The sequence below is a fragment of the Pectobacterium sp. IFB5596 genome, assembly GCF_021432585.1.
Taxonomy (GTDB): Bacteria; Pseudomonadota; Gammaproteobacteria; order Enterobacterales; family Enterobacteriaceae; genus Pectobacterium; species Pectobacterium punjabense.
In genome coordinates this window covers 57,672-115,342 of the sequence record NZ_LXFY01000006.1, presented here as the reverse complement: position 1 = coordinate 115,342, position 57,671 = coordinate 57,672, and the positions used below count along the sequence as shown (strand labels likewise).

General features: G+C 51.2%; 41 protein-coding genes and 1 tRNA gene (1 of these 42 only partly in view). 18 read left to right on the top strand and 24 right to left on the bottom strand.

The genetic code is table 11. From position 1 onward, the window contains the following. Positions 1-216 precede the first annotated feature (216 nt). The 3 genes from A6301_RS07545 (at position 217) to tyrS (ending at position 3,491) form a co-directional block, all read left to right on the top strand. Positions 217-807, top strand: coding sequence for a flavin reductase family protein (locus A6301_RS07545; protein ID WP_234257472.1), 591 nt, complete (start codon positions 217-219; stop codon positions 805-807). Between the two features lie 605 nt (positions 808-1,412). Next, positions 1,413-1,985 carry an AAA family ATPase gene (locus tag A6301_RS07540; RefSeq protein ID WP_215482799.1) on the top strand — a complete coding sequence of 191 codons (573 nt, stop codon included), beginning with the start codon at positions 1,413-1,415 and terminating at the stop codon, positions 1,983-1,985. A 303-nt stretch (positions 1,986-2,288) separates the two neighbouring features. After that, positions 2,289-3,491 (top strand): tyrosine--tRNA ligase, encoded by a 1,203-nt coding sequence (tyrS, locus tag A6301_RS07535; RefSeq protein ID WP_215482800.1) that lies wholly within the window; start codon positions 2,289-2,291, stop codon positions 3,489-3,491. A gap of 89 nt (positions 3,492-3,580) precedes the next feature. Here tyrS and A6301_RS07530 read toward each other — a convergent pair. The 10 genes from A6301_RS07530 to A6301_RS07485 form a co-directional block, all read right to left on the bottom strand. Beyond that, a tRNA-Asn gene (locus tag A6301_RS07530) sits at positions 3,581-3,656 on the bottom strand. A gap of 142 nt (positions 3,657-3,798) precedes the next feature. Further along, a complete protein-coding gene (locus A6301_RS07525; RefSeq protein WP_107169921.1) occupies positions 3,799-5,061 on the bottom strand; it encodes an MFS transporter in 1,263 nt (420 codons plus the stop codon). 348 nt (positions 5,062-5,409) lie between these two features. Further along, complete coding sequence (locus A6301_RS07520; protein ID WP_234257471.1) at positions 5,410-8,532, bottom strand: beta-galactosidase; 3,123 nt, start codon at positions 8,530-8,532, stop codon at positions 5,410-5,412. A 295-nt stretch (positions 8,533-8,827) separates the two neighbouring features. After that, the gene (locus A6301_RS07515; RefSeq protein WP_234257470.1) at positions 8,828-9,904 is read right to left on the bottom strand and encodes a LacI family DNA-binding transcriptional regulator; all 1,077 of its coding nucleotides are present in this window, start codon (positions 9,902-9,904) and stop codon (positions 8,828-8,830) included. A gap of 171 nt (positions 9,905-10,075) precedes the next feature. Continuing rightward, entirely contained in the window at positions 10,076-11,134 is a 1,059-nt protein-coding gene (gene fbpC / locus A6301_RS07510) for a ferric ABC transporter ATP-binding protein (protein WP_205942486.1), read from the bottom strand. A 5-nt stretch (positions 11,135-11,139) separates the two neighbouring features. After that, on the bottom strand, positions 11,140-13,218 hold the full coding sequence (locus tag A6301_RS07505) for an iron ABC transporter permease (RefSeq protein ID WP_234257469.1): 2,079 nt from the start codon (positions 13,216-13,218) through the stop codon (positions 11,140-11,142). A gap of 175 nt (positions 13,219-13,393) precedes the next feature. After that, entirely contained in the window at positions 13,394-14,428 is a 1,035-nt protein-coding gene (locus A6301_RS07500; protein WP_107169927.1) for an ABC transporter substrate-binding protein, read from the bottom strand. A gap of 225 nt (positions 14,429-14,653) precedes the next feature. Further along, positions 14,654-15,985 (bottom strand): MFS transporter family glucose-6-phosphate receptor UhpC, encoded by a 1,332-nt coding sequence (gene uhpC, locus A6301_RS07495; protein ID WP_107169928.1) that lies wholly within the window; start codon positions 15,983-15,985, stop codon positions 14,654-14,656. An 89-nt stretch (positions 15,986-16,074) separates the two neighbouring features. Beyond that, positions 16,075-17,652 (bottom strand): MASE1 domain-containing protein, encoded by a 1,578-nt coding sequence (locus A6301_RS07490; protein WP_234257468.1) that lies wholly within the window; start codon positions 17,650-17,652, stop codon positions 16,075-16,077. A gap of 3 nt (positions 17,653-17,655) precedes the next feature. Then, positions 17,656-18,285, bottom strand: coding sequence for a response regulator transcription factor (locus A6301_RS07485; protein ID WP_010285873.1), 630 nt, complete (start codon positions 18,283-18,285; stop codon positions 17,656-17,658). Positions 18,286-18,512: 227 nt separating this feature from the next. On the opposite strand from A6301_RS07485, the gene A6301_RS07480 reads away from it, so the two are divergent. Together A6301_RS07480 and A6301_RS07475 are read left to right on the top strand one after the other, a co-directional pair. Continuing rightward, on the top strand, positions 18,513-19,328 hold the full coding sequence (locus tag A6301_RS07480) for a MetQ/NlpA family lipoprotein (protein WP_255764402.1): 816 nt from the start codon (positions 18,513-18,515) through the stop codon (positions 19,326-19,328). A 218-nt stretch (positions 19,329-19,546) separates the two neighbouring features. After that, the gene (locus tag A6301_RS07475) at positions 19,547-20,491 is read left to right on the top strand and encodes a polysaccharide lyase (RefSeq protein ID WP_215482807.1); all 945 of its coding nucleotides are present in this window, start codon (positions 19,547-19,549) and stop codon (positions 20,489-20,491) included. Between the two features lie 143 nt (positions 20,492-20,634). Here A6301_RS07475 and A6301_RS07470 read toward each other — a convergent pair whose 3' ends face one another. Further along, the gene (locus A6301_RS07470; protein ID WP_234257467.1) at positions 20,635-21,351 is read right to left on the bottom strand and encodes an aspartate/glutamate racemase family protein; all 717 of its coding nucleotides are present in this window, start codon (positions 21,349-21,351) and stop codon (positions 20,635-20,637) included. 222 nt (positions 21,352-21,573) lie between these two features. Between A6301_RS07470 and hypT the strand changes: the two genes are divergently transcribed. After that, positions 21,574-22,473 (top strand): hypochlorite stress DNA-binding transcriptional regulator HypT, encoded by a 900-nt coding sequence (gene hypT / locus A6301_RS07465; RefSeq protein WP_234257466.1) that lies wholly within the window; start codon positions 21,574-21,576, stop codon positions 22,471-22,473. Between the two features lie 72 nt (positions 22,474-22,545). Here hypT and A6301_RS07460 read toward each other — a convergent pair whose 3' ends face one another. Beyond that, positions 22,546-23,853 (bottom strand): dicarboxylate/amino acid:cation symporter, encoded by a 1,308-nt coding sequence (locus A6301_RS07460; RefSeq protein WP_107169934.1) that lies wholly within the window; start codon positions 23,851-23,853, stop codon positions 22,546-22,548. A gap of 793 nt (positions 23,854-24,646) precedes the next feature. After that, positions 24,647-26,797, bottom strand: a complete 2,151-nt coding sequence (gene fdhF / locus A6301_RS07455) for a formate dehydrogenase subunit alpha (protein ID WP_234257465.1) — start codon at positions 26,795-26,797, stop codon at positions 24,647-24,649. A 537-nt stretch (positions 26,798-27,334) separates the two neighbouring features. Between fdhF and A6301_RS07450 the strand changes: the two genes are divergently transcribed. From A6301_RS07450 to A6301_RS07415, 8 genes are all read left to right on the top strand, one after another. Beyond that, positions 27,335-29,014: a methyl-accepting chemotaxis protein gene (locus tag A6301_RS07450; RefSeq protein ID WP_107169936.1), complete on the top strand. Its 1,680-nt coding sequence runs from the start codon at positions 27,335-27,337 to the stop codon at positions 29,012-29,014. A 548-nt stretch (positions 29,015-29,562) separates the two neighbouring features. Beyond that, positions 29,563-31,473, top strand: coding sequence for an FTR1 family protein (locus tag A6301_RS07445; protein WP_234257464.1), 1,911 nt, complete (start codon positions 29,563-29,565; stop codon positions 31,471-31,473). Between the two features lie 124 nt (positions 31,474-31,597). Continuing rightward, complete coding sequence (locus A6301_RS07440) at positions 31,598-32,125, top strand: iron transporter (RefSeq protein WP_107169938.1); 528 nt, start codon at positions 31,598-31,600, stop codon at positions 32,123-32,125. 177 nt (positions 32,126-32,302) lie between these two features. Continuing rightward, a complete protein-coding gene (locus tag A6301_RS07435) occupies positions 32,303-33,700 on the top strand; it encodes a Fe-S-containing protein (protein ID WP_234257463.1) in 1,398 nt (465 codons plus the stop codon). 2 nt (positions 33,701-33,702) lie between these two features. Next, positions 33,703-34,992: an ABC transporter permease gene (locus tag A6301_RS07430; protein ID WP_234257462.1), complete on the top strand. Its 1,290-nt coding sequence runs from the start codon at positions 33,703-33,705 to the stop codon at positions 34,990-34,992. Beyond that, positions 34,982-36,121 (top strand): ABC transporter permease, encoded by a 1,140-nt coding sequence (locus A6301_RS07425; protein WP_338130363.1) that lies wholly within the window; start codon positions 34,982-34,984, stop codon positions 36,119-36,121. The genes A6301_RS07430 and A6301_RS07425 overlap by 11 nt, the downstream gene beginning before the upstream one ends. Positions 36,122-36,125: 4 nt before the next feature. Next, on the top strand, positions 36,126-36,842 hold the full coding sequence (locus A6301_RS07420; protein ID WP_234257461.1) for an ABC transporter ATP-binding protein: 717 nt from the start codon (positions 36,126-36,128) through the stop codon (positions 36,840-36,842). Next, positions 36,829-37,326 (top strand): TlpA disulfide reductase family protein, encoded by a 498-nt coding sequence (locus tag A6301_RS07415; RefSeq protein WP_234257460.1) that lies wholly within the window; start codon positions 36,829-36,831, stop codon positions 37,324-37,326. Before A6301_RS07420 ends, A6301_RS07415 begins: the two co-directional genes overlap by 14 nt. Before the next feature lie 32 nt (positions 37,327-37,358). Here A6301_RS07415 and A6301_RS07410 read toward each other — a convergent pair whose 3' ends face one another. Both A6301_RS07410 and A6301_RS07405 read right to left on the bottom strand, forming a co-directional pair. Further along, the gene (locus tag A6301_RS07410) at positions 37,359-38,336 is read right to left on the bottom strand and encodes a DMT family transporter (protein WP_205541839.1); all 978 of its coding nucleotides are present in this window, start codon (positions 38,334-38,336) and stop codon (positions 37,359-37,361) included. Between the two features lie 96 nt (positions 38,337-38,432). Next, positions 38,433-39,266 (bottom strand): AraC family transcriptional regulator, encoded by an 834-nt coding sequence (locus A6301_RS07405; protein ID WP_234257459.1) that lies wholly within the window; start codon positions 39,264-39,266, stop codon positions 38,433-38,435. Between the two features lie 361 nt (positions 39,267-39,627). On the opposite strand from A6301_RS07405, the gene cbl reads away from it, so the two are divergent. Beyond that, entirely contained in the window at positions 39,628-40,581 is a 954-nt protein-coding gene (gene cbl, locus A6301_RS07400; RefSeq protein WP_107170306.1) for an HTH-type transcriptional regulator Cbl, read from the top strand. Between the two features lie 423 nt (positions 40,582-41,004). Beyond that, positions 41,005-42,321: a glutamate/aspartate:proton symporter GltP gene (gene gltP / locus A6301_RS07395; RefSeq protein WP_107170305.1), complete on the top strand. Its 1,317-nt coding sequence runs from the start codon at positions 41,005-41,007 to the stop codon at positions 42,319-42,321. A 78-nt stretch (positions 42,322-42,399) separates the two neighbouring features. On the opposite strand, the gene A6301_RS07390 is transcribed toward gltP, so the two are convergent. The 9 genes from A6301_RS07390 to A6301_RS07350 all read right to left on the bottom strand — a co-directional run bounded on the left by A6301_RS07390 (position 42,400) and on the right by A6301_RS07350 (position 55,947). Next, complete coding sequence (locus tag A6301_RS07390; protein ID WP_234257458.1) at positions 42,400-43,503, bottom strand: iron-containing alcohol dehydrogenase family protein; 1,104 nt, start codon at positions 43,501-43,503, stop codon at positions 42,400-42,402. Positions 43,504-43,733: 230 nt separating this feature from the next. Then, positions 43,734-45,074 carry an anaerobic C4-dicarboxylate transporter gene (locus A6301_RS07385; protein ID WP_107170303.1) on the bottom strand — a complete coding sequence of 447 codons (1,341 nt, stop codon included), beginning with the start codon at positions 45,072-45,074 and terminating at the stop codon, positions 43,734-43,736. A gap of 744 nt (positions 45,075-45,818) precedes the next feature. Beyond that, on the bottom strand, positions 45,819-47,174 hold the full coding sequence (locus tag A6301_RS07380) for a TolC family outer membrane protein (RefSeq protein ID WP_107170302.1): 1,356 nt from the start codon (positions 47,172-47,174) through the stop codon (positions 45,819-45,821). Positions 47,175-47,176: 2 nt separating this feature from the next. After that, positions 47,177-48,535: an HlyD family type I secretion periplasmic adaptor subunit gene (locus tag A6301_RS07375; protein WP_234257457.1), complete on the bottom strand. Its 1,359-nt coding sequence runs from the start codon at positions 48,533-48,535 to the stop codon at positions 47,177-47,179. 64 nt (positions 48,536-48,599) lie between these two features. Beyond that, positions 48,600-50,447: a type I secretion system permease/ATPase gene (locus A6301_RS07370; RefSeq protein ID WP_234257456.1), complete on the bottom strand. Its 1,848-nt coding sequence runs from the start codon at positions 50,445-50,447 to the stop codon at positions 48,600-48,602. A gap of 258 nt (positions 50,448-50,705) precedes the next feature. Next, positions 50,706-51,323: a heme acquisition protein HasA gene (locus tag A6301_RS07365; RefSeq protein ID WP_107170299.1), complete on the bottom strand. Its 618-nt coding sequence runs from the start codon at positions 51,321-51,323 to the stop codon at positions 50,706-50,708. 117 nt (positions 51,324-51,440) lie between these two features. Further along, entirely contained in the window at positions 51,441-54,119 is a 2,679-nt protein-coding gene (locus A6301_RS07360) for a TonB-dependent receptor (protein ID WP_234257455.1), read from the bottom strand. Positions 54,120-54,383: 264 nt separating this feature from the next. Then, a complete protein-coding gene (locus tag A6301_RS07355) occupies positions 54,384-55,337 on the bottom strand; it encodes a FecR family protein (protein WP_234257454.1) in 954 nt (317 codons plus the stop codon). Positions 55,338-55,437: 100 nt separating this feature from the next. Then, positions 55,438-55,947 carry an RNA polymerase sigma factor gene (locus tag A6301_RS07350; RefSeq protein ID WP_205541854.1) on the bottom strand — a complete coding sequence of 170 codons (510 nt, stop codon included), beginning with the start codon at positions 55,945-55,947 and terminating at the stop codon, positions 55,438-55,440. A 250-nt stretch (positions 55,948-56,197) separates the two neighbouring features. Here A6301_RS07350 and A6301_RS07345 point away from each other — a divergent pair, with 250 nt between their 5' ends. Both A6301_RS07345 and patD read left to right on the top strand, forming a co-directional pair. After that, positions 56,198-56,359 (top strand): hypothetical protein, encoded by a 162-nt coding sequence (locus tag A6301_RS07345; RefSeq protein WP_205541856.1) that lies wholly within the window; start codon positions 56,198-56,200, stop codon positions 56,357-56,359. Between the two features lie 120 nt (positions 56,360-56,479). Continuing rightward, positions 56,480-57,671, top strand: partial view of an aminobutyraldehyde dehydrogenase gene (gene patD, locus A6301_RS07340; RefSeq protein ID WP_107170295.1) — the 5' portion only. 233 nt of this gene lie beyond the right edge of the window; the window shows 1,192 of its 1,425 coding nt (coding positions 1-1,192); its start codon is at positions 56,480-56,482; its stop codon lies off the right edge, out of view.

Genomic DNA, 57,671 nt, shown 5'->3' with positions numbered 1-57,671 from the left:
GTCACATGTCGGTTATTTTTATCAGCCAGTAAGTTGAAAGGAAGCCTAGCGCTAAGGAATAGTCACATTAAGTTATTTATTAATAAACTACTTATTGGGGATAGAGAGTTTATAAAAATATAACTATCACTACTCAATTATGGTTATTGTTAAGTGGAAGTCAAAAGAGTAAAAATGAGGAATATAACGATAATCTATGATGAGGTTTTAACTCAGATGAAAAAGAATGTAAAACTCAGTTCGTTTTATTATGGATTTCCGGTTTTCCTCGTTACGACGATAGATGATAGCAACGAAAACATTAATATTGCTTCTATCTCATCATCAATATCTCTCGGGGATAAAATCATTATCGGTGTCAGCAAAGGCAGCAAAACCTACGATAATCTATTATCCGGATCGGATGTTGTTATCAATATTCCTGATTACAAACTTTGGGAGAAGGTTGAAGAGCTTGGCAAGTTGACTGGAAACGAGACGCTATCTGAAGGCCAGATAAAATGGGGCGTTCAGATATGTCACGATAAATTTGCCAAAGTGGGTCTTCATACTGAAGCATCTACAGATATTACTCCGCCTCGGGTTATTGAATGTCCCATTCAGGCAGAATGTAAGACCGTCAGCACGACAGACAAGGGGCGTTTTATTCTGGTCGAGTTGGACATCATCAATGTTTGGGTGGATAGCGAATTATTAGGGTCAAATGATGTTATCGACTCGTCGAAATGGAAACCTTTGATATATAACTTCCGCGAGTATGATACTACGGGTGATGCATTAGGGTTTAATTTTAAATACGGCCATTAATATCGTAGCATAAAGGTTGTCGCTGTATTAGCAAGTGGCAACCTATCTCATCCCTTCTTCTCCTGGAGTCCCCAAGCCGTTAACTCTTAAACGATTGACGGGTAGTTGCTGAAAATATGACACAGCGTACTTTACGTACGGTGAATGTGCGTTTTCCTACGCAGATAAGTTGTTGGTATACCCGTCATACTTCAAGTTGCATGTGCGTTGGCTGCATTACTCGGCACACTGGCGTGTACCTCGCCCCGTTGGGGCCGCTGCAAGCAGCGTTCAAACCTGCCTCTAGCAGGTTTGTCAGTCACCCGAATCACTTACCTGAGTAAGCTCATCGGGATGAAATGAGAGACATCCTGTCTCTCACCGGAGGCCAGCCGTTGGCTGGTCAAATTCGTTCTCGACGAATTTGTCCTTCGCTTGCCGCGTTATTCGGCCTTATGGCCTCAGCCCTTCGGGGTCAGCGCAAGCGCTGTTCAAAAACGCCTTGCTGTTTTTGTCCTGAAACTCGAATTATTTAGGGTATATACTGCCAAAGCCTTCCTTCATTTTCTCTTTTTCCCCCTCCTTTTTAATATCTTTTTACTCTGCCTTCTTCAGAGGAGAATTGTATGACTAATATTCAGCAACGTATTGTGCTAACCGGAGGACCCGGGTCAGGAAAAAGTACGCTTATCGACGCCCTTACTCAACGTGGGTACACATGCTCAACAGAGGCGGGTAGAGCCATTATTCAGGATCAGCTTGCTATTGGTGGAAACGCGCTGCCGTGGGGAGATCGTGCGGCATTTGCAGAAATGATGCTGTGCTGGGAAATGCGTTCTTATCACCACCTTGACGACGGTAATACACCGTGTTTTTTCGACCGGGGAATCCCTGATATAGCGGGCTATCTGAGCCTTTGTGAATTACCTATTCCAATGCATCTGGAGGAAGCATTACGGCAATGTCGCTACTTTGAACATGTATTTATTGCTCCGCCATGGCGCGAAATTTATGTGCAAGATACGGAGCGAAAACAATCTTTCGAAGAAGCCGTATTAACCTATCAGGTTATGCTTGATACATATCAAAAATATGGTTACCAGTTGTGGGAACTTCCTCGTGTTCCGGTCGATGAGCGTGTTAATTTTGTCATCTCAAAGATGCAGTATATGGGCTCATATAGCAAAACGGTCGCTTAAAGAAACTTAAGTGGCCGTTTCTAAATTTACCTAACTGCCTTTTTACCAATGTAAATACCTGAGTTACGGGGGTAAGATTGGTAGAAGCAAGATGTTGGTCGGTATAGGTAACCGGGTTGGCCAATAATGGTGCAGGTAAACGCTTTCGAGTTACTAAGGCGACGAATGATAGGTTTGTTGGCATAAACGGCTTTACTCAGTTGCTGAGAACCTACAATTCGATCCGTATTGACGGCCATTCTGCTTTGATAAGAACACATGTAAAGCGTCGCTAAATGTTTCTTAACTTAACTGAGAATGTCAATGAAAACTAATAATAATATTGCCGTGTTGGCTTCAAATATTGCCATCATGGAGCCCGCTAATGGGCTCGAAAAGAAGCTTGAGCTAGCTGAAAAAGAGAATCGTAAGCTTATCATTAAGCTTGGGTTCGACCCTACAGCTCCTGATCTTCATCTCGGACACGCTGTTGTATTACGTAAATTAAAGCAATTTCAGGATGCTGGCCACGATATCGTCATTATTATTGGCGATTTTACGGCCTCTATTGGCGATCCGACAGGTCGCAACAAGCTGCGCCCACCATTAAGCGAAAAACAAATCGCTCTTAATAGTCAGACCTATCTCGATCAGCTCGGCCGAATTATAGATACTTCGCGTATACAGGTACGTCGTAATTCCGACTGGTTTAGAAAAATGCCTTTTTCTGAAATTCTTGGGCTTGTTTCCCGCGTCACGTTAGCACAAATGATGCAGCGTGATGATTTCAAAAATCGGTATGCCGCGTCCTTACCTATTCATCTACATGAGCTTTTGTATCCGATCCTTCAAGGATATGACTCCGTGATGATTAATGCGGACGTTGAGCTTGGTGGTACGGATCAGCTCTTTAATAACATGGTAGGGCGGATGCTACAGGAATCCTTCGGAAGTGAAGGGCAGTCGGTCATCACTATGCCTCTACTGGAGGGGTTAGACGGCAAAGATAAGATGAGTAAATCGAAAGGGAATTATATTGCGCTAACGGACAGCCCTGAAGATATGTATGGAAAAATCATGTCGTTACCTGATCATCTTATTATCAGTTATCTCAGCCTGGCCGCGAATGTTTCAGCAGAATATATCATCGAAGTTAGAGAGCAGATGGAACGGGGGGAAAATCCCATTCTTATTAAAAAGGATCTGGCATACCAAATAGTTGGTATCTACCATGATGTGGAAGCTGCTGACGCTGCTGGCAAACATTTTGAACGGGTATTTCAGCAACACAATCCTACCGAAGAGGATCATCTTCCACTGATCTTTGACGAGCAGATACCGCTGACGCTGATTGATCTTTGTAGTCAGGCTCTTGCCGAGATGAGTCGCTCGGAACTGAGGAGGCTGATTCGCTCAGGAGCAGTAAGGATCGACACTCATAAAGAGACTGATGAACTGGCAATGATTAACCCAGAACCAGGTTTGCTTTTATGGCTGGGTAAACATCACCGTTTCATTGTCAGATAGGCACTGAGATTTTTCGTGTGGATTTATTGGATAACGAGCCAAAAAGCAAAAATCCCGCTTAAGTTTCCTTAAGCGGGATTTTCTATGTATGGCTCCTCTGACTGGACTTGAACCAGTGACATACGGATTAACAGTCCGCCGTTCTACCGACTGAACTACAGAGGAATCGTGTTGACGGGGCGCATAATAACGACGTGTGTTGCACATGTCAAAGGCGTAAACCACAAAATTGCACTGTTCGGTGAGAGAATGCGCAATCTGCCGATATTTTTGGCAAATATCGGCATTGCAGCGTATTTCTCTATCGTTACGGTTGGTTTATTGGTGTTTTTTGTTTATCGGAAAAGGCATATAGCGGCCCTTTTCCTGACAGAGTGAATAGAGATATCGTCGTAAAGGAGAGGGCGATGCCGCCTAAAATCAGGTAAGTGCCATGAAAGCCGATACTGTCATACATATTGCCAGCAAAGATGGACATGAAAATGATTGATATCTGTTTGAAGAAACAGAAGCACACCAGATAAATAGTCGCAGAAAAGCGGACTTCAAAGACAGTGGTAATGTATTTGAAGCAACCGACAATCAGGAAAGGAACTTCAAACATGTGTAGCGTTTTCAGCACAATCACTTCCAGTACAGAATCGGCAAAAGCAGAGCCAATAATTCGCACGGACATAATCGTCCCGGCGATGAGAAGCGCGTTCTTACCGCCGATACGGTTCACAATCAGAGGAGCGAAGAACATGATGGTGGCATTAAGTAATTCACCCAGCGTAGTGACATAACCAAATACTCTTGTACCTTCCTGTCGGGTCTCGAAAAACGAGGTGAAGAAATTGGCAAACTGCTGATCGAACACATCATAAGTACAAGAAACGCCGACGACATAGAGAGTCAGGAACCAGATTTTACGTTCTTTTAGCAGTTCAGCTGCCATTTTCAGGCTGAAGGGTTTCTGGTTGGAGCCTACCTGGTCGGCAACGATAGCGCTGGAGGAGGCCTCTGGTTTTGCTAGCAGCAACAGGATGGCGAGGATGACTGCACAACCTGAGCCAAGCCAGAAAACAAACTGGTTATTGATGGTAAACATGATGCCAACAATGGACGCGCAGAGTGCCCAACCGAGACAGCCGAACAGGCGTGCACGGCCAAATTCAAACTGGCTACGGCGACTGACTTTCTCGATGTAGGCTTCAATGGCTGGTGCACCTCCGTTGTTGATAAACCCCAGATAAATACCACCGACGATAGAACCCAAAACGATATTGTATTTTAACAATGGACCAAAAACATAAATAAAGAACGGCGCAAAAAACACCAGCATTATGGTGATGATCCATAGCAGATGTTTTCTCAGTCCTAATTTATCTGACAGTAAGCCAAATATAGGTTGGAATAGTAAAGCGAAAAAAGAAATACAGGCAAAAATGATTCCTGTGTCACTTTTACTTATTTGATTAATGTCATGGAGCCAAATAGGGAAAAAGGGGAAGTAAGCCCCCATGATGAAGAAATAGAAAAAGAAAAACAGGCCGAATATCCAAAAATTCTTGTTATGTAGGTAATACATGTTGTTTTCTCCGATATGCATTATACCCGTCATACTTCGAGTTGTATGTGCGTTGGCTGCGTTACTCGGCACACTGGCGTGTACCTCGCCCCGTTGGGGCCGCTGCAAGCAGCGTTCAAACCTGCCTCTGGCAGGTTTGTCACTCACCCGAATCACTTACTTGAGTAAGTTCATCGGGATTCCCTCACTTGCCGCCCGCATACAGATCGAATTATTTAGGGTATATATCCGCAACGTTTATGTTTACGGCGGATATATACTTTCTGGATACAACTAGAATGGAAAGAGACGGTATAACCCGTGCTCTTTCGTTATTTTTTTTAATACTCTTTTTTCATATCAATACGGTTAGTGATGTTGAATAGCGACGCGATAGTGATAATGCGTCGCTGTTAGCAAATCATCGCGATGGACGCTGGGACTCCAGGAGTCATCACCACCAATTCCCATGTGGAAACCATCCAGATTGAGCCAAACGCCTTTTTCTTTTTCTAGTAAATGATGGTGGGTGCATGTCATCAGTTGTGTGAGTCCGTAGCGGCTTATCCCGAAATGGAAATTTCCGGTGATAACCCATTTTCCATATGTCAGCATACGTGTGTTGCAGCGTAATCCGTTCTCCGATGGGAAAATGTAGGGCGTGTGAAGGTCATCTAGCGGCAGGCTCCAATGCCCGTGCTGTGCGGCGAGTTGTCGGTCTGGGTAATTCTCATGCGGGCCAAGCCCGACCCAACTAACCTGAGGCGTGACGTCAGCTAATTGGCAGCTCAAGCCCACTCTGGCTAGCGAGGGCAGTACCGTTGCAGCATCAACATCGACATCAACGGTCATCATGCCGTGCGCATCAATCTGCCAGCACTTTTTACTCCGTAGCAGGATCTGCCCGGCATGGCGGAATACGTGCTCGGTGACAACGTGTACGGCATCGGCGAGTTGGTCAGCCTGAATGGCAACGCACTGCGCTTGCAATTGATAAAGCCCGGCCGATTTCCAGCGCTCGGCCCAGGCGCGGGGATCGATGCGATCAACTTCACTGATGCCGATGTCATTATCCAGCGGTGCCCGAACAAATTGATCCTGTAAGGGGGTTAGCAGAGTAGGGATATCTGCCGTCCACCACTGTTCTAGCCAACCGCTTTGGCGGTTAAAACGCCAACGCTGCTCGCCTTGAACGATTTCAACGTACGTATCGGACGCTTGTAGAATAGGGGATTTTTTTTGCCCAGAACAGGGTGCTTCGGGCTGGTGAAGCGGTGTAGGGAGTTGCCACTGATCCCACGCACAGCGATGGTTTGCCTCTGACCAGGCGGTTTTTCTGGGTTGTACGACTTCTACGTTGAGCCAGAGTTCCCCTGTGCGTTCGGCTATGGGAAGTGCCTCTAACAGCGTCAGCGTTTGAGTGGACTGCGGTGCAAGCGTCAACGGTAACGAACCTTGCGCAAGCGTGCCGCCGTTCAGCGTAATGCACCAGTTCAACTGCTCGTTGTCCGTATGGCGAAACAGATATTCGCTGGTGACGCGTAACTCACATGGGAATTCAGCTTGCCAGGTGAATTGAATATGCTGCTGTGCCCGCTGAGCTTCATATAAGCTGGGGTGCGGGGTGCGATCGGGAAAAAGCAGGCCGTCCAGACAGAACTGGCGATCGTTAGGCGTGTCGCCAAAATCTCCACCGTACGCCCAGTAGGCATTGCCCTGTTCATCATGACGAGTCAGCGCTTGATCGACCCAGTCCCAGATGAATCCGCCCTGTAACCGGGGATATTGACGAAATGCTTTCCAATAGCGGGCGAATCCCCCCAAACTGTTGCCCATCGCGTGAGCGTACTCACAAAGGATAAGTGGCCGCTGTTCATCCGGCATACTGACCCATTTTGTGATCGACCACTTAGGCACGCTGGGGAAGGGTTGGTCTTCATCAACGCGGGCGTACATTGGGCACACAATGTCGGTTGCACGACTATTCGCGCCGCCACCTTCGTAATGCACGGGGCGGGTCGGATCGTGGCGTTTGATCCACTGGTAAAGTGCATCATGGTTTGCGCCATAGCCAGATTCATTCCCCAATGACCAAATAATGATGCAAGGATGATTACGGTCGCGTTGCACCATCCTAGATACACGTTCACTGTAGGCTGGCAACCAGGCAGGGTCATCCGAGAGACGGTTCATCGGCTGCATGCCGTGTGTCTCAATGTTTGCCTCATCGACAACATACAAACCGTAGCGATCGCATAGCCGATACCACAAGGGGTGGTTTGGGTAATGCGAACAGCGTACCGCGTTAAAATTATGCTGCTTCATCAGCATAATATCGTGCAGCATCGTGTCTTCGTCCATGACCTGGCCGTGCTGTGGATGGTGCTCGTGGCGGTTAACGCCGCGTATCAGTAACGGCTTGCTATTTAGCAGTAGCAGGCCGCTGCGGATTTCAACTTTTCTGAAACCAACATCATAAGCCTCCGCTTCGATTAGCTCGCCTTCTACGGTTTCCAGTGCAATGACGGCGCGGTACAGGTGTGGCTGCTCGGCACTCCACAGCTCCGGCTGTGGCACATCAATACGGAGAGAAGCTTTGTCGTGGTAGGCCCCGCGTTCATCGACAATATTGCAACCGAACGCCTGGCGTGCATCGCCGATGCGTTTATTACCACGCCAGAGCTGTGCGTGGATGCGATAGTTTTTAACCTCAACTTCGGGGATCGCGGCTTTTACCTGAATATCCAACGTGCCGTGGCAGAAATCGGTACTAAGTGGAGTAGTCAGTTGGATATCGCTGAGGTGAACCGCAGGCTTATGTAGCAGCGTGACGTCGCGGAAAATACCGCTCATACGCCACATGTCCTGATCTTCCAGATAGCTTCCGTCAGACCAGCGTAGCACCATTACCGCCAGTCGATTCTCACCAGCGGCCAGATAAGGACCAATATCAAACTCCGCAGGCAGACGGCTATCCTGTGAATACCCCACCCAGTGGCCGTTACACCAGAGATAAAAAGCGGAGTTGACGCCATCAAAAATAATCCGGGTTTGTCCGCTGCTGAGCCAGTCGCGATTGACTTTAAAAGTGAGCGAGTAACAACCTGTAGGGTTATCCTTTGGTACATAAGGCGGATTGACGGGGATCGGGTATTTTACGTTGGTGTAAATCGGGGTGTCATAGCCCTGTAGTTGCCAATTGGAAGGTACAGGAATAGTCGTGGAGTCAGGTAGATCTTGCTGTAGCCAGCTTTCTGGTACGGCTTCCGGGCGAGTGAAATAATGGAATGACCATTCGCCATTCAAGCGACGTAGCCGCTGAGACGGTTCATCCTGTTGTGCCGCAGCGATGCTACGCCAGCTGTTGAATGGTGGATGAGCAGGGAGCCTTTGATAATTTGTGCACGCTGGATTTTCCCAATCACGCCGGGCAAGGATTGCTTGCAGGGTGGCGTGATGGCGTGTCGGGTTCGGTAAAACGGTGTCGCTCATGATGGCTTTACTCCTGAACGTCTTAGAGTCTGCATTGCGATTGGTTATTTTAAATTGTTATCCGCTCACAATTCCTGTTTTCCATAACATATCGACTCCCCAAGCTGAGTAAAGCGGAATGTAGTAATAAAGTGGAAGCGATCACAAAGATCGTTTGTAAAATGAATGGGAATACAGAGGGTTTGGAAAGCGTTACGCAATAAAACAATGAGGTATAATAAATAACTTATTGTTTATCATCTTATTTTGTTAGGGTTTGTCGTCGGTGGTGGAAAAGGCATTATTGTGTAAAGGATTACAGTCTCTGGAGCTGACGTGTAATATCCAACAGATTCTTTGTTAACTCTTGCAGGGAGGCATGGGTTGATGACTGTACGGCGGTGCTATGGCGCACGATCAGTTCAGTGGGTAATAGCAGCGAGGTAGTGTGGGGAGAGTCGCGCAGTGTAGCGAGCAAACGGGTGACGCCTTCTTTACCTAATAGCCTGAAATCTTGGCGAATTGTCGTCAGTGGCGGGGTGTAATACGCGCTGTCCTGCGTGTCATCAAAGCCGATCACCGACATCTGCTCCGGCACGCGCAGGCCATATTCGTGCAATGCACGCAGGACGCCAAGCGCCATTTGGTCGTTCGCCACAACAATCGCGGAGATGCGCAGGGATTGTCCCAGCAGAGCCAGTGTCTGGTGATAACCGGAAGCGGCGCTCCAGTCACCGTGCAACACTGAGGCGGGGGACAACTGCTGTTTCTCTAACTCGGTTAGCCAACCTTGATAACGTAGGCGGGCGGAAATCGAGGTCATTGGTCCAGTCAACAGAGCGATATGTTGATGCCCTAGTTGTACCAGATGCGCGATAGCCAACCGCGCACCGTGGTCGGGATCGAACATAACATTGAGTATATCAGTACGTGGATCGGCATCCATAAACAGCACGGGCGTGTTGGCACAGGTCTGGCTAATGTGGGCGGCTTCATCCGCTGATAACGGAACATTCACGATAACGCCGCTGACCCGCTGAGAAAGCAGGTCATTAACCGCGTTGTTGCAGCTGTTGACATCCGACCTGCTCAGCATGGACATCACGATGTTGATCCCCAACTGGTTGGCGGTGCTCTTAATGGCGGCGGCAATTTGTGAAGGTGCATGCAGTGAAAGATCGGTGGTTACCAGCCCAAGCGTGGTGATAGTTTTCCCTGCTAACTGCTGTGCGACGCGGTTAGGCGTGTAATTCAGCGCCGCCATTGCCTGTTCCACTTTACTACGAGTACGGGATGAAACATGAGGCGCTTGGTTCAGCACGCGGGAGACGGTTTGATAGGAAACCCCAGCGTACTCGGCGACATCATGTAATGTTATGGGTTTCTGTTTCATAGCGATCATTCCGTGCGTGAAAGGGCATTATCATAGCAAATCGTGCAGGGAATCCGTAACAGGCGTGTGTACTCTGTCGCAGTTGAAGCAGGCCCAAATGGTTGTATACCTGCTGCGACGTGGGGAAAAAGTAAAACCGGGAGCGAATGCTCCCGGTCGTGTGGCCGATGTTTATTGCTCGGACAGGACAAACATGCCGTAAGGATGAATTTGCAGATAGTAGCTGTCGCCTGGATTCGGCTGAAGCTGGGTCGCGTTAACCTGCAACAGCATCGACTGCCCGTGCCAGTCTACCTGCACTTCGTACTGCGGCCCCATATAGGCGACCTGTGTGATCGTGCAGCGCTGGCTTTCTTCGCCCTGATGGCTGAGCGTAATCGCTTCCGGGCGAATACCAACGGTCGATTCGCTTAATCCGGCGGCAAAACCCTGCGGACGCGGAATGAGGTAGCCATAGATGTTCACGTTGTCTGCCGTAAAGGTCGCTGGGAAGATATTGGCATCTCCCATAAAGCTGGCCATGAAGCGGGAAGCCGGCTGGCGATAGAGCTCCTGCGGCGCGCCCAACTGCATGATTTTGCCTTTGTTCATGACTAGAACCATGTCCGACACCGCAAAGGCTTCACTCTGATCGTGCGTCACATACAGCGAGGTGATATTGAATTGCTGCTGAAGTTCGCGGATTTTCTCACGCATACTGCGGCGCAGGTTGGCATCGAGGTTACTCAGTGGCTCATCGAACAGCAGGACTTTAGGCTTGAGGATCAGCGCACGAGCTAAAGCGACACGCTGTTGCTGTCCACCGGAAATCTGGTCGACGTAGCGATCTTCAAACCCCTCCAGGTCGACCAGCGCCAGCGCTTCTTTGACGCGCTGATTGATTTCCGCCTTCGGACGACCGAGCATTTTTAGCCCGTAGCCAATATTTTCGCCCAGCGACATGTGTGGGAAGAGGGCGTAAGACTGGAACACCATGCAGATATCACGCTGTTGAATTGAGCGCTCGGTGACGTCTTCGCCATCGATGAAAATCTGGCCTTCCGTCGGTTTTTCCAGCCCAGCAACGGCACGGAGTACCGTGGTTTTACCGCAGCCTGATGGCCCCAGCAGCGTGACCATTTTTCCCTGTGGGATCGCCAGATTCAAATCATCAATGACGGTGTTGTTGCCGAAACGTTTAGTGACGTGCTTCAGTTCGACAAAGTTTTTTTCAGTATTCAAGGTAATCACTCCGCTTAGTCACTATTCTTGGCTTTTGTGCGGGAAACCCGCGCTTCACCGACCAGATAATCGAACAGGAAAATAATGGCCAGCATGACCACAATCAGGATGGAACCGTAGGCAATCGCCATACCGTATTCACCGTCTTCCACGCGGTTAAGAATGTAAGACGTGGCGACGCGGGTATCTGGCGTAACCAGGAAGATAATGGCGCTGACGGTAGTAATGGCACGCACGAAGCTGTAAATCAGCGCGGACAGAATGGCCGGACGCAGCAGCGGGAGCAGAATATAGAATACTGTGCGCATCGAGCCTGCCCGCAGACTAAGCGATGCTTCATCGAGCGATTTATCTAACTGTCCCAGTCCGGCGATACCCGCACGGATACCGACCGGCACGTTACGCATGACCATCGACATGATGACAATCACCGCCGTTCCCGTTAAATAAACGGGCGCACTGTTAAAAGCCAGGATGTAGGACACACCCGCCACGGTGCCCGGCACGGCAAAGCACAGCATGGTAGTGAACTCGATAGCCTTTTTGCCGTAGAACTGTTGGCGTACCACGATGTAGGCGATAAGCAGCCCGAACAGTGCCGTAATCGGTGCGGCGATACCTGCGAACAGCAGCGTATCCAGCAGGGAAGGCCAGGCGCCGTCGTTAAAGCCTTGTCCGAACAGTTTGCTGAAGTTGTCTAGCGTCAGGGTGTAATCCACGCCCCAGTTAACGGTAAAGCTGCCGTAGAAAATGCTGCCGTACAGCAGAACGTTAAAGGCAATCCAGACATAGAGCAGGATGCTGACGATCCACACCAGCGAAACAGGCAGCGGCTGTACATCACCCCGGTAGGATTTACCGGAAATCGTGACGTAGGAGCGTTTACCGATCCACAGATATTGCACGCAGAACACGGCCAGTGAGAACACCAGTAGGACAACACCGAGCGTACTGGCTGACTGGTAATCCAACTGTGCCCCGGTGATATAGAAGTAAATCTGTGTGGCGAGTACGTCGAAGTTTCCACCCAGCACCAGTGGGTTACTGAAATCGGCCAGCGACTGGACGATTACGATCAGGAACGAGTTGGCGAGTGCTGGTTTCAGCAGAGGTAGGAAAACCCGCTGAAAGGTTTGGTAGCGGTTGGCACGTAGCGTATACGACGCTTCTTCCAGCGACGGATGAATCGTCTTCATCGCGCCTTCGAGAATCATAAACGACATTGGCGTGAAGGCGAGCACCTGTGCCAGCCAAATGCCAGTAAAACCGTACAGCCAGTTAGTGTTCGTCAGCCCGAACCAGGCTACCATCAGCTCGGTGACATAGCCGGATCGGCCCATCATCAGCGTCACGCCTAACCCAACGACAAACGGTGGCGTAACGATAGGCAGAATGGAGAAAATGCGGCCAATAATTGCAGAACGGCGGGCAATGCGTGAAGTGTAGATCGCCAGCACCATTCCGAAGAAAGTACAGCCGATACCGACGGCAACCGACAGCAGGAATGAGTTCCAGATCACCCGTAAAATGTGCGTCTGACCCAAAATCTGCATAAATGCCAGCGGCGCGAGTTCACCGCTGTCGTTGGTGAACATCGGGATGAAGATAGCGATGCTGGGGTAAAGAATAAAGACGCCAATCAGCGCGATGATGCTGATGAGCGAGCCGATGACGAAGCGATCGCCCCCCAGCCAGTCAAGCCGTGAGAGCGCCAGCGTAATAATCGCACTCAGCGCGACAAACAGCACAATGGTGGCATAGCCCATACCGCGGCCTTCAACTGTGGCGCTGATGACCACGAAAAGGGCACAGAACAAGGCATAAGCTGCATCAAAACGGTGGCGGCCACGCTGCTGCCGAGTGGGGGTAAGCAGTGGACGTGCTAGTAATCCTAACGGGAGCAGAAACCAGAGCAGGCTGGTATTCAGGCTCGACCAACTGTAGGCCGCCAGCAGTTCATCGCGTGAGGCATCGAGTAGGCCGTAATCCAGGCTCCACGCTGGCAGCAGCAAAAATGTCGCTGCAATCAGCGCCAGCCATAGGAATATAGGGTCCCGTTTAGGCGTCGGTGAGAGAGTGAGTGTGTGTGACATAAGGTTCCCTGGTGCTTTATAGCGTTGTTTTATAAGAGTGAATCGTCACAGGTATTGGTTGGTGAATAATATTGAGTAATGGTCAATCAGCGATGTTGAGAACGCGGCGTTAAGCGAAACGCGATATCGCCGTGTTCTCGTTTTTTTGCAATCAATAAAGGGCAATCAGTCGAGGTTATTGACCCATTTTGACTTCGTTAACCCACTTGGAAATCAGCTCTTTACGCACGTCTGCCGCGCCGTATTTGTCCATGTCATAGTTGATCAGTTTCAGATCCTGCAATTTCAGCGACAGAGGGGACGCTTCGGCAGTGGTGTTAGTCAGGATCTGGTAGGATTGGCCTTTCTTCCAGGATAGTTCCTGTGCTTCTTTCGACAGCGCCCAGTCAACGAACAGTTTGGCGTTATCCATATTGCGCGCGCCTTTCAGGATGCTGACGCCGCCAATTTCATAGCCAGTCCCTTCACACGGAGAGATCAATGCCAGCGGTGCGCCTTTCTCTTTTTCCAGCGAGTAGTCATGCAGGAAGCCGATGCCGATAGCGGTTTCGCCACGCGCAGCGTTACGTGCCGGGGCAATACCAGACTTGGTGTACTGCGACACGTTGGCATTCAGTTTTTTCAGGTAATCAAAAGCCTGATCCTGACCCCAAAGCTGGGAGAAGGTCGCCAGCGCGGTGTAGGCTGTACCGGAACTCTGTGGATCGGCAATCTGAATCTCGCCTTTGTAGACCGGGTTAGTCAGATCTTTCCAGCATTGCGGCACCGGCAGGTTTTTCTCTTTCAGGCGGTCGGTGTTAACGCCAAAACCGAGGATGCCGACATAAATGGCCGACGAGTAGTTGCCTTTACGTTTGGCAGGATCGCGGAACTGCGGCATGATCTGCTCAAGGTTTTTAGACTGATACGGCTCCAGTAATTCCATTTCACCGGCCTGAGATTGTGGGTCCAGCGTGCCGCCGTACCAGACATCAGCCTGTGGGTTCTTTCTCTCCGCATCGATTTTTGCCAGCGTGCTGCCCGCACTGTTACGGAGGAATGATACTTTGACATTGTATTTTTCGCTGAAAGCTTTAGTTTCTTCCTCGCAAAAGGTGTTGGTAGCACCACAATAAACGACTAAGCGGCCTTCGGCCCGAGCAGTGGTGGTGGTAACAGCAGCAACGGTCAGTCCAGCGGCGATGAGGGTCGTTAAGGTAGTCAGTTTCATGATGTTTTCCTTAGTATATCCCCGTCATACTTCAAGTTGCATGTGCGTTGGCAATACTCGGCTCATCTCTGAGCCTCGCCCTCACGGGCCACCGCAAGCGGCGTTCAAATCGGCTAGCCGATTTGTCCTCGCTCACCCCAGTCACTTACCTGAGTAAGCTCCTGGGGATTCGCTGTGTCGCCGCCTTCCTGAAACTCGAATTATTTAGGGTATAGTTATCGATTGTTATTGCTGTTTTGATGTCATTAAGCGTTCCCGGCGGCTGACGCCAGCCATCAGCAGCGGCATTAGTAACAATCCGATGCAGGCTGAAGCCAGCGCCAGCAGAGTAAAAAATCCCGACCATCCGTAGTGTTGCAGCACCTGTGCCAACGGCCAGCCCGCCAGCGCTGCCCCCAGATAGGCAAACAACGCCAGAAAACCTGTCACCGTGCCTGCGGCATCCTTATGGCTGTATTCCGTCGCAGCCAGACCAATCAACATCTGTGGTCCAAAAACAAAAAAACCGATACTGAAGAAACAGGCCGCGAGCAGTGAATAATGATGAATCGGTGCCAGCCACAGCGCGGTCATGGTTAAAAACAGCCCTAATGCAAACAGCAAAATCATCGGTGCGCGTTGACCACGAAACAGCAGGTCCGAACCCCAACCGGCAAACAGCGCTCCCATCAACCCGCCCAGTTCAAACAGCGACAGCGTGGCGTTCGCGCTGAGCAGGTTGAAACCGTGGCTCTCCGACAGCCAGATGTTCCCCCAGTCATTCAGTGCGATGCGAATCAGGTACACCAGAATGTAGGAAAACCCGAGTAACCAGATGGTACGGTTACGCAAAATCGCATCGCGCAGAATCTGGCGCATTGACATCGGTGGGCTCTGTTGCTCCTGTCGAAGCTCCAGCGCATCGCGCCGCCACTGGCCGACGCTGGGCAACCCCTGCTGTTGCGGCTTATCGCACAGCTGCCAGCACAGCCACAGACCAATCACAATGCCGGTGATGCCCGGCACCAGCAGCGCCGCCTGCCATCCCCATTCGGAGGCCAGATAGCCCGCCAACAGGGGAACCGCCGCACCGCCAATATTGATCGACGTATTCCAGCATCCCCACCAGAGGCCGCGCTCATTGCGCGAATACCAACTGCTCAGCAGTCTGGCGCAAGGCGGCCACCCCCAGCCCTGAAAGAACCCATTCAGCGCCCAAACAATCAGCAAACCCGTGAGCGACTGGCAGTACATGAACAGAATATTCAGCACGCCGGTAATCATCAGCCCGACACCCATAAACCAGCGCACCTGGCTGCGATCGCACACGATGCCGGAGATAAATTTTGACGCGCCATAACAGAGATAAAACAGCGTCCCCAGCAGACCGATATCGCCTTTGCTTAACCCTAATTCCAACTGCATCACCGGCATGACGAAGTTGATGCTCTTACGCGTCAGGTAAAACGTGGCATACCCGATGACCATGGAAATCAGCAATCGCGGTCGCCAGTAGCGATAACGCTGGCTGATTTGTGTGGGTGAAAGCTGTCCCGGTGAAAACATGGGTGCCTGCATGGGGTTCTCCGTCGCGTTGAGAGAAGAGTAGGGGGATGTGAATTAAAAAGGATGAGACAAGGTTTTAGGTGGCTAGGAATAATTCCTAGCTAATCGTCTTTTTGTTTAAATTTTGTGGGCAAGTTAACAATTATGTGCGTACCGCGCGGCGTGGCAGCGTCGCCAATGGTGGCGGCTTTTGCCAGCCAGTTACCGCCCAACGCCTGTACGCGTTCCTCGATGCCCCGGAGGCCAAAGCCACCGCCTGTCGGATGCGACCTGTTTTTTTGTGCGATGCCCACACCGTTATCAATGACGTCGAGTGTAATCAGGTCATCCTGTTGGGAAAGGCGAACCGTAATCTGCGTGGCGCTGGCGTGCTTGTTGATGTTGTTAAGCAGTTCCTGCACCAGCCGATAAAGGGTGAAAACCACCACGTCATCATGAGGGGGGGGGGGAAGCTGATAATCCAACTGAAACTGGATGCCGCGAGCCGCGAAGGCGAACTCATCCGCCAGATGGTGCAGCGCTTTATCCAGCACCATTTCATCCAGCACTGGTGGGCGCAACTGGCGCAGCAGCTGGCGCGTGGTGTGATGGATTCGCCGCGACAGCTCACTGATTTGCCCGGCGGCATGCTGGGCTGCCTCAGCGGGGGCGCTGTGTTTCACCAGCATGGCCTGAATTTGAATCGCAGTGATGTTTTGGCCGATATCATCGTGCAGCTCACGTGCGATCTCTTTGCGCACGGCTTCTTCGGTATGAATAATGCGTTCCATCAGCCGGCGTCGGGTTTTTAGCTCCTTTTCCAACTGCTGGCGGTAGCGCTGAAGACGCTGTGCCAACTGTTGCTGACGGCTTATCGCGATCCCCAATCCAATGCCGAGCAGCGCCTGCGTAGAGAGAAACAGCTCTAGTTCGAGCAGGTCATCAAAGGCTCCGCTCACCTGGCGAGTGACGGCAATCATCAGACTGCCGAGTACGGCGGAGAGCACGCCGCCTTGCCAGCCGAATTTATACGCCATCACCACATTGGGCAGAAAAACGAAGATCAGCAGTAGGCGTTCCATCTCGGGTGTAAATGCTATTTGCAGGCAAACGCCAATGGAAAAAAACAGCGAGCACCAAATCAGCAGCGAGGTACGCAGCGGCGGATCGGGGATCTCCTGCGCCAGTAACGTCTGCAAGTGCTGCTGTTTGATGTATTCGTACAGCAGATAGATGAATGGGATCAGCAGGACGCCGCCGGTAAACGTTGCCAGCAGCGTTTGTGTCAGTTGCGAGTGTAACCAGGGGCCGATAGCGATACCATGCAAAAGGGTGTTGAGCGTCAGCGCCGCCAGCAGCAACAGGAGCCGTTGCCAATAAAGCGTATAGCGATGCCAGATTTTATGCGTGATGATGGCCGGAATCAGGCTGAGGAACGGAGAAAGTAGCAGCAGCGAACGCGTCATGAGCTGCTCGCTAATAAGCCAGCTCTGGATGGCGATTTCCGCAAGCAGTAAGGTCGGCCAGTACTTTCTAGGCAGCAAAATCATCAACGCCAGCCGCAGCCCTTGCGGTAACAGCAGCGCCGCCTGCTGGCCGTTGTTGCTCAAATAGAAACTGATGGTCCACAGCGCTAGCCAAATCAGGCTATAGAAAAAGGCCAGAAACAGCGTCATGCCGATGACGTGCAGGCGGCGCATGATTTATTTTCCAGCCAGCAATTGGTGTTGCAGCGCAAAGTGCACCAGTTCTACTGTGGACTCACACTGTAACTTACTGAGAATATTGGCACGGTGAACGTGAACGGTCTTATGGCTAAGTTCGAGCTGTTCAGCGATGCTTTTTACACTAATTCCATTGATCAGCAGGCTGAATATTTCCCGCTCGCGCGGGGTCAGCGCCAGCAGCTCTTTCGGTGGCTGCTGCTGATGGCGAATGGCGTGCAGTGCATCGGCGCACAGGTAAAGGCCGCCGCTGCTGACCACGCGAACCGCCTGCACTAATTCTTCTGGGCCACAGCGCTTTGTGAGATAGCCCCCTGCACCTGCGTCTAACGCACTTTGTACAAAGGCGGTAGTGTCATAGATGCTCAGAATAATGGCGCGAAAATTAGGGCGCTGTTGACGCAGACGGGTTAATAACGACAGGCCGCTTTCATCCGGCATGGCGATATCAATCACGGCCACATCAATCGGCTGTTTGAGCAAATGCGGCCATGCCTGCGCCGCTGAAGCATATTGGCCAACGACCTGAATATCATTCTCTAATGTCAGAAGTTGTGCAAAGCCAGACCGTACAACGATGTGATCGTCAACCAAAGCCACATTAATCATGGTTCGCCGTGTGAATCCAAAGTCATCAAAACGTCATAATGCGGGGGAATGCAGAGGCGAGCAATAGCAGATAGGTAAAATGGAATCGGCTTAGCAAATATCACCACACTTATTGTTCGAATGATGAAAAGCATATTGATAGAACGCGGAGTTATTTGACTCGGTTAATCGAGAGACATACTGTTTTTCTCTTTAAATCTATATGTTTATGATGTCAGGGAATCAGAATGATGAAGAAATGGCGTATAGCGCTGGTGGCGGGAATGGTCACCGCGTCAATGGCATTGACTGCGTGTGATAATGCAGGCAATTCTGCCAATCATATTAAAGTTGGTGTGATTAATGGCGCGGAACAGGATGTTGCTGACGTCGCGAAGAAAGTCGCAAAAGAAAAATATAATCTGGAGGTTGAACTGGTTGGGTTTAGCGGGTCGCTCTTGCCGAACGAGGCGACGGATAAACGCGATCTGGACGCGAATGTATTTCAACACCGTCCTTTTCTGGAACAGCAAAACCGTGAACACGGCTATAAGCTGGTGGCAGTAGGAAATACCTTTGTTTTCCCAATGGCAGGGTATTCGAAGAAAATTAAGAATATCAATGATCTAAAAAATGGCGATACTATCGCGATTCCTTTCGATCCCACCAATCTGGGGCGAGCCTTGTTATTGTTGGAAAAAACCGGATTAATTACTCTGAAGCCGGATACGGGGTTATTGCCGACAGTGCTGGATATCACGACCAATCCGCATAACCTGCGTATTATGGAAGTCGAAGGAGCACAGTTACCACGTTTGTTAGACGATCCACAAGTGACAATCGCAATTATTAGTACGACCTATATTCAGCAGACGGGCTTAACGCCAACGAAAGACGGTATTTTTATTGAAGGTAAAGAATCTCCGTATGTGAATATCATCGTGACCCGTGAGGATAATAAAGAGGCGGAGAACGTGAATAAATTTATTAAAGCCTATCAGTCTGATGAGTTTGAGCAGGCTGCTGACCGTATTTTTAACGGTGGTGCAGTAAAAGGGTGGTAATACTCATTCTGGCGCTGCCATTCTTTTACTAAAAGGATGGCAGCTTATCAATTGATAATTTAATTATTTGCAAGGTTGTTTTTTTTATTAAACTCGATTAGTAAGCATAATAAAATCCCCTATATACACTCTTTAATTGTCGGCGGTGTGTTATTTGTTATCGATTAAATAACGCATTAAAAGACACTACTATTCACTAATTGTAAAGAGGGATATTTATGGCTTATCCAACAACGAATCTTACTGGGATTATTGGTTTTGCAAAAGCAGCGAATGTTACCGGAGGAACGGGTGGTAAAGTGGTGACGGTAAATTCTCTGGCAGATTTTAAATCAGCCGTGAGCGGTTCCACAAAAACCATCGTAGTGCTGGGCGCATCGTTGAAAGCATCAGCATTAACCAAAGTCGTATTTGGCAGTAATAAAACCATTGTCGGTTCTTTCGGCGGGGCTAATGTACTGACCAATATCCACCTGCGTGCTGATAGCAGCTCGGCTAACGTCATTTTTCAGAATCTGGTTTTTAAACACGATGTCTCCATCAAGGATAATGATGATATTCAACTGTATTTGAACTACGGTAAAGGCTATTGGGTGGATCACTGCTCATGGCCGGGACATACGTGGAGTGATAGTGATGGCAGTCTCGATAAATTGATTTATATCGGTGAAAAAGCGGATTACGTCACGATCAGTAACTGCTTATTCTCAAACCATAAATATGGCTGCATCTTTGGTCATCCGGCAGATGACAATAATAGTGCCTACAATGGCTACCCACGTTTGACCATCTGCCACAACTATTACGAAAATATTCAGGTTCGTGCACCTGGCCTGATGCGTTATGGTTATTTCCATGTCTTCAACAACTACGTCAATAAATTCAATCTGGCTTTTACAGTCGCGCAGAATGCCAATGTACTTTCTGAACGCAACGTATTTGGCACCGGTGCGGAAAAGAAAGGCATGGTTGATGATAAAGGTAATGGTTCAACCTTTACGGATAATGGCAGTTCACCCGCAGCGGTAGCGAGCAAATCACCTGCGGCTAAATGGACGGCATCATCTAACTATTCATATAGTTTGATGACCACCGCGGCAGCTAAATCTTGGGTAGTTTCTAATGCAGGAGCGCAAAATAGTGCTCTGAAATTCCCGTCATAATCTCTGAGTATTCTTATATACTCAGTGTTTTATTTGGGATTGAAATTCATTAAGTATTAAATGTGTATAATATGCCACTCGGTGAATAAATTAATATCGAGTGGCATATTTATTTTAATCGCTTAATTGAAATAATCACCGTTCTAAGCAGCGATATTATTTTTCGTGCTGTGCGTAAAATACCACTCGACCGTTTTCTTAATTAACTCTTCTGTTGCGTCGACATAATGTTGCGGGGTGATTTTGACTTCCTGTTCCAGAATCAGTGGAAGCTCGGTACAACCTAAAATAATTTTCTCGACGCCAGCCTGCAATAGGCGATCTTTTACTGGTGACAGCATGCTATAGGCCCCAGAAATATCACCGGATTTATAGGCATAGATGCTTTCCATTACCTGGTGTTGGTCAGCTTCATCCGGCGTGTAGCACTCAATATTATCGGCGTTCAGGTTGTCCTGATAAATTCTTGCTTTAACGGTCGCCGTCGTCGCTAATAAGCCGACGCGTGTGGTATTGGCATTCTTAATTGCCTGACAGGTCACGTCAATAATGCTGATCATTTCCGCACGGCACTGTTGTTTTAATTCATTAAACCAATAATGTGCGGTATTACATGGAATAATGATGCACTCAGCGCCTGCGTTTTCGAGAATTTTCATATATTGCAGCATCTTACCCAGCGGTGACGCACTGTGCTGGAGAATGCACTGTGTTCTGTCAGGGATATCAGGAATAGAAACCGCAATCATTGGAATGTGGTCTTGATCCCGATACGCTGGCGTGTTTTTGATCAGTTTTTGCATCGCATCGACGGTAGCACCTGGCCCCATACCACCAAGAATTCCCACGAGACTGTTCATGCTGTTAACCCTGTAGCATTATGAAATTAAAAGGATAATCGCACACTGATGGGCAATGTGAATTGCTAAATTCCCATCTGCTATGTATGATTTGCATAACTATTAGCATCTCTATGCTTTTACTGGGTTTAACGGCGTGCCGTGGAAAAAATCTTTGTTGATGATGTAAAGCGCGGGTGTAGAGAACGAAAGCATAGCGCTAAGCGTCTTGAGTGAGGGGTGATGCTAAACAATATCGAAACCAAGTGGCTCTATGACTTTATCGTGCTTGAAGAGCACCGTAGTTTTACGCTGGCTGCCGAGAAGCGAAATATCTCTCAATCCTCATTTAGTCGGCGTATTCAGGCGCTGGAAGCGGCCGTCGGGTTTGATATTTTCGACCGCAGCGCGCTACCGTTGCAATTAACTGAGCAGGGGCGCGTGTTCCACGCCTATATCCGCAATACGCTGGATGATTTGGAGTATCAGCTCAATAAGCTGCACGGCGGGGATAATTACAAAAATAAGATCACCATTGCAGCAGCGCATTCGCTGTCGGTGTTTATCATGCCGGAGCTGTTAAAAGATGTGCCGGACCCGCAGGAAAAAATCTTCTATGTCGAATCGATCGATGTCGATGAAGCGGTGCTGAATCTTAAAGAAGGGCGCAGTGACTTTATTTTCTCGTTTTACAATGAGGATCTGATGGGAGAGCCTTTTATGCACGAGAAGATACTGGAATCCCGACTTTATCCGGTTTGCGCGTGCGACAGTGCAGGGAAGCCGCTGTTTGACGTGAGCGCCTCATCGGTGCCGCTGCTCAACTATACTGAGACAAGCTACATGGGGCGTCAGGTCAGCCGTTACTTATCCAGCGTCGACAGCGATAAGTTCACGGTTAATTTTGTTTCTTCCATGAGCGATTTGCTCAAACGCATGACAAAGAAAGGTTATGGTATTGCTTGGCTGCCGGACTATTCCATTCAGGAAGAGCTGAAAAACAAAGAACTGGTGATTTTGAGCATGGAAAACGCGGTGATACGTATGGGGGTTTATCTGTATCGGCTTGATGCGCGTCTGAATGTGGCTTCCGAGAAGTTTTGGCGCTATATGAAAGGGCTGTCATCGACGTCTGGGCTATAAACGTTAGACCACGAGATAAAAAAATAGCGGCCACGTGACGTGGGCCGCTATAGAGTATTCACTCAGTCAGCATTAGCTATTTTGCGTGGCCTGCTGAGGTTCCTGATAGGCGACGACACCGTCGGTAACCTCTTCCTCCTCATCATCGTGGATGTCTTTTTCCAGACTGGCCACAACGGCGGTAGAGATACTGTTGCCGATGACGTTAGTTGCAGTACGACCCATATCCAGGAACTGGTCGATACCGATAATCAGCAGAATACCTGCTTCTGGCAGGCTGAACATCGGCAGCGTTGCCGCAACCACCACGATAGAGGCACGTGCTACGCCTGCCATCCCTTTACTGGTGATCATTAGCGTCAGCAGAATCAGGATTTGCTCAGTGACGCTCAGGTCGATGTTGTAAGCCTGTGCGATAAACAGAATCGCAAAGGACTGGTACATCATAGAACCGTCGAGGTTGAATGAGTAACCAAGAGGTAGCACAAAGCTGGTGACTTTTTTCGGTACGCCGAATTTGGTCAGTGCTTCCATCGTTTTCGGGTAAGCCGACTCACTACTCGCGGTGGCGAAAGCCAGCATGGTAGGTTCGCGAATCAACTTCGCTAGCGTAACGATGGCTTTGCCCAGGAACAGATAGCCCACCAGGAACAGAACACCCCACAGTACGGCCAGGCCAAGGTAGAACTCACCGATCAGTTTACCGAAGTCGTAAAGCAGTCCCAGACCTTGCGTGGTAATCGCGGAAGCGATTGCGGCAAAGACAGCAATAGGAGCCAGCGCCATTACGTAGTCAGTTACGCGGAACATCACTTTGGTCAGTTCTTCGATCATGGAAATGATCGTGGTCGCGTGTTTGTTTTTACCTTTTACATAGGCAAGTGCGGAGCCGAAGAACAGAGAGAACACCAGAATTTGCAGGATCTCATTGTTCGCCATCGCTTCTACGATACTTTTCGGGAAGATATGGCTGATGAAGCTCTTAAGCGTAAAGCTGTCAGTATTCAGGCCTGTCGCAACGTGCTGCGCTGGGATCTCGAGATTCATGCCTGCACCAGGTTGGAACAGGTTAGCGAAGAGCATACCGATGAGCAGGGAAATGAATGATGCGCTGACAAACCAGATCATGGCTTTCATACCGATACGGCCAACAGCAGAAGAGTTTCCTCCCATGCTTGCCAGGCCAGAAACCAGCGTAGCGAAGACCAGTGGTGCGATGATCATTTTAATCAAGCGCAGGAAGATATCGGTAACCATGTTGAAATAAGATGCAACTTCTTTTGCTCGACTGCCATCAAGATATTGATGGCAGGCCCATCCGATTAATATCCCCAGGACGATAGCCAAGACTATCTGTACAAGTAACTTCTGCCTTTGCATATAAACCTCATGTTGATGAATTGATTCAGACAACACAATATTATTGCCGCGTGATGGCTGGTGCTTTCCCTGAATACACCAAGCCCTCACCCGAATCTGTTATTGGGGTGTTGTGTCTGCCCGCCGATATTACAACGATTCTTGCTTTTTACATTTTTTTTCTGCGGATTGTTATGTAATTGTGATCTTTGTCATGCGAAAAATGCATGTCCATACCGCTTGTAATGATTAATGAGGATGTGGGGCGCAGATCGAGGAAAAGGTGTTATTTTAATTAACTTCTTATTAAACAGTGCGTTGGGTGTGTTTTTTGTTGGTGAGATAAGGTGGGGTAAGGTGTTGAATTAGTGTTGCTAATGATGCTGTGGATTACATCAATAAAATACATGGTCAATTGGTTAAAAATTAGGTAGTAATAAAAAAACAATCAACGAAAGAATGATATATATCGCATTTTTTGATTACATTAGTTTTTTAATTATTTTAACTATGACTTGTTTTAATTAATCATGTAGCCGATAACTCCACGCCAAATAAAGTGTAATTATTAATCAAAGTGTTTCTGTTTTGTAATATTTCAGTGTTTCGGTTATTTAAAATAGTGTTCTTTGTTACCTAAAAGATTGTTATCAATTATTTAAAATAATGTTATTAATTCATTTCACTGAAAAAATCACTATTTACTCTCGGTGTTCTGACCAAGCTGAAACAGCCCTGCATCGAAAAGGATGAAACCACCACGTAAAAGCGCGTTATGCCAACATTTATCGTGGTGGTTCAGTAGGGCTATTGGTTAGTTGACGTTTTCTGCCGTGGAGCGCAGGTGATCTTTCAACTGGCTGTACTCATGTTGTACATAGGTTTCCGCTGCCTGTTGATCGTCAATGGCTTCTAGCCTAACGGCGCAGTGTTTGTATTCTGGCGTTTTGGAAATGGGATCGAGATGATCCAGCGTGAGTTCGTTACAGGCACCAATCCACCATTGATAGGTCATATACACGGCACCTTTATTGATGCGTTCGCTAACGGCGACACGAGAGATAACCTTGCCGCGTCGTGAGGAAATCCAGACCAATTGCTGATCGCGTATTCCTAAACGTTCGGCATCATGCAGGCTAATCTGCACATAACCGGGCTCATCCGCTAACGTTTGTAGCGCGGTGCAGTTACCCGTCATGGAGCGGCAGGAATAGTGACCGACTTCACGCACGGTGCACAACACCAGCGGGTAATCTTCATCTACCAATTCCATCGGCGGTCGCCATTCGGCCGTTGACAGCAGGCCTTTGCCGCTAGGGCGATCGAAGCGGTTGCCCGCGTATAGCCACGGTGTTCCAGGGCTGTCTTCGCTCGGACATGGCCATGGTACATAGCCTAGTCCTGCCATTTTCTCGTAGGTCGCCCCGTAATACAGCGGGCAGAGCTGTCGCAGTTCGTCCCAGATTTCCTGCGTATTGTTATAGTGCATCGGATAACCGAGGGCTGTCGCCATCAGGCTGATGATTTCCCAGTCTGGTTTGACATCGCCCTGAGGTTCCACCGCTTTATAAAAGCGTTGGAACCCTCGGTCAGCAGCAGTATAGACCCCTTCATGTTCGCCCCAGGAGGTCGCAGGTAAAATGACATCGGCAATCGCGGCGGTTTTGGTCATGAAGATATCTTGTACGATCAGCAGATCAAGCTCGTTGAATGCATCACGCAGCATTGACAGATCTGGCTCGGTTTGCAACGGATCTTCGCCCATCACGTAATTGGCTCTGATTTTTCCTTCTTTTATTCTGTGTGGCAGATCGGTCAGTGAGTAGCCAATTTTGTCAGAGAGTTCGGGGACGCCCCAGGCATCGGCAAATTTTGCCAGTACGGCCTGATCCGTGACTTTTTGATAACCGGGAAACATATTAGGCAGCGCACCCATATCGCACGCGCCCTGCACATTATTTTGGCCTCGCACTGGTCCGACGCCAACGTTCGGACGCCCTAAATTCCCCGTTAGCAGTGCCAGACCGGATAGCCCTTTGACCACATCAACGCCTTGACCCCACTGCGTCACGCCCATTCCCCATAGAATGGTAGCGGACGGCGCGGCGGCATACATCCGCATCGCCTCTCGAATCAATTTCGGCGATAAACCGGTAATATCGGCGACATACTCAGGCGTGTATTTTGCGACGGTCTTACTGAATTCTTCGAAGCCTTCGGTATGGCGAGCGACGTAGGATTTATCGTAGCGGCCTTCATTGATCAGGACGTTAGCAAATGCATTGACCAGTGCCATGTTGGAGCCATTTTTTAATGGTAGCCACAGATCGGCGATGCGTGCGGTTTCGATGCGGCGCGGATCGCATACGATGATTTTTGCACCGTGCGCTTTGGCTTTCAGTATCCGGCGTGCCACGATGGGGTGCGAGTCTGCGGCGTTGTAGCCAAAAATCAGAATGCAGTCGGTGTTTTCAATTTCGCAGATGGAGTTACTCATCGCGCCATTGCCCAGCGTAACCTGTAACCCGGCAACGGAAGGGCCGTGGCAGAGCCGAGCGCAACAGTCGACGTTGTTATTGCCGGTTACCGCCCGAGCAAATTTCTGCATCACGTAATTGGTTTCATTGCCGGGGCCGCGGGACGAGCCGGTGTGCATAATCGACTCGGCACCGTACTGCTCTTTAATGGCTTGCAGCCGGGAACTGGCGAAGCCGATGGCTTCATCCCAGGATACGGCTTCAAAGGGCGCGCCTTTCTGACGTCGGATCAACGGCTGTTTCAAACGCGGAGTGAGGATTTTGGTGTCGTTGAGAAAATCCCAGCCATAGTAACCTTTCAGGCAGAGTTCACCTTCGTTGGTGACGCCGTTTGCCCCTTCCGCACCCACCACTTTGCCATTCTCTACCAGCAGGTTAATTTTGCAGCCTGACCCGCAATACGGGCAGACGGTAAGCACTTTCTGCATGATTATTCTCCAAAGCCGAGTCTTGGATCGTAAGAACTGCATTCTTGTCGCGGGGTATTGATGCAGTTGTCTAACCTTCGATAATCACCGATAAAGAAAATTAATTTACTGATCGTGGTCATGCTCAGCGCGTGACAAATTGTCCTAACGCCTTGAGCGTCACAGCCTTTTTCCATAAGACATTTGTCTGGAAAATAACGTGGTAGCGCATTCATCCTCTTTATCCGTTAATGCCTATACTGTTTTTGACGATACTAACTCTATGTGCCACCGGCTAGGCTGATGTATTCATGCCCGTCGGCTGTTTAAAACAACGGAAACTGGCCTCTCAAGGAAGATAACGCATTCTTTTCGTTAATTTTTTGAGCACAACTTCCCAGCTAATGGGTAATGAATCAGGGAATTCCAGAACGTCTGTCAGATCGCGTGGGATAAAGGGCGTGATACGACGGACGGCACCGTCATGAGCAAAAAAGTAAATACTTTTCCGACAGCGTGTGCGGGCGGGAAATGTTTGTTAACGTCGCGGAGTGCATTATGGAATTTCTAAGAAATGTCAGCATAAAAATAATGGTGCTGCTCATAGTGGCTTCCCTGCTAGTGGCGTGGGGAGTAGCATCAGGATTCAGTCTTTACTCGCTTTATCAGGTCACCAATTTGCTTGATAAAAGTGAAACTCAGCGAAAAACCTATTCCCATCTGGTCTATGGAACCGATCAATATTTTCGGGCCGTCACTCGCATGGAAAGAACGATGGATTATTTGCAGCGTAACGAGCCAGAAAACGCCAGAAAGACGTTGGAAATGGCACAGGTTGCGCTGAAAAACACCAAGGATTCGCTGGAGAAGTTCCAGGCCGCGGAGCATGTTGGCGTTGAGTCAGCGACGGTGGATGCGGTAAATAAAACATGGACTACCCTGATTGCTACCGCGATCGACCCGATGAATGCGGCGCTACAGCGTAATGATTACGAAGGATTTCGAGAGATATTCCGCTCCATTTACCCACCGATTAGTCTGACGTTTGGTGAAGATATCAAACGCTATTCTGACGGCATTACCGCCTCGTCGTTGATTCCAAGCGTGAATGAGCACAATACCCAAAACCGTAATGCGCTTATTGCCGTGATGGTTATTGGCCTCATTGTGTTGATTTTCACCGAATATTACTTGAGGAACTATCTGGTTATCCCGATTTCAGTGCTTAAATCCCATTTGGCGCAGCTAACGGCGGGTCGGTTGGGATGCGAACTGGTTGAGTTCGGTCGAAACTGTGCGGGAAGGTTGATCCCCGATATCAAAAAATTGCAGAAAAGTTTGCGCGATACGGTAACCGTCATCCGGCAAAGCACATCGGAAATCAACAGTGGGACATCCAGCATTAAGGATGGCAATGATAATCTCTCTAGTCGCACAGAAGAGCAGGCGGCGGCATTGCAGCAGACGGCCGCAAGCATGGAAGAGATTAGCTCAACGATACGGCAAACGACCGACCATGTGCATCAAGTGCGTAAGCTGGCGCAGGATGCGGCTGACATGGCGCAAAAAGGCGGAAATATCAGTACCAACGTGATGGCGACGATGGATGGTATTAGCGCCAGTTCGCGGCAAATTTCCGATATTACTTCTGTCATTAACAGCATTGCATTCCAGACCAATATCTTGGCACTGAATGCGGCAGTTGAAGCGGCGCGAGCGGGGGAGCAAGGACGAGGGTTTGCTGTGGTAGCGGGAGAAGTGCGTACGCTGGCGCAGCGCAGTGCGCAAGCTGCAAAAGAGATTGAGGCACTGATTGCGGAATCCGTTTCGCGGGTTAAAACCGGCGCTGGGCAAGTGAGGCAATCTGGTGAGGCGATGACGGCCATTATCGCTTCCATCGCGCATGTGAACGATCTGATTGGTGAAATTGCGGCGGCAACGGATGAACAAACACGCGGTATTACGCAAATTAGCCAGGCGGTGCATGAAATGGATAGCGTCACACAGCAGAATGCGTTGTTGGTGACACAATCGGCAGAGGCCGCTGCACGGTTGGATGAACAAACCAGCGAGCTGTCTGCCGTTGTGGATGTGTTCAGTTTGGATTCGGACAGCGATCGGCAACCTGCCTTTTCGCGCCCGGCGTTGTCCGCACCCGCTCATCGGGCTATCGGGCAGAGCGCCACACCGCTGCTGTCGGTACAGGGTCGCCACGGCGAGGGATGGGAAAAATTCTGATCCGCAATGGGGTTAACGTGTGGCAGTTGTGGAACGCAAGTATGCGGTGAGTTTGAGATAATCAGTCAATAAGACTGGGATGAGCCGGCGGAAAGGAGTCTGCCCGGCTGCCTTGCTTTCCGTCTAAAGGCTATTTGGTACTCGCCTAAAAAGGTGAATGAAAAGGGTTAATGTCAACGTGTGTAACATCTTGGATTATCGCGGTAAAACGGAATTTTTCTGTAAATCTGACTATGGTAACGTAAAGAAATATCATATTAAGACGGGTGTCTCTAGGTTTTTAGTTGCTGAAATTAATTAATGGTATGGTTTTTGCTTAATGAACCATGTCGGTTTAAGTGGTTATTTTGCCGTTTTTGCGATCAAAAAAACCGTATTTACTCTATGGATTAGAAAGGATGGGGTTTTTTGGGCGAAAAATAATCTATGTAACTTTTAGTTACATACTAAATCTCTCATTGCTCATGTTTTCGTGACGTAAATCAAGACAGATGCTGACTTCAAAGTGATAATAAGAATAAATATCATTTGTGATTCATCACTCGCTTATGTCTATCTGGCAAAAAACGCTTCTGTTGCTGTGTTGGCTGTTTAGTTGTTCAGTGGCACTTGCCGCGACCGATTACGCCTCATTCATTCACGATATTGAAACCAGGCTGGATAAAACGGCTCAGCTCTATGAGCAGCAAAAGCCGGATGACGCCCGCACTGAAGTTCAGATGGCCTATTTTGAGGTATTTGAAAACCTCGAAGGCCCTATCCGCATCAATATTTCCGCGCAAAAAAGCTATCAGTTAGAAGCGACCTTCGGTGAAATTCGCCGCATGATTGGCGAAGGAAAGCCGCAGGCCGAGGTGCAGGCAAAAATCTCATGGCTAAAAGGCGAACTGGATGCCGTTTTGCCAGTGCTGTCTGAAGGGCACAAGTTGGTCGCGCAGGAGCAGCACGGTGCTTATGACAATGCCGAAATCGCGCCGTACTGGCAGCAGAGTTTTAAAATCATCGATGACCAACTCGCGCAGGCCGTAACGGAGTACCAGGCTGGCGATTACAAAAAGGCTAGCCAGAGCGTACAACAGGCTCATTATCAGGGTTTTAAAAATTCTGAGATGGAGATGTCGGTCAGACAGAATCGCTCGGCACAGCAGGCCGCTTCTATTAATCAACAATTCTCCGCACTGATTACCCTAGCCAGCCAGCCCGATCAACTGACAGACGTTGCTTATCGGGTCACCACGCTGTTACAGGACATCGAAGATGTCTTACCGGGATTACCGACAACACGCGACAGCCAGCAGGCGACAGCAATACCTGCTGCGAACGCCGATACCGATACCGGTGCCGTGCCGGATGCTAACTGGGCGAAGGTCTCCGACGATATCAATCAGGCGATTGCCGCCGCAATTGCACAATACCGTGAGGGCCAGATCAAACCTGCCATCATGGCGGTGCAGGACACTTACTTCGATCTGTTTGAAGCCACTGGCATGGAGAACAAGGTGGGTTCTCGTGATGCGGCGTTCAAATCTACGCTGGAAGGATATTTCACCCGTCTGGTGAGCATGATGAACGCCAGGCAGCCTGTGGAGCAATTGCAAGGGCAGGCCGACGCGTTGCAGCAGGAACTGGCGAAGGCCGTCACCATGTTGGGCGACGGCGGTGAAACGCACTGGAGTCTGTTGATATACAGCCTGCTGATTATTGTGCGTGAAGGACTGGAAGCCCTGCTCATTGTGGCAGCGATCGTAGCCTATCTGGTGAAAAACAATCAGCAAGACAAACTGCCGCTGATTCGCCAGTCGGTTTACGTTGCGCTGCTGTGTAGCGTGATTACCGCCGTCATTTTCCAACTTGTGTTCACCAATTCCGGTGCCAGCCGTGAGCTGCTGGAAGGCATCACAATGTTGATCGCGGTGGTGATGCTGTTCTTCATGAGCTACTGGCTGTTGTCCAAAGTAGAGGCGCGGCACTGGAAGGCTTATCTGGAAGGCAAACTGTCCCATTCGCTAAGCAGCGGTTCCATGATCGGCCTGTGGCTAACCAGCTTTCTGGCGGTGTACCGCGAAGGGGCGGAAACCGTGCTGTTCTACTACGCCTTGGTGGGTGATGCCAACAATATGGCGGGGCACCTCTCCATTCTGGCTGGGTTTGCCATCGGCTGTGTGATCCTGCTGATCGCTTACGTCGTGATGCGCTACACCATCGTCAAATTACCGCTTAAGCCGTTCTTCATGTTTACCGGCTGCTTTATGTATCTGATGGCGTTTGTGTTTGCAGGAAAAGGTGTGTTGGAGCTGATCGAGGGCAAACTGTTTGAACCGACGTTGCTGACTCGCGTGCCGGAAATCAGCTGGCTGGGTATTTATCCTTATGTGGAAACGTTAATACCACAGGGTGTGCTGGTTGCCGCAGCGTTGATCGCTCTGTGGGTGATGCGACGCAGAGCGTCCGCCGTCTGATAAATAATTATTCTGATGTGACTGTAATACTGAAAGCAATAAGAGCAGAACATAACCATAACAACCCCAATTGCCTAGCGACATAAGCGTAGGGGAGACGACTGAGATGATGAGGATGGGTTTGATGAATATGCAAAAAAGTCTGATTGCAGGTGCCGTTATTGCCGGTATTTTCACTGCGCCTGCCGCGCTGGCGTTTAAAGAATATCCAGCGGGTGAGCCGGTTTCCATCAACGAAATGGAAATTGCTGCCGTTTATCTGCAACCTATCGACATGGAACCGCGCGGGATGGGGCTGCCAGCTGCGAAAGCGGACATCCATCTGGAGGCCGATATTCACGCTGCTGAAGGCAACAAAAACGGCTTCGGTGCCGGTGAGTGGATGCCGTTCCTGACCATCGCGTACACCCTGACTAACACCGATACCGGTGCGAAACAGGAAGGGACCTTTATGCCGATGGTTGCCAGCGATGGCCCACACTACGGTGCGAACATCAAAATGATGGGCGTGGGTAACTACAAAGTGACTTACCACATCGATCCGCCATCAAAAGCGGGTATGCACCGTCACACTGACGGTGAAACGGGTGTTGGCCGCTGGTGGAAACCGTTTGATGTCAGCTTTGACTTCAAATACGTCGGCTTAGAATAAGGTCTGCTGTCCGCGACGTGCTGTCGCGGCCATATTTACGTCTCTGTGGGTTTGCTATTGCTGCCCACTGAGACGGTGATTTTTCGGTCAGCGTGCTGATGTCACCACACATCATGCCCAACTGATACACCTGCAAAACGCAGTCAACGCACATGTAACGTGAAGTGTGACGAGCCTATGAGTTATTTCTTTATCACGACACTCCAATCCTTCCTGCCGATTGCACTATTACTGGGGCTAAGTTGGAGTCATCGTTCCACGCCGACGATCGGGCAGTTGGGCTGGATCACGCTGCTGGCGCTGTGTGCCGGTACGTTTATTGGCGTTCATTTTCCTAACGGGCAAGCGTTTCTGCTTGGGTTTACGGCGTTTCAGGCGCTTGCCTTGATCCTGTTTCTTGCCTGTCAGTGTTTTTCCCATCCGCGTCTCGGCTATTTGTGGCAGGCGTTGCTAGTGGCAGGCGCGGCGGTGCAGTGGGGCCGCGATCCCAATCTGACTGCATTGACCACCACCCATGTGGTGAATACCGATCTGCTGCTGAATTTCAGTGCCGTGGTACTGGCGTTTGGCTGGCTGGTATTTTGTGCCGCGCTGTGCGGCATGGTTGTACGTCGCATTCGTTTACTGCGTTGGCCGCTGCTGGCGTTGCTGGTCGCACTTCTGTTGTTGCCGATAAGCGGTAACCTGCTGCTGTTGCTGATGAAATTGCAGGCGATTGGGCTAACCAAACCGCGCCTTAGCTATGTGGCGCACGTCACCAACAGCGCGTATTTATTAAACTATCTCAGTGCGCTATGCATGGCGGTATTGGCTGTGGGGCTGGTTTGGCCGCTGTTGCATGCGCGTCGTCAGGTGCTGGTTACGCATGAGGCGATTGAAAAACGAAAAGTGACGGCAGGCTATCGCAATGTACGCCGCACGCTGCTGGCGACGGTAGCAGCGCTGCTGGTTGTCGTTTTCGTTCAGCTTTACTGGGACAAGGTCGCGTCGCAGCCGCCTCGCTTGTCTGAAGCACAGCCGGTGACGCTGGCGGCCGATGGCAAAGTACATATTCCGATTGAACAGGTACGTGATGGCAAACTGCATCGCTTTGTGTGGATTGCCGATGATGGTAAGGCCGTGCGCTTTTTCATCATTAACCGCTATCCCGATCGTCTGCGTCTGGGCGTGGTGTTTGATGCCTGTCTGCTGTGCGGCGATCAGGGCTACGTGATGGAAGGCAATCAGGTGATTTGTGTCGCCTGCGGGGTGCATATTTTCATTCCTTCCATCGGGAAAGCGGGTGGCTGCAATCCGGTGCCGATTGAAGGATGGAGCAACGACGATAACGAACTGGTGATTGGACGCGCTTCACTGGCAGCGGGTACTAACTACTTCTCGACGGTGGTGTCGATGGAAGTGATCGATCCGGTCGATGGTTCCAAGCTGACCAACGTGAACGCAGAGCATAAATATCGCTACGGCGGTAAAACGTACTTCTTCTCGTCAGAAGCGAACTATAACCGCTTCCGCGAAAGTCCCGCGAAATTTGCCACGGCTAAAGCGGCGGCTGGCGAACCCGCGGAGGAGGAATAATCATGCTGTGGCGACTGTTACGCCAGTCCTGGCGCAGAAATATTCGGCGCAAATCGCTGGCCGTACTGACCGTGTTTTTGGCGGCCGGGTTGATCTCCGCGCTGCTAGCGGTATCCATCGATATCGGCGATAAAATGGCGCGTGAGTTGAAGTCCTACGGCGCGAATATTTTGATTGAGCCCGCAGGTCAGGCGGCGCTGCCCGCGCTGTTTGGCGAGCGCAGTAATCCGCTGGAAGGACAGGATTTTCTAGATGAAGCCGAGCTGCCGAATATCAAAGACATCTTCTGGCGCAATAATATTGTCGGTTTCGCGCCGCTGCTGAGCGGTGATGTCGAGATCAATGGTCAGTCCGTTGCCGTACTGGGCACCTTCTTTTCCCAGCCGGTCGCGGTGCCGGATGAGGAGGACTATCGCACGGGACAAATAACCGTTAGTCCTTACTGGCAGGTGGCAGGGCAGTGGCCCCAGGAACCGGTGACGACAGAAAATGTGGCGCAGGCACTGGTGGGAAAACAGCTGGTGACGCAAATGGGCTGGAAAGTGGGGGATAAACTCGCGCTGCACGGCTCGAAAGGCGACGTGACGGTAGACATTAGCGGCATTCTGAGCAGCGGCGGTGATGAAGAAGGTCGGCTGGTGATGCCGCTGGCAACGGTGCAGTCGCTGCTAGGATTGGCGGGTAAAATTCAGGCTATTCGCGTGTCAGCGTTAACCGTGCCAGAAAATGAGCTGTCGCGGCGGGCGCGTGAAAATCTGGAAGCGCTCAACGCCGAAGAATATGACCTCTGGTACTGCACTGCGTATGTCTCTTCGATTGCGCACCAGTTGGAAGAGGCGATTTCCGGTTCGGTTGTGCGCCCCATCTGGCAGGTGGCTGCGTCGGAAGGCGTGGTGATCGACAAGATTCAACTGCTATTGGCGGTGGTGACCTTCGCGGCGCTGGTGGCTTCTGCGATGGGGATCGCCTCACTGATGACCAGCACCATCATGGAGCGTGCCAAAGAAATCGGGCTGATGAAAGCACTGGGTGCGCGCCAGTGGCAGATCATGCTGCTGTTTTATCTCGAAGCGGCGCTGAGCGGCCTGGCGGGCGGTATCGCAGGCTGTGTCGCAGGCTGGGGGCTGGCAAAAGCGATTGGCCTGATGCTGTTCGGTGTACCGTTGAGTTTCGCGTGGATCGTCATCCCCTGCGTACTGGTGATCTCGATGCTGATTGCCATCATCGGTACGTGGTTCCCAGCACGAAAAATTGCCAAGCTGTATCCGGTGGAGGTGCTGTATGGGCGCTAATAGCTGGATGAACAGTATGTTCTGGCGTCTGGTGTTCCGTGCGTTGCGGCTCCGTATGCAGCGCGTTAGCGTCGTGTTTGCTGCTCTGACGGTAGGGGCGGCGATTGTGACAGCGATGTCCGCCGTCTATTTTGATATCAACGCCAAGATGAGCCAGGAACTGCGTACCTTTGGGGCAAATTTTTACATCGGTCCGGCGCGCGGGAATTCACTTCCACAAAGCACGTTTCAGCCAATTATCGATAATGCACCTGCGGGGTTAATCAATGCGTCCAGCCCTTATCTGTATGGCATGGCGCGTACGGAGCTGGAAAAAGTGGTGCTGATGGGCGTGTGGTTCGAATCGCTGCGTCAGTTGGCACCGTACTGGCAGGTTACGGGTAACTGGATTGGCGTCAGCTTCGACGATCGTAATGCCATGATCGGGGTGAAGCTGGCGGAACGGTTAAACGTTAAAGTCGGCGACAGCATCACGCTGGTGGGTGACGGCGGGAAGCAGCGCTTGCAGATTAAAGGCATCGTGGAATCCGGCGATGCAACGGACAACATGCTGATCGTGAATCTGGATCTGGCGCAAAAGTGGTTAGATAAAGAAGGCGCGATCAGTAATGCCCTGCTGAGCGTCAGCAACGATCTGGGACAGGTCGATCGTTTCGCTGCACAGCTTCAACAACAGTATCCGCAACTGGAGATCCGCCCGATTCTGAAAGTGTCGGCGTCGGAAGGTCAGGTGCTGAATAAAATCAAAGGGCTGATGGGGTTGGTATCGGCGGTGATCCTCGTCTTGTCTTCACTGTGTGTGAACACCACGCTGATGGCGATTGTCGGCGAGCGCGCGCGCGAATTTGCGTTACAGAAAGCACTGGGCGCGAGCGGGCGGGACATTATTCGGCAGATGCTGGCAGAAACTGGCATCATCGCGCTGGCGGCCGTGGTGTGTGGTTCGCTGCTGGGGTACTTGTTGGCACAGGTGCTAGGTATGGCGGTATTCAACGCGACCATTTCGCTGCGCTTACCCGTGTTTCCGCTCACGCTGGGGCTGTCTTTGCTGGTGGCGGCGGTTGCCGCTGTCGTTCCCACTCGGCGGGCGATTTATGTCGAACCGGCCAAAGTTTTGAAAGGAGAGTAGGTCGATGTCTGTAGAAGTAAACGTGCAGGAAAAGATGCAGGCAGCGGAGGCGGTGATTGAAACTCGCCAGCTCTATAAACGCTTTGGTCAGGTTACCGCGCTGGAGGATATTAATATCCGCATCGCACGCGGCGAATTTGTTGCGATCATGGGCGCGTCTGGTTCCGGTAAAACCACGTTGATGAACATTCTCACCTGTCTGGATACGGTAAGCGAAGGGCAGGTGCTGTTGGATGGCATTGATGCTGCTGGGCTGGACGAGGAAGGGCGGCGACAGTTCCGTGCCGATAAAATTGGGCTGGTATTCCAGCAGTTCCACCTGATCCCGTTTTTGACCGCGTTGGAGAATGTGATGCTGGCGCAGCATTACCACAGCGTGGTGGATGAAGCCGCGGCGCAGCGCGTACTTGAGCAGGTTGGGCTGGCGCATCGCGTTGATCACTTACCGAGCCAGCTTTCCGGGGGGGAGCAGCAGCGCGTCTGCATCGCCCGCGCGCTGGTGAATGAACCTCCGGTGATTTTTGCCGATGAACCGACGGGAAATCTGGACGAAGAGAATGAACGACGGGTGCTGGATCTGCTGAAAGATCTGCATCGGCAGGGGCGCACCATCGTGATGGTGACGCACAATCCTGAATTGGGGCGGTTTGCTGACCGCATTATCCGCCTGCAACACGGTAAGTATTTCGGTGAAGAGGTGAATCATCATGAAATGGTGTAACGGAATTACCGCACTCTGTCTGCTGGGGGCAGTGGCGCTGAGCGGCTGCAAGGAAGAACAGGTTAGCGTCGGGGCACAGGCACCTGCGTTGGCAGCCTACGATCTCGCGGGGCAGCAGGTGGATCTGTCGCGCTGGCAGGGGAAAAGTGTCTATCTGAATTTCTGGTCGTCGGGCTGTGGCGGTTGCATGATTGAAATGGGGGCGCTGGAAAAGCTGAGCAAGGAGTTCGGTGATAAAGTGGTTGTTGTGGCAGTGAACACCGATCCTGACGGCGTAGATATCACCTCGATGCTGACGCACCATAACGTGACGTATCCGGTGGTACGCGATCAGTTGGGTATTACCAAAGAGCGCTATCAGGTCAGCGGTACGCCGACCTCATTTATCATTGATGCCAACGGTAAGGTGACCGATCAGCATCAGGGCGCAAGAGATGAAGCGCAACTGACCGAACTGTTTCAGAAGCTGGCAAGCCGGACATAACGGACGACTTGCCTTATTTCTTCACTGACCGATCACTCTGTCCGTGAAACCGGAACCGTGACTTCTACCACGACAGGTTCTGGTTTCACTCGCATGGCGTAGATTACACCGATAATCAGGCAGGCGATGCCGCAGAGCGTCAACAGCGGCGGCAAGGATTGCCGAATCATAAAGGCATAGGCCAGCCCCGCCAGCGTTTCAAATACAATCAACGGTCCGACCAACACCGTCGGCAGACGTTGGCTCGCCTCGTTCCAAAATAGCGTGCCGATCCATGAACACAACAGCCCAATGGCCAGCATGAGTGAAATGAAAACCTCAGGCCGTGGGCCGAACGGCTGCGTAAACGACTCATCCGTCAGCGCCAGATGACCACACACCAGAATATAACCCAACAGCGCCAGCGGTAGCGTGACCAGACCTTGTGCGGTGGCCCAGGTAAGCGGCGTATGGTTTTTGTGGTCGCGCAACCAGCGGGCGTTACGCAGCGGATACCAGGTCCAGCAAATGACGGCGCAAAACGCCATTGCAATACCGCTGGCGTAACGCCAGAAATCGAAGGCGATCTCAGTTCCCTTTAGCTCCGCAATGTTCACGCAGACAAGCCCGGAAGCAATCAGCAGCAGCGAGGGTAGCAACCGACGCCAAGCCACGCGACCGTCATGTTTGCTGTACAGGACATTCGCGGTGACGGAAATCACGACGGGCAGCGTGCCAATAATCATCGTCGATATTGGTGCCCCCGTGCGTTGGATCGCGCTGGCAAGCAGAAAGTAGTACAGCAGGTTGCCAATAACCGTGAGCTTTGTGGCTTCCAACCAATCGCTGCGGGTTAGCTTGCGTAGGCGACGGCGATCGAGCCAGGCTAGCGGCAGGGCAATCAGCCCAAAAGCCAGATAGCGCCCAGTGGACTGCAAGGCAGCAGAGTAGTCCGGTACGATCAAGGGGCCAACGAAAATCAGTCCCCACATTAGCCCGGCGGCAAGCGCAAATAAAACACCAATCAGCATAATAAACCTGTTTGTTCATAATATTTCATCGCGCCAGTCTAGGGAGAGTCGGCGACGAATTATTGTAGGATATTGCTGTTTATTATCAGAAGGGGGCTAGCGTTGAATCGGATAAACCTGCTTTTGATAGCGAATAGGTGTGACGCCATAGCGCTGAGCAAAAGTGTGGGTCAGATGCGCCTGATCGGCCAGTCCAACGGCGACGGCGACATGGGAGGCCGCCATACCGCGTGTCAGCATCTGCTTGGCCTCATACAGCCGAATTGCCATCAGCATCTGGTGCGGCGTCACGTGAAACTGAGCTTTGAACTGGCGCAGGAAGTGGTACGGGCTGAGGGAAACCAGTGCCGCTAACTCTTTTAAGGTAATGGTGTGGGCGAAATTCTCTCGCAGGTAGGCTTTCACTATGTCAAAGCGATGGAACGGTTCAACAATTTGACGTTGTGCAATACGCGCATGGGGGCGGAAAAGCGCAATCAGCGACAGCAGCAGGCTTTCGCTTGCTAATGGGTCTGTCGTCTGCCACAGCGCAGCCAGCGTCATTGCCAGTTGACGTGCGGTCGCCGGATCGTGACGCACGACGTCGGTAAACCACCAGCCTTTCTCGCCGGAGATGCTCTCCAGCACATCGGGCGGAATGTAGATCATGCGATAGCGCCAGCCGTCTTCCGTGGCGGACTCCCCCGTATGCAGTTCATCGGGGTTCATCAAGACTAACGAATCGACAGGCGCAATATGTTTGGCACCGCGGTAACGGAATCGCTCTGCACCGTCGTCGATGGTACCGATGCCAAACGCCTCATGCGTGTGTGGCTCAAAGGCATAGCGGCAGATATGCGCGTGATAAAGCTCTATGCCGGGCAGCGTCGGCAAGTGCCGAAACTGGGCATAGTCTCTTTCATCGGTAAAGTGTTCTGGTACGCCCTGCATGCTGCCACCTTGTCTCTGATTCTGCCCGTCATCATAGCAGTGATAACACGTCAGCTTGAAGTCGTGCGTCCTATTTAGCCTGAGCAGAAATACTGGAAAAAGGGAATAAAAGCACCGGGATAAATAGATCAGAAAAGTATAAATCATAGCGAAATGGTTGATTGGCGCAGTGTGAGATATAAAACTGATTTTATCTAACATTTTGATTTTACTATTTATGTCTATTCCTTGTTAGATAATCTATATCGGCAGACATACCGTTAGTATAAAAAAATATAATCAACTCCATTTGCTTATTTGTTCTGCCTCTCATTCCTTGGATCAATGTTGCTATCTGTAATAAAGAACAAGGGAGTGAAAGGTGAACTTTCAGCAACTGAAGATTATTCGTGAATCAGCACGGTGCAACTACAACCTGACCGAGGTAGCGAATACGCTGTTTACCTCTCAATCCGGCGTGAGTCGCCATATCCGCGAGCTGGAAGAAGAGCTGGGGATTGAAATTTTTATCCGTCGCGGTAAGCGCCTGTTAGGGATGACTGAACCGGGGAAAGAGCTACTGGTGGTGGCGGAGCGCATTCTGAATGACGCTAGCAACATTCGTCGGTTGGCGAATGTCTTCACCAATAACGACACCGGGCAACTGGTGATCGCGACCACGCATACGCAGGCGCGTTACAGCCTGCCGCCGGTGATTAAAGCCTTCCGCTCTTTGTATCCACAGGTGCGTCTGGTGCTGAACCAGGGCACGCCGGATGAAATCGTGGCGATGCTCCATTCCGGCGAAGCCGATATCGGCATTGCCAGCGAACAATTGATTAACGATCCTTCACTGGCGGCGTTCTCCTACTACCGCTGGCACCACTCGGTGATTGTGCCAGAGCACCATCCGCTGACACAGGAGCCGGTTATTACGCTGGAAATGCTCAATGCGGAACCACTGATTACCTATCGTCAGGGGATTACGGGGCGTTCGCGCTTGGATCGTGCATTTCAGGCGGTGGGGATGTCACCGGATATTACGCTGAGTGCGCAGGATTCGGATGTGATTAAAACCTATGTTGAGCTGGGACTTGGCGTCGGGATTCTGGCCGATATGTCATACGATGCCGTGCGTGACAAAGGCTTGGTACGGTTAAATGCCGAGCATTTGTTTGAAGCGAATACGGTCTGGCTGGGGTTAAAAAAAGGTCAGTTACAGCGTAACTATGCCTGGAAATTTATTCAGCTGTGTAATACAGAGCTGTCGCTGGATGACATTAAGGACAAGGTCTTCTCGGATAACGATGAAGCGGTGATTGACTACCAAATCTGAGTTGCGACACCGTTTCCTAACCTGATGCCCAGCCAGCATTTTTTCTGGCTGGGCGGACGTTTTTCTTTCTGCATCGTCGCTATTTCTTGCCACGCGACACCCGCCTTTTTCTGTTCTCGATTCAGCATAAATATGGTTTATCGTGACGATAATCTGCTTGATATGATCGTGGTGGAATAGTAGCATTCCTATCATAACAATAACTTATATGTTTGTTTTTGTTAAGTGATACAAATAGTTGTGCATTTTTATTGAATAATTATGTTAACGATTTTTGTGTCGCAGTAGAAAAATAACGATAGCAACCAATCAGATATTCTTACTAGTCAATCACCTCCACGTTGATTTTTTCGGTTCGTATTGCGCCGGAGTCGCGCTAGCGCCATGTTTGTGATGGCGGGGAGTTTAAAACGGAAAATGACGATGAAAACACAAAAAATCAGCCTTGCCTGGCAAATCCTTATTGCGTTGGTTCTTGGTATTGCACTCGGTGCCGTGCTGCATGAACAGCAGGAAAGTCGCCAGTGGCTCATCAGCAATATTCTCAGCCCTGCGGGCGATATCTTTATCCGCCTGATTAAAATGATTGTTGTCCCCATTGTTATCGCAACCCTGATCGTCGGGATTGCAGGCGTAGGGGATGCCAAAAAACTTGGGCGCATCGGCTTCAAAACTATCCTCTATTTTGAAATCATCACGACAGTGGCGATTATTCTGGGCATCACGCTGGCTAACATCTTCCAACCGGGTCATGGCATTGATATGTCGACGCTGACTGCCGTTGATATCTCGCAGTATCAAAAGACAACGGAACAGGTGCAGAGTGGTTCACATAGTCTGGTTGGCACGATACTGTCGCTGATTCCGCCGAATATCTTCGCGGCGATGGCGCGCGGTGACATGTTGCCGATCATCTTCTTTTCGGTGCTATTTGGTTTGGGCTTGTCTTCGTTGCCTAAAGAACATCGTGATCCACTGCTGAACGTCTTTCGTGGTGTATCGGAAACGATGTTTAAAGTGACGCACATGATCATGCGTTACGCGCCGGTTGGGGTGTTTGCGCTGATTTCCGTCACGGTGGCCAACTTCGGTTTCGCTTCGTTGTGGCCACTGGCTAAGCTGGTCATGCTGGTTTATGCGGCGATATTCTTCTTCGGGCTGGTGGTGCTCGGTGCGGTGGCACGGTTGTGTAAGCTGCGTATCACAGTGTTGATTCGTATTTTGAAAGATGAGCTGATCCTCGCCTATTCCACCGCCAGCTCTGAAACCGTGCTGCCACGTATCATCGAAAAAATGGAAGCCTATGGCGCGCCAAAATCGATAACCAGCTTCGTAGTGCCGACGGGCTACTCCTTTAACCTCGATGGTTCGACGCTGTACCAGAGTATTGCAGCCATTTTCATCGCACAGCTGTACGGTATCGACCTGTCGATTGGGCAGGAAATCGTGCTGGTATTGACGCTGATGCTAACTTCCAAAGGTATTGCTGGTGTACCGGGTGTGTCGTTTGTCGTACTGCTCGCCACGCTGGGTAGCGTTGGCATTCCGCTGGAAGGTCTGGCATTTATTGCGGGTGTTGACCGCATTCTCGATATGGCGAGAACTGCGCTGAACGTGGTAGGAAACGCGCTGGCGGTGCTGGTGATTGCCAAGTGGGAACACCAGTTCGACGAAAAGAAAGCGCAGGCCTATGAGCGTGAACTTAAAGGCATAAGTACGCAGCCGGCTCAGCAGGGATAATTCAGGAAAGAAAAAGAGAAACGGGCGCATCGATGATTCGAGGCGCCCGTTTCCATGTTGAATGCATGCTGATGCTCACTATGCCGCATGGCTGTTGATCGTATTCTCTTCCAGCGTTTGTGTGCGCCATAGTGCCTGCTGAATACGTTCAGCATCCGTTGCGAAAGGCAGACGTGCGGCAATTTTTGGCGCGATCTTTACGTTTTGCGCGAGGCTTTCAACTAACTGCGGGCGTTCGTTCAAACCGAGGGCGCTTAGCGTTATCGGGCTACCATAGCGGCGCAGTTGCGCAAACAGTTCTTCGCGGTCAGCGGCGTTATCGTGTTCCAGAAAAGCCTGTGCAGCCAGCCCAAAACCTACTTTTTCCCCATGTAGCCAGTCATGTAATTCCGGCAGATGCGTCATGCTGTTGTGAATAGCATGCGCGACGCCAATACGCGGCACCTCATCTTTCATGCTGTTCGCGATGCCAGCCAGCGCGATAACGGCGTCGATCACGCGGCGTAGTGCTGGTGTGACCACACCTTGCTCATTATCTGCAATGGCCTGCTCGCCATACGCGTTAAACGTCTCCACGGCCAGTCGTGCCGCCTGCGCTTTGAGCGCCAACGCCAGCCCATCATCACCGTGACGTAAATAAGACTGAAATTCGTACCACGTTGCCAGCGCATCCACGATACCAGCTTTGAGGTAACGTGAGGGGCTATGGGCGATAATTTCGCTATCTACCAGCACCCATATTGGCAACCGAGTCAGTGGAAAGGAGCCATTGTGTGCGCCACTGTCGCTGTAAATCACGCTGATCGGCGACCAGGCGGCGTAGGTAGCGGCAATGGTGGGTACGGCGATGACGGGGATCTGTCCCAGTATGTCGCCAACGGCTTTCGCGGCATCCAGCACGCGCCCGCCGCCAATACCTAAAATCAGTTCCGCGCCGAGGGCACGCGCCTGTGTGGTTAGCACTTCTACCGCGGGTTTGGTGCAATCACCCGACAAAAATTCAACCTGATACCGGAGGCCATGCTCATTGAGACTGTGCTCGACGGCATCCGACGTTGTTTTCCATGCCTGCGGGCTGGTAATAACCAACACTGTGCTCGCATAGGGAGCGGCGTATTCGCCGACAGAACGAATGACGCCATCACGATTCAGATAGGTTTGTGGCGCTTGTATTGCAATCATGTTCGCGATCTCTCATCTCTGTAGGAAAAGACCAATCAGTTGTAACAGTGATATCGAACGCTGCAAAAGAACAATTCTGGCTATGAATGGGTAGATTCTGCATAACCAGAAGAGTATTTAGCGCTGCATTCCCCGGCGTTTCACCGCGATCTTTTTGATGGCCGGAGGGAGGAGAGTAAGCGATGAAAAGCCGCCCATTGCTGGACGGCTTTTAGGGGTAGAGAACGGAATTACAGGAAGCCGTACATTGCGGCGAACACCCAGCCAAAGACGCAAGAGGTGCTCACACCGATCAAACCAGGAAGAATGAAGCTGTGGTTGATAACGAAACGGCCGATTTTGGTGGTGCCAGAACGGTCAAACTGGATAGCAGCCAGATCGCTTGGATAGGTCGGCAGAATATAGTAACCGTAGCAGGCTGGTGCTGACGCCACGATATACGCCGGGTCAACCCCGATAGCCAGCGCAACAGGGACAATCGCAGCCAATGCCGCTGCCTGTGAGTTAACGAATTTGGACACGATCAGCAGGATAATGGCGTAAGCCCAAGGATAGACCTTCACCAACGAGCCAAGCGTGGATTTGATCTGCTCCAGATGTGCACCGAACATGGTTTCTGCCATCCAGGCGATACCATATACCGCGACGATGGCAATCATCCCTGAGCGGAACACTTCGTTTTTCGAGATCGATGACGGATTGGTTTTAGTGGCGATAATGATGATTGCGCCGGAGAGCAGCATAAACATCTGAATGACCAGCACCATCGACAGCGGCTTACCAGCGAAAACCGGACGCAGCTCTTCAACCGCCCCTAGAATTGCTACTGCACCAATAGTTGCCAGAAAAATCCACATGGCAACCCAGTTGCTGCGCGGCAGTTTTCTGTCCAGCAGCGTGGCGGTATCGCCATACACATACTGTTTGTTTTCCGGGTCGGCGATGAATTTCTGGAAATCGGCATCTTTGTCGAGATCTTTCCCGCGGAACCAGCTGAAAATCCCTATCGCCAGAATACCCAACAGGGTAGAGGGGATGGTAATAGACAGTAGGTCGAGGAATCCCAGATGCTTACCCTGGAAGGTGAAATTAGCCAGCATGGCAACCAGTGAAACGACGGCAACGGATACCGGGCTGGCAATAATCCCCATCTGTGCGCCGATTGAACTGGCAGCCATTGGCCTTTCAGGACGAATATTATTCTTGATGGCGACATCATAAATAATTGGCAGAATGGTATACACCACGTGGCCCGTACCGCACAGGATCGTCAGAATACAGGTGACAAACGGCGCGATAATCGAAACGTATTTCGGGTTACGTCTCAGCATACGCTCCGCGAGTTGCAGCATCACATCCAGCCCGCCCGATGCCTGAAGCGTTGCCGATGCGGCCACCACGGCAATGATAACCAGCATGACGTCAACGGGCGGTTTACCCGGTTGCAGTTTAAAAATAAAGACCAGAATAACGAGTCCGACCCCGCCTAATAAACCCAGCGCGATCCCGCCTTTTCTTGCCCCGTAAAAAAGGCAGATAAGGACAATGACTAATTGAATGATGAAATCCATAGTAGCCCCATTGCAGTATTTTATAAGATGAACTGATTAGTTAGAATTAAAATAAGTGAGTTTTTACTGCGGGTACTATATGGACGTGTTGTTATTTGTTTTCTTGATCTAAATCTATTAATTTTTATCTTTGTCCTATTTCCTGAAAATAAAAGATCTCGCTCGCAATAATCATGTCTTTCTGGTTTCTTTAGTTTTTTAAGTGTAATTTTAATTTATTAATGATTGTGATGAGCGTTCGTTGGCGCGGTTGTTAATGATTGGTGGGGTGTTTTTAATAGTAATTAAATTCATGTTCTTATTTTGTTGTGGTTTGTGTCGTTTTATTTTTTATTTTCGTTAACGAACACCACAAAAAAATCATACTTTAATGTCAATCAATCTACCTCTAATGGGGTATTTTATCATATTTCATTGTTTTTAAATGATTAGTTTTAAAAATGGCATAATGAATCCCTTTTTGGTAATGAAGTCAACGCCAGACCATGGCGGGATTATCGAAAAATAAAAATAGCGGCTACGTCACCGCTATTCACCTCAAGAATATAGCTAACGTATTTTCTGCTATGTTTGCATTAGATGCGAAGGAGAACGTTCTTTATAGTGTGATTAGTTATTAATATAAAAATTCTATAAGTTTTATCGAATATATGGATGCAAACTATTTTCATTTCAAAGAAGAATATGGCCGAATATCGGCACGTCAGCGACCCTGTATTCTTTCTAGCGGCACCCTTTATGCCGCTAGGTATGCACGAAATAGGTCGCTAACTGGCGTAATGTCTGCTCATCCAGCGTGCCTGCGTAGTAACGCAGCTGTAGCCAGGCCGTCAGCCAGGTATAGCGTGCTTCGGTCAGGTTGCGCCGGGCGCCGTAAAGCTGCTGTTCAGCATTCAGCACATCAAGATTCACGCGCTCCCCACCCTGAACGCTCTTTTGGGTCGCGGTAACCAACGCCAGCGCTGATTTTTCCGCTAGTTCATAGGCGCGGATTTTCGCCTGACTGCTGGTGACCAAATTAAACTGGCGACGCAGTTCCGTCTGGATGGTCGCCGTCTGTTCGTCCTTTTCCCGCGCGGTTTGCTGATAGCGCTCCTTTGCCTGACGCGTTGCGGCAGAGACGCCGCCGCCCGCAAAAATCGGTACGCTAACGCGGATGCCAATCGAACGCGTATCGTATTTCTGGTTATAACTGTTTTCAGTATCTGATTGCGTGTTACGGGTGCTGGCGACCAGCGTGACCTGCGGCAGGTGGCCTGCCCGATTGCGTTCAATGCTGTATTTCGCCACGGCGAGCGATTGATTCAGCGCCAGTAGCTGAGCGTTGTGACGTAACGCCAGCGATTGCCAGTGCTGATAGCCCGAAGGTTGAAGTGGCAGCGCGGTGAAGCGCGGGGTTAATACCGCAAGCTGCTCTACGCCAACGGGCATCCCCAGCAGTGTTTCCAGTTCCCGCAGGCTGATATCCAGGTTGTCTTGCGCTTCGATGAGCTGTGCTTCCGTCAGGTTGACCCGTGCCTCAGTTTCCAGCATATCGGTGCGGGTGCCTTCTCCCTGCTGGAAGAGGCGTTGATTCAGTTGATATTGTTCGCGATAGGCACGCTGCTGTGCCTGAACCAGCGCAATCTGTTCGCGGCTAAACAGCACGTTGGTGTAGGCCTGAAACAGGCGTACCAACAGCTGCTGGCTGGCATCGCGCAGCTGTTCGTCTGCCAGCACGGCGCTGGCTTCACCTTGCTGATAGCGCGACCACGCGGCGTAGTCGATCAACGGCTGTTGCACGGAAAAGCTGGAAGCGCGGCTAGTGTAATCCCGCTCTGACTGTTGGTTTCCCGCCGTAACGGTAGAATCGTTACGGGACTGGCTGTAGTCATAGGTGATTTTTGGTAGCAGTCCGGCACGCCCGATATGCTTCTCTTCGCTGTCGGCGTTGCGCGCATGTACGGCAGCCAGGAAAGCGGGATCGTGCGTTAACGCATGCTGCCAGGCTTCCATGAGCCCCAGAGCCTGACTCGGCGCGCTGTAGCTCAGTATGAGAAAGAGAGGGGCGAAATAGCAGGAGCGGATCGCCGCGCGATAAACAGATGAGAGGCGCAGCATGGTTATTCCTCGGTCAGTGCCAGATGCAGGCGGTCGGCAAGCGGTTTGAACAGATAGTTGAGCAGGGAACGCTCACCGGTACGAATAAAAGCCTCCACTGGCATACCAGGGCGAACATCCAGCCCGGCAAGCTGCTGTTTACCCTGTTCATCGACATGTATACGCAGGGCGTAATAGGGTTTTCCCGTCTGTTGCTCGACTAACTGGTCGGCACCGATGAGTGCGACCACGCCGGAAATACGCGGCGTGGTGCTTTGATTAAAAGCGGAAAATAGCAGCTCGACCGGCAGCCCGTTGCTGACTCTGTCCACCAGCTCGATAGGCAGCTGTGCGTCAATCAAGAGCGGTTGTCCAGCGGGAACGATTTCCATCAACATCTGTCCGCTATTCACTACGCCACCTTCGGTGTGCAGCACCAGCCCGACCACCGTGCCGCTGGCGGGCGCGCGAATGTGCGTGTGCTGAAGTTCATACTCCGCTGTTTTCAGCCTCTGGGTGAGATCTTGAATGGAACGTTGAGTATCGGCGAGTTGGGTGCGTACCTCTTTCTGGTATTCGTTCTGGCGTTGCTGGATCTTTTGCTCCAGTTCGACGACCTGCTGCTGGAGCTGTACCTGATTATTCCGTTCCTGCGCGATCGCACCAGCCAGTTGGGCGGCTTGCCGCTCGACGTCCAGCAGGCGATTACGGGCGATATAGCCTTCCTGTGCCAGCGGACGCAGCCCGCGCAGCTGTTCGCTGACGATCTGAAATTGCGTTTGGCTGCTGGCAAGCAGCGCCTGTGAACCTTGCGACTGCGCTTTTGCCCCGATGATAGCGGCCTGTATCGCTGTGCGTTCCTGTTGAAGGGCTGCACGACGGCTGATGAACAGCTGCTGCTGGGCAATCTGAATTTGTTGCGTGACGGTGTTGTGTTGCTCAGTGGGAGCAGGGAAGGCGATCGTGTTCAGATCGTCGCGTTCCGCCCGCAAGCGCGCTTCGCCCGCGAACGCTTCCTGAAGCTGGGTGACGAGATTGTCGCGCTGTGCCTGAGCGGGCGTTTGGTCCAGCGTGGCAAGGATTTGCCCAGCCTGCACACGATCGCCATCCCGTACGGTGAGTGAGGCGATGCGTCCACTACTGACGGGCTGCACCACTTTACGGTTATCCGCAACGACAACCCGACCGGATACCGCGACGCCTTTATCCAACGGTGCCATGCCTGCCCAGAGTAGCAAGCCACCAAAGCCGATAAGTACCAGCCAGAGGCCATGCTTCAAATAGCGTCCGGCATCAGTATGTAACGGCATCGCTGCAACGTTATCCTCCACTTGAGGAAGTGGGGCTGTCGGTTGTGATGTGACTTCGCGTAACGCGGACATGGTTATCCTCTTCTTTCCATGATGCTTTTCTGACGGCAGGCGTTCGTTATCAATGCGCTAAGCCTCATTTATCCGGAGCGGCACGGCGTGGCGTCGGCGCGCTGTATACCATGCTCAGCCCGGCAGAGCCGGGTTCTTTTGGGGTAAAGGCATTTGCGGCGTTGCCTGTCTTAGCTGGCGTGGATTGGGCGCTGGCGGATTTGGTAACAGATGTATTAGCGGGCTTAGCGCGCTGTAGTTCTTTCAGTACCTGCTCGGTTGTGCCGAAATACTGGATCTGCCCAGCGCGCAGGACTAATAGCTTATTGGAGCAGGACAGTAGCGCGGGTTTATGGGTGATTAATATCTGCGTGCTTTGGTTTTCCTGTTGGGCGGCAATGGCGGTCAATAAGGCTTTCTCGCCATCGTCATCCAAGCTGGCATTCGGTTCATCCATCACAATCAGGCGTGGCTGGTTGTAAATGGCTCTGGCGAGAGCGACACGCTGCTTTTGACCGCCGGATAGTCCGGCACCGCCTTCACCCAACTGCGTATCGTAGCCCTGCGGCAACCGTAGAATCATCTCGTGAACGCCTGCCGTGATGGCGGCGGCAACGATCTTTTCTGCATCCGGCTGAGTGAAGCGCGCAATGTTTTCGGCAATCGTTCCGTTAAAAAGCTGCACATCCTGCGGCAGATAGCCGATGAACCGACCTAGTTCGCCTTTGTCCCATTGGTGCATGTCTGCGCCATCTAGCCTGACTTTGCCGCCGAGGGCGGGCATGGCCGCAACCAGCAGGCGGGCGAGGGTGGATTTACCTGAACCGGAGGGGCCTAAGACGCCGAGCACATCGCCGGGGGCCAGTTCAAACGTAATATTGGCGAGTAGGGGCGTTCGGGAGTTGGGGGCGTTGGCGCTGAGTTGTTCGACCTGGAGTCTCCCTGCTGGAGCAGGAAGCGCCATGCCAACAGGTCGTGCTGGGTGATTATCGAGCAAGATGTTGACACGTTGCCAGGCGAGACGTGCTTGCATCCACTGTTTCCAGACGCCAATGATTTGATCGATTGGGCTGAGAACGCGGCTTACCAGAATGGAACCTGCGATCATCATACCCGGCGTGATATCGCCGTTGACGGCCAGCAGTGCGCCCAGACCCAGCATCAGCGACTGAAGTGCCAGCCGGGTGCTTTTCGTCAGCGAGGTAATGTTGGCGCTTTTTTCGCTGGCAACGTTCTGATAATAGAGAAAAGCGTTATGCTGCGTCAGCCAACGTTCACGCATGGCGGGCAGCATTCCCATGGCTTCAATCGCATCGGCGTTGCGCAGGTTAGCGTTAGCCTGCTGTGTCGCCTGAACGGTGTTTTGTGCCGCTAAGGCCAAAGGTTCGCGCGTCAGTTTTTGATTCAGCCAGGCCAGCACAATCAGTATGATCGCCCCCGCCAGCGCCATTACGCCCAGCCAGGGATGAAGCAAGAAAATCACCAGCAGATAAACCGGAAACCACGGCGCATCAAAGAAGGCAAACAGCGCATTTCCGGTGGCGAACTGGCGCAGGGCGGTCAGATCGTTTAAGGCTTGCCCGGCTCCCGCCGTGCCGTTCCTGAGATTACTTTCGAATGCGGCGTTATAGATACGCTGATTCAGCCGCATATCCATCTGTGTACCGAGTCGGATCACCACGGCGCTGCGTATCCATTCCAGTAATCCCATCAATAAAAACAGGCCCAGCATCATGATCGTCAGCATCGCCAGCGTCATGGTGCTGCTGGAAGGCAGGACGCGGTCATAGACTTGGAGCATATAAATTGCTGGTGCCAGCATCAGCAGGTTGATGACGGCGCTAAACAGGCCAATACCCCAGAACCCCCGACGATAGGCGGCCAGCGCGTCAATGATCTCCCGGCCTGATGGCGCCGGATGGAGTGCGGGCATGGGGTATTCCTTCTTCAATAAAATCGCCATAGTTCTCACTGTGGTGTGCCTACAGCGTGGCAGAGGGGAAAGCGGTTAGCCGTATCGCTATTGACGCGGTTTGCCAACGGTTATTACACTCAATAAGCCGCCGCGGTGCCGTACCTTCCATAATTCACGCTGCGTCCCTGCAACGCGCATTATTTAGGGTACATACTCTCTCCGTACCGCGACGGTGTTCACTCAAACGGCTAAAAGCGTCATCTTTTAGCCGTTTTCTTATGCCGCGAGCAGATCGGCCGTTTCGGCGACGCCAACGACGTCAACCACGGTATCGGCAGAAAGCGCGGCATCGGAGGTCGCGGTGGCGAAGCTCAGGCTATCCAGGCTCGCGTTAATATCGATACCCGCATTCGTCAGTGCAGTCAGCAGCGGCTGAACCTGTCCGCTCATCAGGCCATAAATCACGTCATGTACCACGCCGCGATCGTCAACATTCTGGTTGGCAATATCCGTGGAGAGACCCAGCCCGCTGAAGGTGACTTCTGGCTCAGCAAGAGAATAGGTGGTGCCCGCGGTGGTGCCACCTTGCAGAACGTTCCCGAAGGACAGCGTGTCTAACTGACCCCACAGCGTATGAGCAGGAGGAGAGAAGAGGCTGTAGGTCAGATCGCCGCCGGCAATAAGTGCAGAAAAGTCATTCTGCGTACTCGTGATCGCATATTGAGTACCGTCTATAAAGGTGTCGCCGCCGTAAAAGCCCCCGGTATTATTGCCACCGACTTGTGTATTACCCGCGGTATGATTAACGTCGCCAAAGGCTGCAGACCATTCAGTCAGGTAGCTGGCAATGCTGTAATTGGCATAGTAGGCATCGTAGGTAATTGCAAAACTCATAATAGATTCCTCATTAACTAACGATCTACAGGCACGGTCATCCGTGTCTGTCGTGAAAGAGGATGAGCCATCCCATCCCCTTTGTTTTCCTGCCTCCCGCATTGGGAAACAGAGAAATTAGAATCGATACTCCACGCCAGCCTGCACCGTTCTTCCCCGGCTTGGCGTGTAACCCAGTGATTCGCCATAACTCACGATGTAAGTACGGTTAGCGATATTCTCGACGGAACCGCGTACCGTCAGGCTGTCGGTCAGACGATAGCTGGCGTACAGATCGTAAACTTCATATTTGGGCCAGTCGGCTAAATAGGCGGAGTTGGCCGGTGCGGCGGTATCCTGATAGCCGGGAGCAAAGCGCATCGTGACGCCCATATCCAACTTGCGATCGAAAACCCGCGTCCCCAGCGTGACGGAGCCACGGTCGCCGGGAAGATAGGCGGCGTTGCTGAATAGCAGCGTTTTCTGGCAAGAGAAGTCACTGGCCGTGGTATCGACAGGCGTGGAGTAATAGTTATTTCTGGAGCCACCAACGGTCGTGACGCCGCCCATCCAGGCCACTGGCGCACAGAAATCGTTATTGCCGATCATATGGGTGTAGGTCGCATCGACGTACAGAAAGCCCGCGTCGTAATTAAGTTGATATTCCATCCCGCGGAAACGGCTTTTCACTAGATTGTTCTGGAACACGGAATTGCTGAGCGAATAGCCGTTATAGCCCGGCTTATTACGCGCACCGTTCAGGCTGATGTAGTCGTTTATCCGGGTGTCGAAGTAGGACACTTTGGTGACCAGCCTGTCGCCATCCATAAACAATTCGGGTTTCTGTATATTGAACCCGACCTCCCAGGCGCGTGAACGCTCCGGTTTGAGATTAGGATTTGGATACAGGTAATAGTTACCTGCGCTGTAGGTGCCGTTGGCAAAGGTTTCACTGACTGACGGCGGCCGCCAGGACAGGCCATAGCTGGTGAACAGCTGTAGCCATTCAACGCCGGGTCGGACACCAGCAAATAGCGTAGGGGATAGCTTGCCTTGCTCGTCATCGACATTCCAATCCTGCGTGGTGGTCACAAACGGCGGGCAGAGTGCGATCGACCTTTGCCTACAGGGGTCCGTGATGGTATAGGGAATGTCCCGATAGCTGATGCTGGTGGTGCCGCGTAACCGATAACGATCGTAACGCAGGCCACCTTGCAGCGTTACCCACTCGTCGTAGGCGTAATTCAGATTCGCGAACAGGCTGGCCATCGCGCGGTTCCCTTCCGGGGTGGCGTTACTGGCCGTACTGTTGGTGCTGTCCGTCGTGATTTTGTCATAATAAAAATCTAACCCGTAATCGGCTTTTAGCTCGTGTGCGCCCCGTTGTAACAGCGTCGAGGTGTTTTGCGCCTGCGCGCCGTAGGTACGCAATCGCGTGCGTTCGTGATAGGCGCTGGTATTGGAGAGGGCATAGTTATCGGTGTCGTTATTGGTATCGGCGTAGTAAATTTTGGTCTTCAAATCCAGCCAGCGCTGGTTGTCCGGTTTCAGGCTGTAATCGAGCGCGGTACTGCGCGCCATAATATTGCTTTGCCCGCTGGCTCGCCATCCCAGATCGGTATTGGATAGATTGGATAGCGTCCCTGCGTTTTCAGAAGAGGTTTGCGTTTGCATATAGCTGAGCTGGAAGCGCTGATTAGCTGGCAGATTCCAGCCGATTTTCGCCAGCCGCGAGCGCATGGTATAAGCTGCGCTGGTCACTTTTTGATGCTTTAAGTTATTGGCCCACTCTTCGTAATTATTTGAATTGCCGGGGATACGGATATTACCGAGGTTGCCGTCGTTACCCGGCCAGTAGTCGCCGAGATGACGTTCGCTGGCACCCACCAGAATATCGCCGCTTTCATTGCCCAGCGCGAGGATGCCGCTGCCAATGAAATGTGTCCCGTTGTCGCCCGTGCTGGCGTGCAGTTTTCCGCCGAGTTCTTTACCCGGTGCTAGAAAATCGTGGGCGCTGGCGGTATTAAAGGTGGCGACGCCGCCCAAGGTTCCTGCGCTGCCCATCACATTTGTCGCGCCTTTTTCAATGGTTGCGCCGGTGAGCAATTCCGAGTCGATATACATCTGCCCGTTACGCTGGCCGTAACCGGTTTTTTGAAAATTTTGCCGTACGCCGTCAATGTTCATATTCACGCGACCAAAGTCCTGTATCCCGCGAATGTTTACCGACAATGAAGGGTCTTGCTGGCTGACGCTGGAGTACACACCAGCAGATTGTTCCAACATATCGGCAGCGTGGCGTGCAGGACGCTGATCCATCTGTTCACGTGAAATCACGCTGATGGCGCGGGGTTGCTCGTAGATCCAGTCGCCCGGATTGGCAACCGTAAAAGCGCGTACCGTCATCACATCGTCTATTTTTGCCGTATCGACATTGACTGAACGAGGTCGCAGGGTAATCACGCCGTTGTTGTCGATCTGAAAATCAACCGGGTTGGTGCCAATCAACTGGCGTAGCCCTTGCTCGGGCGTGAAGCGGCCTTGAAGCGCGGCGGCCTGCATATTTTCGAGTTTGACGTCAGCAAAGAACACCTGTAGCCCGGCCTGCTCGGCGAAGCGGAGCAATGCGCTACTCAAGGGTTGTGGATTAATGGAAAAGGTAACGCTTTGACGAGCGGCTTCCTGAATGTTGGCGGCCTGTGTTTCTGCTTGTGCATAGTGGTACGAACTAAGCAGTGAGAGTGCAATGCCGACGGCAAGAGAAAGAGGACTAAGTTGTAACAAACGGACATTTTGCTGTGGTGTTTTTTTAAACATTTTCGCCTGGTCTACCGTCAGTTAAATGACTAATAAGCATTAACAAACAAAGGGATGATTAATCTCTTTGCTCTTAATGAAAATGATAATAAAAATCATTACCTAAATATGAAGACGGTTGAGAAAGCAGAACCCGTAAAAAAATATTTAAAATTTTTTCACCGGTGAGTTGCGGCATTGTAAACGCCGTGGTTCTTAATGAACGCTCACCGCTCCCGAACGGCGTTGCAGGAGCGGCAGAGAAAGGAAACCGGGGGAGGAGAATCAGTACAGAATGGTGACACCGGGCAGAGCAACGGTTTTGGCACCCAGTTCAGCGGTCATGGTTTGCAGCGCGTTATCCAGTTCGTTCAGAGAAAAAATGCCGCTAACCTGACGTTGGCGCAGTGCTGAACTTGGGATGACGATCGTACCAGCACGGTACTGGTTGATACGTGCGATCACGATAGCGAGAGGCTGTTGATCAAATATCAGCAAGCCACGCCGCCAATCGCCACGTTCGCGACTATTCCACCCAGGCAGACGCGTCAGGCCTTGTTCGGTATAACGTGCTGCTTGCTCCTCATCAAGCCGTAGTGTTTGTCCATTTGCCGTGACCTGAACGCTGTGCTCCACCACGCCGACCGTCGTGATCTGCGATGTATTCTGCACAATGAATTGCGTACCGAGTGCCTGTGTTGTTCCTGACGCCGCATCGACCAGGAAAGGGCGTTTTTCCTGTGCATTCGTCGGGGCAACGGTGAACCAGGCCGAGCCTTGCAGCAATGTGACGCGCCGTTCTTGCGGCGTGTAAGCAAGAGCAATAGCGCTACCCGCATCCATATCGACCTGGCTGCCGTCCGGTAGCGTAACCTGTTTGACCTGATGATCGGCATGATAATCCGAGCGCAGCGTTATAATACCGTCGGAAATCCACGTTGTGCCGAGACTGAAACCCAGCAGCAATAAGGCCGCGATTTTCCACTGTGTCGCACGGTGGGGGCGTCTGGTAGGCAATTTGACTAACGGCTGTGGTTGCAGCACCTTTTTTTGCTCGGCGCTGAGCGACCCTAACTCGTGCCAGAGCATCCCTGCCTGTTCCAAAGCATGGCGATGGCGTGAGTCCTGCGCCAGCCAATGCTGAAATGCCAGTTCCTGTTCATCGTCCAGCGGCGCTTCGGCTAAACGTATAGCCCATCGTGCTGCCTGCTGATGGATTTCAGGGGGATAATCGTTCATGTTGATAGGCCTGGAGTGTGTAGGGTCTCTAAATATGTAGACGTCTGACGGCAATAAACCCGTAAATAATTTGTGATTATTTCATTATTGGCGGCGATTTTCACGAGGAGCGGATCGTCAGCATGGCATGCAGTGTCATAGCAAGATGCTTTTCAACGGTGCTGAGGGATATGTCCAACTGCTGGGCAATCTGCGCCTGTGTCATGTGTTCAAACCGGTGTAAATGAAATATCTGCTGTGTACGCTCAGGCAGAGTCAACAGTACGTTTGCCAGACGTTCCAACTCCTGTTGGGCGATCGCTGTCCGATCGAGTTGGGGAGCGGCATCAGGCAGAGAGTCCAGCGTCGTATCCACGTCGTCAACACCCGTTGCCATCTGCCAACGCTGCTGGTGGCGGACATGGTCAAGCAGCAAATTATTGGCTGTTTTATAGAGATATGCTTTCTTGTCGTCTACATCATCTTGCTGTTCCAGTCGTTGTGCCAACCGTAAAAAACTCTCTTGCACCAGATCTGCCGCTGCCTGAGGGTCGCGCAGTTTATGATTGAGATAGCGTTCTAACCGTTCTGCATAGTGGTTGAACAGCATTCTGAGTTCAGACTCTGACATGCCAACGTCCCGTCAGGTGACCTTCCCGCCGACTCTGCGGCAACAGAACTCCTTTCCCTTATCACGGTGCTATCTATCGTGATTGTCCGCTGGCGGGGTAAGGCCCTGAATAATAAATATGATGTAATTGATAATTATTATCACATATGACGAACGGGAAAGCAGAGTTAAATCTTCTTCAGATTGGCGGATTTTAGCTGTCGACTACACTTACCTTTGTTGACGTATCATTTGATTAAGAGGAATGACAATGACGACAAAGGACGATCCCAAAGACGTGACGGTCAGCGAAGGGCTGGCAAAGGTGCATGAGGCGTCAGGTCAACTGACGAAAGAAGAGATTGAGGCGCTGGCGGAGGAAGCACGACAGGCCGCGACGCAGACGAAGCAAGCGTCGGGTAACACGCCTTAGTCTGATGCCGCCTGTTGCAGAACGGATTGACGCTCAAACATAACGTGGCAGGTTTTTTGCACAGACATTTTGCAGATAGTGATGAAAAACACGATCGTTTTCTCTCTGTAAGGAAAATGTATGCATGACAAATTACTGATAGAAGGCAAGCTGGTTGCAGGAAAGGGCGAGGCATTGGCGGTATTCAACCCCGCAACGGGAGAGCAAATTGCTACCATTGCGCAGGCCGATCTGCACCAGGTTGATGCAGCCGTTCTGGCTGCGGAGTCCGCCTTTGCACACTGGGGACAAACCACGCCGAAAACACGCGCCACGCTGTTGCTACGGATTGCCGATGCCATTGAGGAAAACGCTGAGACGTTCGCCGAGCTGGAGTCATTGAACTGCGGTAAACCTTACCATGCCGCGCTAAATGATGAAGTCCCCGCGGTGGCCGATGTCTTTCGTTTTTTTGCCGGGGCGGCACGTTGCTTGAGCGGTTCAGCCGCGGGAGAATATCTGGAAGGACACACCTCGATGATACGGCGCGATCCGGTTGGTGTGGTAGCGTCCATTGCCCCATGGAATTACCCGCTGATGATGGCATCGTGGAAGCTGGCACCCGCGCTGGCGGCAGGAAACTGCGTGGTGCTGAAACCGGCGGAGCAAACCCCGCTGACGACATTCTATCTGGCGCACCTGCTGGCGGAGATACTTCCTGCTGGCGTGGTGAATATCCTGTTTGGTCGTGGTGCAGATATCGGTGATGCGCTGACAGGGCATGAGAAAGTCAATATGGTGTCGCTAACCGGTTCGATTGCGACCGGAGCGCATATTCTTGCCCATACTGCTGCTAGCGTAAAGCGCACGCATATGGAGTTGGGCGGCAAAGCGCCAGTGATTGTGTTCGATGATGCCGATATCGATCAGGTGGTTGATGGCATTCGCAGTTTCGGTTTCTACAACGCGGGGCAAGACTGTACTGCTGCCTGTCGACTGTATGTACAGCGTGCGATTTACGATGAGGTCGTGGAAGCATTAGGAAAAGCGGTGGCAACGCTGAAAATAGGCGATCCGCACGATGAAACGACCGAGCTGGGGCCGTTGATTACTGAGCCGCAGCTTGAACGTGTGATTGGTTTTGTCGAACGAGCAAAAGCGCTGCCGCACATCACGGTGGTGACGGGTGGCGAGCGGGTGAAAGGGCAGGGATTCTATTTCCAGCCTACGGTGTTGGCAGGCGCAAAGCAGGAAGATGAAATCGTCCAGAAAGAGGTGTTTGGTCCCGTCATTTCTATTACGCCGTTTGACGATGAGGCGCAGGTGATTGGCT

Excerpts from the sequence above, each read along its gene's own strand:
- A6301_RS07545 (WP_234257472.1), top strand. The coding sequence starts at position 217 with ATGAAAAAGAATGTAAAACTCAGTTCGTTTTATTATGGATTTCCGGTT.
- A6301_RS07540 (WP_215482799.1), top strand. The coding sequence starts at position 1,413 with ATGACTAATATTCAGCAACGTATTGTGCTAACCGGAGGACCCGGGTCA.
- tyrS (WP_215482800.1), top strand. The coding sequence starts at position 2,289 with ATGAAAACTAATAATAATATTGCCGTGTTGGCTTCAAATATTGCCATC.
- A6301_RS07525 (WP_107169921.1), bottom strand. The coding sequence starts at position 5,061 with ATGTATTACCTACATAACAAGAATTTTTGGATATTCGGCCTGTTTTTC.
- A6301_RS07520 (WP_234257471.1), bottom strand. The coding sequence starts at position 8,532 with ATGAGCGACACCGTTTTACCGAACCCGACACGCCATCACGCCACCCTG.
- A6301_RS07515 (WP_234257470.1), bottom strand. The coding sequence starts at position 9,904 with ATGAAACAGAAACCCATAACATTACATGATGTCGCCGAGTACGCTGGG.
- A6301_RS07505 (WP_234257469.1), bottom strand. The coding sequence starts at position 13,218 with ATGTCACACACACTCACTCTCTCACCGACGCCTAAACGGGACCCTATA.
- A6301_RS07500 (WP_107169927.1), bottom strand. The coding sequence starts at position 14,428 with ATGAAACTGACTACCTTAACGACCCTCATCGCCGCTGGACTGACCGTT.
- uhpC (WP_107169928.1), bottom strand. The coding sequence starts at position 15,985 with ATGCAGGCACCCATGTTTTCACCGGGACAGCTTTCACCCACACAAATC.
- A6301_RS07490 (WP_234257468.1), bottom strand. The coding sequence starts at position 17,652 with ATGCGCCGCCTGCACGTCATCGGCATGACGCTGTTTCTGGCCTTTTTC.
- A6301_RS07485 (WP_010285873.1), bottom strand. The coding sequence starts at position 18,285 with ATGATTAATGTGGCTTTGGTTGACGATCACATCGTTGTACGGTCTGGC.
- A6301_RS07480 (WP_255764402.1), top strand. The coding sequence starts at position 18,513 with ATGATGAAGAAATGGCGTATAGCGCTGGTGGCGGGAATGGTCACCGCG.
- A6301_RS07475 (WP_215482807.1), top strand. The coding sequence starts at position 19,547 with ATGGCTTATCCAACAACGAATCTTACTGGGATTATTGGTTTTGCAAAA.
- A6301_RS07470 (WP_234257467.1), bottom strand. The coding sequence starts at position 21,351 with ATGAACAGTCTCGTGGGAATTCTTGGTGGTATGGGGCCAGGTGCTACC.
- hypT (WP_234257466.1), top strand. The coding sequence starts at position 21,574 with ATGCTAAACAATATCGAAACCAAGTGGCTCTATGACTTTATCGTGCTT.
- A6301_RS07460 (WP_107169934.1), bottom strand. The coding sequence starts at position 23,853 with ATGCAAAGGCAGAAGTTACTTGTACAGATAGTCTTGGCTATCGTCCTG.
- fdhF (WP_234257465.1), bottom strand. The coding sequence starts at position 26,797 with ATGCAGAAAGTGCTTACCGTCTGCCCGTATTGCGGGTCAGGCTGCAAA.
- A6301_RS07450 (WP_107169936.1), top strand. The coding sequence starts at position 27,335 with ATGGAATTTCTAAGAAATGTCAGCATAAAAATAATGGTGCTGCTCATA.
- A6301_RS07445 (WP_234257464.1), top strand. The coding sequence starts at position 29,563 with ATGTCTATCTGGCAAAAAACGCTTCTGTTGCTGTGTTGGCTGTTTAGT.
- A6301_RS07440 (WP_107169938.1), top strand. The coding sequence starts at position 31,598 with ATGAATATGCAAAAAAGTCTGATTGCAGGTGCCGTTATTGCCGGTATT.
- A6301_RS07435 (WP_234257463.1), top strand. The coding sequence starts at position 32,303 with ATGAGTTATTTCTTTATCACGACACTCCAATCCTTCCTGCCGATTGCA.
- A6301_RS07430 (WP_234257462.1), top strand. The coding sequence starts at position 33,703 with ATGCTGTGGCGACTGTTACGCCAGTCCTGGCGCAGAAATATTCGGCGC.
- A6301_RS07425 (WP_338130363.1), top strand. The coding sequence starts at position 34,982 with ATGGGCGCTAATAGCTGGATGAACAGTATGTTCTGGCGTCTGGTGTTC.
- A6301_RS07420 (WP_234257461.1), top strand. The coding sequence starts at position 36,126 with ATGTCTGTAGAAGTAAACGTGCAGGAAAAGATGCAGGCAGCGGAGGCG.
- A6301_RS07415 (WP_234257460.1), top strand. The coding sequence starts at position 36,829 with ATGAAATGGTGTAACGGAATTACCGCACTCTGTCTGCTGGGGGCAGTG.
- A6301_RS07410 (WP_205541839.1), bottom strand. The coding sequence starts at position 38,336 with ATGCTGATTGGTGTTTTATTTGCGCTTGCCGCCGGGCTAATGTGGGGA.
- A6301_RS07405 (WP_234257459.1), bottom strand. The coding sequence starts at position 39,266 with ATGCAGGGCGTACCAGAACACTTTACCGATGAAAGAGACTATGCCCAG.
- gltP (WP_107170305.1), top strand. The coding sequence starts at position 41,005 with ATGAAAACACAAAAAATCAGCCTTGCCTGGCAAATCCTTATTGCGTTG.
- A6301_RS07390 (WP_234257458.1), bottom strand. The coding sequence starts at position 43,503 with ATGATTGCAATACAAGCGCCACAAACCTATCTGAATCGTGATGGCGTC.
- A6301_RS07385 (WP_107170303.1), bottom strand. The coding sequence starts at position 45,074 with ATGGATTTCATCATTCAATTAGTCATTGTCCTTATCTGCCTTTTTTAC.
- A6301_RS07380 (WP_107170302.1), bottom strand. The coding sequence starts at position 47,174 with ATGCTGCGCCTCTCATCTGTTTATCGCGCGGCGATCCGCTCCTGCTAT.
- A6301_RS07375 (WP_234257457.1), bottom strand. The coding sequence starts at position 48,535 with ATGTCCGCGTTACGCGAAGTCACATCACAACCGACAGCCCCACTTCCT.
- A6301_RS07370 (WP_234257456.1), bottom strand. The coding sequence starts at position 50,447 with ATGCCCGCACTCCATCCGGCGCCATCAGGCCGGGAGATCATTGACGCG.
- A6301_RS07365 (WP_107170299.1), bottom strand. The coding sequence starts at position 51,323 with ATGAGTTTTGCAATTACCTACGATGCCTACTATGCCAATTACAGCATT.
- A6301_RS07360 (WP_234257455.1), bottom strand. The coding sequence starts at position 54,119 with ATGTTTAAAAAAACACCACAGCAAAATGTCCGTTTGTTACAACTTAGT.
- A6301_RS07355 (WP_234257454.1), bottom strand. The coding sequence starts at position 55,337 with ATGAACGATTATCCCCCTGAAATCCATCAGCAGGCAGCACGATGGGCT.
- A6301_RS07350 (WP_205541854.1), bottom strand. The coding sequence starts at position 55,947 with ATGTCAGAGTCTGAACTCAGAATGCTGTTCAACCACTATGCAGAACGG.
- A6301_RS07345 (WP_205541856.1), top strand. The coding sequence starts at position 56,198 with ATGACGACAAAGGACGATCCCAAAGACGTGACGGTCAGCGAAGGGCTG.